Here is a 57671-nt window from a genome sequence, read left to right as displayed (position 1 = left end):
CGGCACGGCCTGCAGCGCGGCCAGCAGGATGATCATGTTGTAGCCGAAGTTCTTCCACGCCGCGAACAGGATGATCGCCGGCATCGACCAGTGCGGGTTGCCGAGCCAGTCGATCGGGTCGACGCCGAGCGACGCGAGCCCCTGGTTGATCAACCCGTAGCGCGTGTGCAGCAGATAGCGCCAGATCACCGCGACCGCGACGACCGTGGTGACCACCGGCGCGAACAGCGCGGTGCGGAAGAACGGCTGCCACTTCGCGACCCGCGCGTTCAGCAGGAGCGCCGCCGCGAGCGACAGGCCGATCGACACCGGCACGCCGACGACGACGAAGTAGAAGGTGTTGCCCAGCGCCTGCCAGAACAGCGGCGTCTGCAGCAGCCGCGCGTAGTTCTGCAGGCCGACGAAGCGCAGCGTCGAGAGATCGGCAAGGGCGTAGAGGTCGAAGTCGGTCAGGCTGAGCGCCAGGCCGGCGGCGACCGGCACCGCGAAGAACACCGCGATCACGACGAGCGCGGGTGCGGCCAGCGCCCAGCCGACGGCGCCGACCTTCCTCATTTCGCAGCCACCCCACGCGCACGCAGCCAGCGCCGCTTCTCGAGCAGTGCATCTACCCACGCATCGAGCTGCGCCGTCGCGGCCTCGGCGCTCTGCGTACGCTGGACGACGCGCTGCGCCGTCTGCTGCATCTCCTGGAAGATGCGCTCCCACTCGGGGATCTTCGGCGCCGCGCGCACCCGCTCGAGCTGCTGCGCGAAGGCCTGCGACGGCACGTCGTTGGCGAGCGCCGGCGCTCGCCACGCGCTGCGCCGCGGCGGCAGGTCGCCGGTGAGCGCGTGGAAGCGCTGCATCGTCTCGGGCCGGCTCAGGAACTCGATCAGCTGCCAGGCCGCCTGCTTGCGCGGGCTCCCCTTGAACAGCACCAGGCTGGAGCCGCCCGCGGTCGACACGCCCGGACCGTCCGGCCCCGGCAACGGCGCGGTCGCCCAGTGGCCCTGCACGGCGGCCGGCAGGCGCCGCCGGAACTCACCGATGTTCCACGGCCCGCTCACATAGAACGTGAACATGCCGCGCGCGAACTCGTCCCAGACGTTCGAGATCTGCGTGTCGGTCATCGCGGGCGCGAGGCCCCGGTGGAAGATGCCGGCGTAGAAGTCGAGCGCGCGGCGGAACGCCGGCTTCGAGAACGCGCCGTGCGTGTCGTCGTCCGCGAGCAAGGCACCTTGCTGCAGTGCCATCGCGAACAGCGGGTCCGGCTCGTTCAGCGGCATCAGCGCGCCGAAGGTGTTCGCGCCGCCGCGCGCCTTGATCGCCCCCATCGCGTCCGTCCACTCGGCCCAGCTCTGCGGCGGGCGCGCATGGCCGGCCGCACGCAGCAGATCGGTGCGGTAGAACAGCAGGCGCGTGTCGACGTACCAGGGCAGGCCGAACAGCTGGGCGCCGCGCGCAGTCGGCATCACGTTGGTGTCGAGGATGCCGGCGAAGTAGTCGGCGCGATCGATGCCGGCCGATGCGGCGAGCGCATCGAGCGGTTCCAGCGCATCGAGCGCGGTGAACTCGGGCAGCCAGGTGTTGCCGAGCTGGCAGAGGTCGGGCAGCGCATCGCCGGCGTAGGCCGTCAGCAGCTTCTCGTGCGCGGCCGTCCACGGCAGCTGCTGCACGATGACCCGGATGCCGGGATGGCGGGCGTGGAATTCCGGCAGCAGCTCGGCGACGACCTCGGCCTCGCGGCCCATCGCCCAGAAGTGCAGCGGGCCGGACGGATCGTCGCGCCGCCCGCAGCCGGCCAGGGCACCACCGAGCGCCAACGCGCCCAGGCCCTGCAGCGCAGTGCGTCGCGCGATTCGCATCTCAGGTCGGCTTGGGCTTGGACAGCCAGCCGCCGCTGAACCCGGCGCGCTCCAGGCCGCGGCGGATCGGCAGGCATTTGCGCATGTCGTCCCAGACCAGTTCGTTGCGGTAGTTGCAGATCATCGCGAGGATCGGGCCCTGGTCGATGCCCAGGTAGTCGTTCGCGATCCAGCCGAAGCCGGGGTCGACCCGGCCATCGGTCAGCCGCGCCTCGGTCGCCGTGAAGCTGCGGTTGAACGAATCGAGGAAGCCGTACTTCTGGAAGATGTAGAAGCCGTAGCGGGCGTGCATCTCCTCGACCGCCGGGATCACGATCTCGGGCGCGAAGGGCAGCGACGAAACTGCTGCGGTCGGCGCGATCGTGCCGTCGTCCACCGTGTGGGCGCGCCCCGCGCCGCGTGCGGAGTAGTCGAGAAAGCCGCGCATGCGGCCGTTGCGGTCGAACTGGCGCATCGTGCCCGGGCCGTCGCAGGCGGTGAAGCCCCAGACGTTGGCGCCGTACTCGAACCAGCCGTTCGGGTTGGCGATCGCGTAGGCACGCTGCGCGTAGACCGCGCGGCGCGTGTTCTCGAAGTAGTCGATGCCCCGCTGGCGCATCGTCGCGTCCTGCAGGCCGCGGAAGTCGATCCACACGTGCGAGTACTGGTGGCCGAACAGCGGCGCGAAGCTCAGGTGCTCGTAGCCCATGAAGCGGCCCCAGGTGCCGCGGTAGCTCTCGGACCAGGCGCTCCACGCGCCCTCCTCGACCGGGTGGGTCGGCGAACCGAGCGCCAGCAGCACGACCAGCATCGCCTCGTTGTAGCCGTTCCAGTCGTGCGGGATGAAGCCCTTCTCGGGGTTCCAGCCCATGCTGATCAACTGGCCGCGGACCTGCGCCCATTTCCAGTCGATCCGCCAGTAGATCTGGTCGACGCCGTCGCGGATCGCCACCTCGTCCGGGTGCTCTCCATCGAAGAACGCCTGGGCATGCAGCATGCCGCCCATCAGCAGCGCGGTGTCGACGGTCGACAGCTCGCTCTTCGGCGCGCGCTGCCCCGTCTTCATGTCGAGGAAGTGATAGAAGAAACCCTTGTAGCCGGTGGTGCCGCGCGCTTGCGGGCCCTGCGGCGCGTTGCGGAAGAAGCGCACCGTCGTCAGCACCCGCTCGCGGGCCTGCTCGCGCGTGACGAAACCGCGGTCCGCGCCGATCACGTAGGCCGTCAGCGCGAAGCCGATCGCGGCGATGCTGGCCGGCGACGGGCTGGGGTAGCGGTCCGGCACCATGCCGTTGGCGGCGTTGGCGGTGGACCAGAAGAAGTCGAAGGTGCGGCGCTCGATCGTCTCGAACAGCGGCGGCAGCGCAGTGCGTGCTGCGATGGCCGGGGGCTCGACCGGCTGCGCGGCCCCCGACGCCGCGTCCACCGCCGTCGTGTCGTAGACCGGGCTGCGCAGGATCGGCAGCCGCGAGATGGATTCACAGCCGGCGAGCCCGCCGAGAAGGGCGGAGCCCCCCCAGGCGAGCAGTCGGCGTCGGGACAGGTCGGGCATTGAGAGAATCAGGCAGGAGTCGGGCGGACACCGGGAGATGCCCGCCCCGATCATCGCGGCCCCATGGCCGCGGGCTCCGCGTCAGAACGCGTAACGCATTGAAAGTTTCACGGTGCGCATCGGGCTCTGGATGTCGTTCGGCACGCCGAGGTGGGCATTGTCGCCGCCAAGGTAGTTTTGCGGATTGCCCGGGCCACCGCCCCACTCGTCGAAGCCCTTGTAGTTCGTCGTGTTGAACAAGTTGATCACGTCGAGCCGGAAGGTCAGCTGGCCGCCGGCCAGCGGCACGTCCTTCGCGATCGTCAGGTCGAACTGACGGAAGGTGGGCGAGTCACCGGCCACCGACACGCAACCTGCCTGACCGTTGGCCGTGTCGAATCCCTTCGAGCAGTCGGTGATCCGGTAAGGCAGGCCCGAGCCGAGCGTCATCTTGCCCGAGATCAGCATGCCCCAGGGAAGGATGCGATCGGTGACCGCGGTCGCGACGATGCGGTGCCGCTCGACGTCTTTCGATGGGTTGTATCCCGAGGTCGAACGGCCATAGGTCCAGTTGAAGATGTCGTCGGTCCATTCCTTGTTGGTGGTCTTCGCGTCGGTGTAGGTGTAGGTCGCCGCGACGCCCCAACCCGAAGAACGGGTGTAGGGCTTGTCCAGCTTGAAGTAGATCGACGAGCTCTTGGTCTGGGTGATGAAGTCGCCCAGGATCACCGTGCCGTAGCCTTGCGGCCCACCCCACAGCGGATCGATGGGCGACTGGTTGCCCCAGCCGCCCTGCGGGTCACGATTGCCCCCGAACCAGTTGAACTGGTTGTAGCCGCGCACGTAACTCACGCCGACCTCGCCGTTCCAGCCCATCAGCCCCTTGCGCAGGCCCAGGCTGAACTGGTCGGTGTACGGCATCTTGTGGTCGTTCTTGATCAGCCAGATCTCGCCGTTCGGCACGCCGTTCTTCTGCAGCTCGTCGAGCATGTGGTTGGCGATGGTGCGGTCGTAGGCGCGCCCGAAGCCGCCGAACAGCACCGCGTCCTGGTCGCCCTTGATGTCGTACGAGAAGCCGATGCGCGGCTGGAACGCGCCCTTGAAGGCCTTGCGGCTCGACCCGTTGGCGATGTAGTCGCGGATGTTGATGCCGCCGAGCGCGAGCGACTGGTCGTAGGTCTGCCCCGGTGCCACCGGGATGCCGGCCGGCGACGCGCCGCGCCCGGTCGAGACGCCGCCGGCTTGCGGTTCGAGCGAGAACAGCGCGGCCACGCGATCGGCCGGCGTCACGTACTTGTCGTTCAGCATGTTGGTTTCGTAGTCCCAACGAACGCCGGCGTTCAGTTCCAGCTTGTTGGTGACGGCCCAGTCGTCCTGGATGTAGATGCCGAACTGCTTGTTCTTGTAGTTCAACGTCGAGCCCGGCACGGCGAACGATTGGTGGCACGAGGCCGTGTCGCTGACGCTGGCGATCGGTGCGCCCGAGGCGGCACCCGCCACGGTGGTGCAGTTGCGGGTGGCGGCGTCGTAGTACGGCAGGCCGGTGAGGTTGTTCAGGACGGCCTCGACGGTGTCGACGCTGTTGGGTGTGCCGGAGAGGTTGAAGGTCACGTCCTTGAACTTGAAGCCGCCCTTGATCGTGTGGCGCAGGATCCCGGTGTAGGTCAGGTCCTCCTGGAAGTTCCAGGCCTTCTGCTGGCGGTTCTGCGCATCCGGCGAGCCCCCGGTCCACAGGAAGTCGGACGAGCCGGCGAGCGTGTTGCTTTGCGATATCTTGTATTTCAGGAATGGCGTCGTGGCGCTGGAGTGCGGGTTCCAGCGGTAGTCCTCGTAGCCGATCCGCGCTTCGTTGAAGAAGTCGCCGCGCGACCACTCGTGCTTCAGATCGATGCGGGTTTCGTCGTTGCTGCGGGCCTTGTCGTTGCCGGGCACGCTGACCGTCGCGCTTTCGGGCACCTTGTCGGTCTCGCGGCGGATCTTGGTCGTCAGGATCAGCTTTTGTTCGTCGGACACGATGAAGTCGAGCTTGCCGAGCAGCAGGTCTTCCTTGAACTTGTCGACCGTCGAGCCCTGTTGCCCGAACAGCGACGGGAACAGGCCGGCCGAGCGGTCCTGGACCAGGTCGCTGCGCTGCGGAATCACCGAACGCGAGTCGTCGATGTTCTTGCCCTCGTAGGCGAGGAAGAAGTGCGCCACGTCCTTCTTGATCGGCCCGCCGAGGCTGAAGCCGTACTGGTACGCCGAGCTTGACTGACGGTCGACGCCCTGATCCTTGGCGATCTTCTCGAACGGCGAGTAGGCGCGCCAGTTGGTGCCGGTGCGGTCGACGAACACGTCGCCGTGGTACTCGTTGGTGCCCGACTTGGTGATCGCGGTGATCGCGGTGCTGCTCACCTGGTCGAACTCGGCCTTGTAGTTCGACGACAGCACCTTGTATTCGCCGATCGCCGACTGCGGGAACGGGTTGCCGCGGGTCGAGTCGAGCCCGGACACGCCGCCGCGCAGGATGTAGTTCTTCTGGCCGACGCCGTCGATGAACACGTTGGTGTTGTCGCGGTTCTGCGCGCCGCCGCGCAGCGTGACCTGGCCCGTCTTCGGGTCGGTGTCGAGCCGCACGCCGGGCGCGAGGTCGGCGAATGCGAGGAAGTTGCGGCTGTTCTGCGGCAATGCCTCGATCTGCTTCGAAGTGACGCTGGTGCCGACCTCGGACGTCTTGCGATCGATCGATTGCGAGCCGACGACGGTGACGGTATTGAGCTGCGTGGCGCCGGCGCGCGCGAGCGGCAGGTCGAGGTCGACGGTCTGGCCGACCAGCACGGTCAGGTCGATGGTCTGTGGCGCAAAGCTCGGGGCGTTGATGGTGATCTTGTAGCTGCCCGGCGCCAGCCCGACCAGCGTGTAGCTGCCGTCGGCGCGGCTCGTGGTGCGCGTGGTCTGCCCGGTCGCGACGTTGGTCGCGACGATCGCCGCGCCGCCCTGGGCCTTGGCGTCGGCGGTCACGTCGCCGCGTATGGTGGCGCTGCTGAGCTGCGCCGCGGCGGGAAGTGACATGGCGAGCATCGCTGCGACGGCGAGTGCGCGGAACTGGAATCGGGGGTCTTGTCTCATGGTCGGCCTTTGTGGTTAGAAAGCTCTGTCAGTGGAAGAAACCGTTCGGCCGTGGATCTCCGGTTCTGATGGCGGAACGGGGCGAAAGCGCTCAGGTGTCGGGTCGGGCGGTGGACTGGCGCACGACCAGGTCGGCGCGCAAGGTCTGGTGCAGCGGCACGCCGGGCGCGGCCTCCTCGATCTCGGAGGCGAGGCGTTCGAGCGCGAGCCCGCCGAGTTCGGTGATGCGGGCCCGCACGGTCGTCAGCGGCGGGTTGATGTAGCGGCTGACGGGCACGTCGTCGAAGCCTGCCAGCGCGATGTCGTCGGGCACGTTCACGCCGGCCTCGTTGAGCGCCGACAGGCAGCCGATCGCCATCATGTCGTTGCTCGCGAAGACCGCGCTCGGACGCTGCGTCAGGGCGACGACCTGGCTGCCGGCCCGACATCCGGACTCCTGCGTGAAGTCGCCCTGCAGCACGCGCTCGGCCATGCCGGGCAAGAGATCGACGAGCGCGCTGCGGTAGCCGCGCAGGCGCTCCTGCGCCTCGAAATTGCTTTCGGGGCCGGCAACGAACGCGATGTCGCGGTGGCCGCGCTCGACCAGGTGGCGCACCATCGCGTAGGCGCCGCCGTGGTTGTCGACCGCGAACGACGAGTGCGCGCCGCCGGCGACGTGCGTGTTCATCAGCACCGCGGGCAGGTCGTCGGCGACGTTGCCCCACAGGAAATCGGCGCTGACGTGGGGCGACATGACCAGCAGCCCGTCGACCCGGCCGTTCATCGCGCGCAGCGCAGCCGCCGCCTCGGCCGCGTCGCCGTGCGAACTCGACACCAGCAGGTGCAGGCCGCGCGCGCGCGCGGCGAGGTCGATGCCGCGGATCAGCTCGGAGAAATACTCGCCGTGCAGATCGGGCAGCAGCGCACCGACGGTGTGGGTGCGGCGCGTGATCATGCTTTGCGCCGCGCTGGACGGCACGAAGCGCAGCTGCGCGACGACGCCCATCACGTGCGCACGGGTCGGCTCGGTCACGTTCGCGTGGCCGTTCAGGGCGCGCGAGACGGTGGCGACGGACACTCCGGCCACGCGTGCGACGTCCTTGATGGTGGTGGCCATGCGAGGGCTGCCGGTCAGTCGGTGTTGAGTACCGCGCCGTTCGAGGCGATCACGCTGGCGTAGAAGTGCGCGCTGTCCTTTAGCGTGCGCTCCTGGGTGTCGAAGTTGACGTGGACGATGCCGAAGCGCTTCGAATAGCCGAGCGACCATTCGAGGTTGTCCAGCAGCGACCAGGCGCAGTAGCCGCGCAGGTCCACGCCTTGCTCGATCGCCTCGTGGATCGCGCGCAGGTGGGCGCGGTAGTAGCCCAGGCGCAGCGGGTCGGCGACCTTCCCGTCCGCGGCCTTCGGCGGGTCGTAGAACGCGGCGCCGTTCTCGGTCACGTACTGCGGAATGTTGCCGTAGCGGTTCTTGAGCCAGACCAGGATCTCGGTCAGCCCCTGCGGATGCACTTCCCAGCCCGTGTCGGTGTAAGTCGATTGCGACTGCGGCACGACCGCGGTCTTGACCGGCCACGCGGTCTCCTCGTGGCGGATCATGTCGCGCATGTAGTAGTTGATGCCGACGAAATCGATCTTCTGCCGGATCAGCTCGTAGTCGGCGGCGGGCCACTCGGGCCAGGCCTCGCCGAAGATCTCCTTCATCTCGGGCGGGTAGCTGCCGAGGAAGACCGGGTCCAGGTACTGGCGGTTCATGTAGGCATCGGCGCGTTGCGTGGCGGCGATGTCTTCGGGCTTGTCGCTTGCCGGGTGCTTGGGCGCCAGGTTCACGACGATGCCCACTTCATGCTTGCCGACCGCGCGATACGCCTGCACCGCCTTGCCGTGCGCGCGCATCAGCTGGTGCGAGGCGATCGGCGCCTCGAAGCGGTTCTTGTGGCCGGGCGCGAGCGCGCCGTGAAGGTAGCCGCCGTCGGTGACGACCCAGGGTTCGTTCAGCGTGGCCCATTTCTTCACCCGGCCGTCGAGACGCTGGTACATCACGCTCGCGTAGTCGGCGAACCAGTCGGCCACGTCGGGGTTGAGCCAACCGCCGCGGTCATCGAGCGCGGCGGGCAGGTCCCAGTGGTAGAGGGTGGCGAGCGGCTCGATGCCGTTCTCGAGCAGCGTGTCGACCAGGCGCTCGTAGAAACCCAAGCCGCCTTCGTTGACGCGGCCGCGGCCCTCCGGCAGCACGCGCGCCCAGGCGATGCTGAAGCGGTAGGCGGTGAGGCCGAGGCGCTTCATCAGCGCCACGTCGTCCTTCATTCGGTTGTAGTGGTCGCAGGCGACGTCGCCGGTGTCGCCGTTCTTCACCAACCCCGGCGTGCGGACGAAACGGTGCCAGATGCTCGGCCCGGCGCCGTCGGCCAGGGGCGAGCCTTCGATCTGGTACGCCGAGGTGGCTGCGCCCCAAAGAAAGGATTGGGGAAATGCGTAGGTCTTCAACGGTGGCTCCGAGGCACGACTTTGGGGATGTAAACGTTATCACCGTCCGAAAAGGTACCAATGCGGGTAATTGCTGTGCGCAAACTTTTGTTGACGATCCCAGCCCAGACGGCCGAAGGCACAAAAAAGCCGCCTCGCGGCGGCTCGGTGCCGATGGCGAACCGGTGTCAGGCGGCGGCGGGCGCCATCGCCATCAGGCGCGCGACGCGCTCCTCGGTCGACGGGTGCGTCGAGAACAGCCCGCGCAACCCGCCGGCGGACAGCGGGTTCATGATCATCATCTGCGCGGTCTCCGGGTGCCGCTCGGCGGCTTCGAGCGGGATGCCCTGGGCATAGCGGTGGATCTTCTGCAGCGCCGCAGCGAGCGCGTGCGGGTCGCCGGAGATCTCCGCGCCGCCGCGATCGGCCTCGAACTCGCGGGCGCGGCTGATCGCCATCTGGATCAGGCTCGCCGCGATCGGCGCGAGGAACATCACCAGCAACCCGACGATCGGGTTGTGCGCGCGACCTTCGCTGTCGCGTCCGCCGAACAGCATCGCAAAGTTCGCGAGCATCGAGATTGCGCCGGCCATCGTCGCGCTGACGGTGCTGATCAGGATGTCGCGGTGGCGCACGTGGGCCAGCTCGTGCGCCATCACGCCGCGCAGTTCGCGCTCGGACAGCACGCGCAGGATGCCGGTCGTCGCGGCGACCGCGGCATGCTCGGGGTTGCGCCCGGTCGCGAACGCGTTGGGTGCGTCCTCGTTGATCAGGTAGACCTTGGGCATCGGCAGCTGCGCGCGCTGCGCCAGATCGCGCACCATGCGGTAGAACTGCGGCGCGGAGGTCTCGTCGACCTCCTGCGCGTTGTACATCTTCAGCACCAGCTTGTCGGAAAACCAGTAGCTGAAGAAGTTCATGCCGAGCGCCACGATCAGCGCCAGCATCATTCCCTGCTGCCCGCCGATCAACGAGCCGATGGCCATGAACAGGGCGGTGATCGCCGCCATCAGGACGGCGGTCTTCATCAGATTGAACATTGCGTGGTGACCTCGTCGAAAACGCTGGAGCCGCGTAGATGCGGGCAGCGTACGCGAGTTCAATGCGACGGGGACGCGAAGACCATGCCGGCGACAAGCGGCCGGCCCTGCACGAACACCGCGGCGACGAGCCGCTTGCCGCCGGGGCGCTGCAATTCGGTGAGGCGCAGTGCGCCGGTACCGCAGGCGACGACGATGCCGGCGTCGCTCACGCCGATCACCTGGCCCGGCGCGCCCTCGCCCGGCACCACGTCGCCGCGCCAGCACTTGACGGTCTCGCCATCGAGCTGCGTGCTGGCGCCGGGGAACGGGTCGAAGGCACGCAGGCGCCGCTCGATCGCGGCGGCATCGGCGCGCCAGTCGATCGCGGCCTCGGCCTTGTCGATCTTGTGGGCGTAGGTGATGCCTTCGGTCGGCTGCGGCTGCGGTACCAGGCCGCCGCAGGCGGCGAGTTCGAGCGCCTCGACGATCAGGCGCCCGCCGAGCGGGGCGAGCTTGTCGTGCAGCGTGGCAGTGGTGTCGTCGGTCGCGATCGCGATCGACTCGGCGAGCAGCATCGGGCCGGTGTCGAGGCCGGCGTCCATCTGCATGATCGTGATGCCGGTGCGCACGTCGCCCGCCTCGATCGCGCGGTGGATCGGCGCGGCGCCGCGCCAGCGCGGCAGCAGCGAACCGTGGATGTTCAACCCGCCCAGGCGCGGCAGGTCGAGCACCCACTGCGGCAGGATCAGGCCGTAGGCGGCGACGACGAGGACGTCCGGGCGCGCGGCCAGCAACGCCGCGCGGCCATGCTCGGCTTCATCGGCAAACTTGCCGTCGAGCCGCAGGCTGCGCGGTTGCGCCACCGGGATGCCCTGCGCCGTCGCGAAGGTTTTCACCGGAGACGGGAGCAGCTTCAGCCCGCGCCCCGCGGGCCGGTCGGGCTGGGTCAGCACCAGCACGATCTCGAAGCCGGCCGCATGCAGCTGCGCCAGCGCGACCGCCGCAAACTCGGGCGTGCCGGCGAACGCGACCCTCATTCCTCGCGCGCCTTCTTGAGCATCTTGGTCTTGATGCGATCCCGCTTGAGCTGGCTCAGGTACTCGACGAAGACCTTGCCCATCAGGTGATCCATCTCGTGCTGCACGCAGATCGCGAGCAGCCCGTCGGCCTCGAACTCCTGGGGCTTGCCGTCGCGGTCGAGCGCACGGACCGTCACGCGGGCGTGGCGCTTGACCTTGTCGTAGACCAGCGGCACCGACAGGCAGCCTTCGTCCGCGAAGGTCATCTCGTCGCTCCGGGCGATCAGCTCGGGGTTGATCAGCACGCGCGGGTCGTCGCGCGCGTCGGAGGTGTCCATCACGATCACGCGCTCGTGCACGTCGACCTGCGTGGCGGCCAGGCCCACGCCGTCGGCGGCGTACATGCTTTCCAGCAGGTCGTCGACCAGTCGCCGGATGCGGTCGTCGACCTGGGCGACCGGCTTGGCCACCGTGTGCAAGCGTGGATCGGGGTAGCGGAGGATGTTCAGGCTGGCCATCTGGAATTGGTTTCAGTGCCGTAGTCGGCCAAGGTGTGGAACGGGCGCAACACTCGTGATCCGTGACAGGTCTCACACGACGGGCCAGACGAGGTCACTTTCGTTGCGATATCAAGGGTTTAGGGGCAGAATCTGTGAAACTGATTGAGGATTTTCGCCGAACTGTGGTTTGCCCGGCGAAGCCTGCGGACACAACCCCATCGCGCGGGCGACGATGCCGTGCATCTCCTGAGAGACCCACATGACCCGTCGTGATCGATCTGTTTCTCGTGCTCGCCGCGCCACCGGTGCCGTGTCCATCGGCGCGATGCTGGGTCTGGTCTTCGGCGCCGCGACGGTCCAGGCGGCCGATTATCCGATCACTTCGCAGCAGCGCGGCACCGCGCAGAAGGTCGCGCAGGACGGCGTGCCGCTGTCCGAACTGGCGCCCAACGCGCCCGACTCCCACACCGTGAAGCGCGGCGACACGCTCTGGGACATCTCCAAGATCTTCCTCAGGAGCCCGTGGCGCTGGCCCGAGCTGTGGGGCATGAACCTCGACCAGATCCGCAATCCGCACCTGATCTACCCCGGCCAGGTGCTGTACCTGGACAAGACCGGCGGCCGTGCGCGCCTGCGCATGGGCCAGGCGGTGGGCGGCGGCACCGACAAGCTGTCGCCGCGCGTGCGCTCGTCCGACATCGGTGCCGACGCGCTCGCGTCGATCCCGTTCGGCCTGATCGAGCCGTTCCTGAACGAGGCGGTGATCTTCCAGGGCAACGAGCTCGAGCAGGCGCCGCGCATCGTCGCGACGCAGGAAAACCGCGTCATCCTGGGCCGCGGGGACACCGCCTATGTGCGCGGCGACCTGAGCAACGGCACCGATTACCGGATCTTCCGCAGCCCGAAGCCACTGCTCGATCCGACCACCAAGGAACTGCTCGGCTACGAGGCCGTCTATGTCGGCGGAGCCGAGTACACGCGCCAGGGCGAAACCCGGGTCGACGCCGCCGGCAAGTCCGAGATCGTGCCGGCCACCTTCACCGTGACCAGCGTGCGCTACGAAGCCGGCGTGGGCGACCGCCTGGCGGTCGTGCCGCCGCGCGAGTACACCAACTACGTACCGCACGCGCCCCAGGGCCCGATGGAAGGCCGGATCGTCTCGCTTTACGGCGAGGCGCTGACCGCCGGCCAGAACCAGATCGTCTCGCTGAACAAGGGCGCGAAGGACGGCATGGAGCGCGGCCACGTGCTGGCGCTGGTGCGCAATGGCTCCCGCGTCGTCGACACCACCGACCCGACCAAGCCGACGATCAAGCTGCCGGACGAGCGCCACGGGCTGCTGTTCGTGTTTCGCGTGTTCGACCGCATGTCGTATGCGCTGATCCTGTCGGTCAAGGAGCCGGTGTCGCCCGGCGACCGCTTCACGCAACCCTGACCCGGCCCATTTCCCCGCCGGCACCCGCCGGCCTCTCGCGTGATCGACCCCGAAGAACTTGGCGCCTGGCTGCGCCTGCTGGAGACGCCCGGCGTCGGGCGCGAGTCGGTACGCCGCCTGCTCGCGGCGTTCGGCTCGCCGCAGGCGGTGATCGCTGCGGACGCCGGCGCACGACGCGAGGTGGTCGGTGCGGCGCAGGCGAACGCGCTCGTTGACGAACCGGAAGGGCTCGCGGCACTTCACGCGGCGACCCTGGCCTGGTTGCAGCAGGTCGACGCGGCGGCGCCGCGCAGCGTGATCCCGCTGGGCGACGCGCGTTATCCCGCGGCACTGCTGAACTCGCCCGATCCGCCGTTGATGCTTTACGCCCAAGGCCGCGTCGAACTGCTCCAGTCCGACTCGATCGCCATCGTCGGCAGCCGCCACCCGACCGCGCAGGGCGCCGCCAATGCCGGCGCCTTCGCGCGCGAGCTCAGCCGCGCGGGCTTGACCATCGTCTCGGGCATGGCGCTCGGTGTCGATGCAGCCGCACATGCTGGCGCGCTCGATGGCGCCGCGAGCACCATCGCGGTCGTGGGCACCGGACTCGACCGGGTCTACCCCCGCCGCCATCTCGCACTGGCGCACCGGATCGCGCAGCATGGCCTGATCGTCAGCGAATACGCACTCGGCACGCCGCCGCTGGCGACGCATTTTCCGCAGCGCAACCGGATCATCGCCGGCCTGAGCCGCGGCACGCTGGTGGTCGAGGCGGCCGTCCAGTCGGGCTCGCTGATCACCGCGCGGCTTGCCAACGAGGCCGGGCGCGAGGTCTTCGCCATTCCCGGCTCGATCCATTCGCCGCAGGCGCGCGGCTGCCACGTGCTGCTGCGCCAGGGCGCGAAGCTGGTCGAGACGGCGCAGGACGTGCTCGAGGAGCTGCGCCCGACGGTGGCGCGCGACACGCCGGCGGCGGCCGTGGGGCCGCCATCGGACACCGATCCGTTGCTCGACGCGCTCGGCTTCGACCCGGTCACGCTGGACGCCCTCGCCGCCCGCACGGGCCTCGGCGCCGCGGCGCTCAGCGCGCGGCTGCTCGGGCTCGAGCTGGACGGTCTCGTGGCCCGCCTGCCCGGTCAGCTGTTCCAACGTGTGGCGGGCCGCTGACGGCGCTTGGCAGAACCGCGCAGACAGACCCACTGGGGTATAGTGAATCCATGTTCGATGTGCTCGTGTACCTGTACGAAAACTACTGGCGTCCCGATGCGTGCCCGGACCACGATCAGCTGACCCGCAAGCTGTCGTCGGTCGGTTTCGAATCGGACGAGATCCAGGAGGCGCTGTCGTGGCTCGACGGCGTGGCCACGGCCGCCGAGGCGTACGTCGGCGAACAGGGCGAGCACAGCATCCGCGTTTACTCGCCGGCCGAACAGGATCACCTCGGGGAGCCGTCGATCGGCTTCATCAGCTTCCTCGAATCCGCGGGCGTGCTGCCGCCGCCGATGCGCGAAATGGTGATCGACCGCGCCAGCGCCATCCCCGGCGGTCCGATCGACCTGGAAGACCTGAAGATCATCGTGCTGATGGTGTTCTGGAGCCTGGGCGAGGAGCCCGACGCGCTGATCCTCGACGAACTGTTCGTCGACGAAGAAGACCGGTTGATTCACTAGCAGAAGCGGCTGAAGCCGCGACGGGCGGCACGGCCAAGCCGGCCGCCGCCCTTCCCGCAGGATTCAGTTCAACAGGCGCGACGGATCCCCGTCGATCTTGGCCAGCGCGCTGCGCGTGGCCTTCACGGTCAGCGATTCGTCCTGCGCCGGCACCAGCAGCCCGGCCTGCAGGAACGCCGCGAGGCGATTCTGCTGGAACAGCACGCCCCGGCCCTGCGGCGAGACGAAGAGCGTCAGCTGGCGCCGCATGCCCTGCCACGCCAACTGCATCGGCTCGTTGCGGTTGCGGTAGTCGAGCATGTACCAGCTGCCGACCTGCAGCTCGCGCGCCCACGCGACCATGGCCGGCGTCGGCATCGAGCCGCCCTCGGCGACCACTTCCAGCTCGGACGATTCGTGACCCGAGAGATCGTGGACCATCGCCTCGTCGATCTCCAGGTCGTCGGCCTCGGGGAGCAGTTCCTCGAGCGTGTCGAGGCGGGCCATCAGCTCCTCGAGCCGCTCGTGCGGGATCGCCGCGGTCTTGGCGGTGAACGCGGCGGCCAGCGAGTTGTTGAGTTGCTGGATGTGCTCGTCCTGCTTGCCGACCGGCACGCCGGCGTTGTCCATGCCGTCACGCAGCGTCTTCAGCAGCGGTGGCAGGCGCCGGATGACCTCGGCGCGCTCTTCGCGCGAGACCTTGGCGCTGGCCGACCAGATCAGGTCGGCGGCGGCGCGCTTCATGTCCCGGGTCGCGTCGCTCTGGTTGCCATGCTTGACGGCGGCCATCGCGAGCACGTCGGCCCAGACGTGGAACAGGAACTCGCGCACGCCTTCCTGCACCGGCATCTCGTTGAGCATCTTGCGCAACTCGATCGTGTACTGGATCGCGAGCGTCTCGCGCTGCTCGACCTGCTGCGCCAGCGATACGCCCTTGCGCGAGGCCTCGTTCTCGTTCTTGAAGTAGTGCTCGAGGAATTTCTCGAACTCGACCAGCACGGTCTGGAACACGCGCCGGCCGGTGTCGGGGTAGGCCTCGACGACCTGCACGACGCGCTTGATTTCCTTCTCGATCACGTCGCCCACCGCGCGGCTGTTCGCGTCGAAGCCCATCACGCACGAGCCCATGCGGTCGATCAGCCGGCGCGCCGGGTGATCGATCGTCGCGAAGAAATCCGGCTCGCTGACGGCCACCCGCAACACCGGCATCTGCAGTCGCGCGAACCACACCCGCACGGCCGGCGGGATGCGCTCTTCGGTCAGGATGCTCTGGAACAGCAGCGCGACGATCTCGATGGTCGCCCGCTCGACCGGCGTGGTCGCGGCCTGCTTCAGCGCCTGCTTGCGCTGGTTCAGTTCCTCGAGCAGCGCCGGCGTGCTGACATGCCCGGCAATGGTGGCCGCGTGCTCCGCGGTGGCCATGCGCCGCGCGACCGCCTGCTGCGCGTCGTTGATCGCGGTCTTCAGCCGCGGCGCGGTCATCACCGGCCTGTCCTGCTGCGTGACACCGAAGCCCGGCAGTTGCCGCGCCACCAGGCGGTTCAGGCGCCCGAGCACCTGTTCGGCATGGCCGGCGGCGTGGGACAGCCCACCTGCCCGCGTCATCATGCGCGTCTCTTCGTTCACTTCGCCGCCGCCTGACGCCACGAACCCGCCACTGCCGCCGCCGGTGGCCGCCGGCGCCGCGGCGCCGAAACCCGTCATCGCCGAGTTGCGCGAGCGGCGGATGAACGGGCGCAGGTCGATGTCGGGCAGCACGTGGCGCTCGAGCAGGAAACGGTTGGTCTCGTGGTACGCCTCTTCGGCGAACAAGGTGAATTCTTCGTGGATCAGGCGCTGCAGCAGGCGCCACAGGTCCAGACCGAGGCCGGCCGAGCGCCACGACGCCGTCGCGATGCGCGCGATCACGTGGGGCCGGATCACGTCGTTCGTGTCCATTTCCTCACGGCGTTCGAGCACGTTCATGCGCGAGCGCAGGTCACTGAACTCCCAGGACGCGCGGTCCATCATCGCCAGCGCGAGCTTGGAGGTGATGATCTCGTGCTCGATCGTGTCGTCATCGACCAGGCTGAGTTTCGCCTGGCGGCTGGCCGACAGCGGCAGCTCGCCGGGGTGGGTTGCCGAGACGAGGCCGGAGCGCCGGGCACCGCCGAGCATCACGCTCATGCCTTGCAGCCAAAGCGGTGCGGACTTCGGGAAATCGGGAATCAGCTCGCGCCGCCGCATCACGACGGAGGGTTCGGCCACTTGGCTCAGCAGCACGCGTGAGCCCTGGTCGACCGCCTGGACCAGCCCGGGCAGGCCGGCGATCAGCGACTCGAGATACGCGCGCCTCGCCTGCTGGGCCAATGCCGTCGGGTTGGCGGGGGTCGGCATGGGTGCGGCGGATCCTGACTGAAAGTGACGGTGGGACTCTACACCACCGCCCCGGCGTTGGGATCGTCGGGATCGAGCTCTTTGGCCGGTCCGGCCTTGACCAGATCCTCGCGCTTGACGCCCAGCCACATCGCGATCGCCGCCGCGACGAACACCGAGGAGTAGATGCCGAAAAGGATGCCAATCGTCAACGCGATCGCGAACCCATGAAGCGTCGGGCCCCCGAAGATCAACATCGACAGCACCATCATCTGCGTGCTGCCGTGCGTGATGATCGTGCGGCTCATCGTGCTGGTGATCGCGTGGTCGATCACCTCGTGCGTGTTCATCTTGCGGAAGCGCCGGAAGGCCTCGCGGATCCGGTCGAAGATCACCACCGATTCATTGACCGAGTAGCCCAGCACCGCGAGCACCGCGGCCAGCACCGTCAGGTTGAATTCCCACTGGAAGAACGCGAAGAAGCCGAGGATGATGACCACGTCGTGCAGGTTGGCGATGATCGCCGCGACCGCGAACTTCCACTCGAAGCGGATCGCGAGGTAGATCATGATCCCGACGACCACCGCGAGCAGCGCGTAGGCGCCGTTGACCGCGAGCTCGCGTCCGACCTGCGGGCCGACGAACTCGACGCTGCGTTGCTGCACCGGCTCGGCGGCACCGGCCGAACACACCGGGCGGCTGACGCTCTCGCCCTTGTCGGTCGTGGTCTGGCGCACGCTGACGGTGCCACCTTCGGCCTTGCACAACGTGTCGAACACGGTCGTCGCGACCTCGGTCTGCTTCATGCCCGGCGTGATCGGCAGCCGGATGATCACGTCGCGCGAGCTGCCGAAGTTCTGCACCTGCGACTCGCCCAGGTTCAGCTTGTCCACGTTGGCGCGGATCTTCTCGACATCGGCCACCTGCGCGTAGCTCGCCTGCGTGACGATGCCGCCGGTGAACTCGATCGAGAAGTGCAGCCCGCGCGTGACCAGGAAGAACACCGCCAGCGCGAACGTGACCGCCGAGATGATGTTGAAGACCAGCGCATGCCGCATGAACGGGATGTCGCGGCGGATTCGGAAGAACTCCATGGGGATTCCTTGTGCTGAGGTGTCGGGCCGGCGCGGGTCAGGTCTTGACCGCGGGCACGTCCGGCTGAGGCTTCCAGACCTGGCCGATCGACACGCTCTTGAGCTTCTTCTGGCGGCCGTACCAGAGGTTCACCAGGCCGCGCGAGAACACGACCGACGAGAACATCGAGGTCACGATGCCCAGGCAGTGCACGACCGCGAAGCCGCGCACCGGGCCGGAGCCGAACGCGAGCAGCGCCAGACCGGCGATCAGCGTCGTGACGTTCGAGTCCAGGATCGTCGCCCAGGCGCGCTCGTAGCCGGTGTGGATCGCCACCTGCGGCGACGCGCCGGCGCGCAGTTCCTCGCGCACCCGCTCGTTGATCAGCACGTTCGAGTCGATCGCCATGCCCAGCGTCAGCGCGATCGCGGCGATGCCGGGCAGCGACAGCGTCGCCTGCAGCATCGACAGCAGCGCCAACAGCAGCAGCAGGTTGAAGCCCAGCGCCAGCGTCGAGACGATGCCGAAGAACTGGTAGTACACGCACATGAACAGCGCGATCGCCGCGAAGCCGTACAGCACGCTCTGGAAGCCCTTGGCGATGTTGTCCGCCCCCAGGCTCGGGCCGATGGTCTTCTCCTCGATGATGTCCATCGGCGCGGCCAGCGAGCCGGCACGCAGCAGCAGCGCGGTGTCGTTGGCCTCGCCGGCGGTCATGCGGCCCGAGATCTGGAAGTTCGAGCCGAGCTCGCCGCGGATGACCGGCGCGGTCACGACCTCGCCCTTGCCTTTCTCGAACAGCAGGATCGCCATGCGCTTGCCGATGTTGTCGCGCGAGGTGTCCTTCATGATGCGCGCGCCCTTCGCGTCGACCGTCAGGTTGACGACCGGCTCGTGCGTCTGGCCGTCGAAGCCGGGTTGCGCGTCGGTGAGATTCTCGCCGGTCAGCACCACCTGGCGCTTGACGATCAGCGGGCTGCCGTCGCGGTCGGTGAAGCGCTCGGTCCCGAACGGCACTGGGCCGGCGCCGCGCGCCGCCACCTGCGCCTCGGCGCTGTCGTCGACCATGCGCAGCTCGAGCGTCGCGGTGCGGCCGATGATGTCCTTGGCCTTGGCCGTGTCCTGCACGCCCGGCAGCTGCACGACCACGCGGTCGGCGCCCTGCTGCTGGATCACCGGCTCGGCCACGCCCAGTTCGTTGACCCGGTTGTGCAGCGTCGTGATGTTCTGGGTGATCGCGGTGTCCTGAACCCGCTTCGCCGCCTCGGGCTTCAGGCTGCCGGCGAGTCGGATGTCGGTGCCGTCCGGCGTCTCGGTCCACTGCAGGTCGGGCAGCTGGTCCTGCAGCAGGTTGCGCGCGGCGGTCATCGTCTCGCGGTCGCGGAAGCGCACGTCGACGTTGTTGCCGTCGCGGGTGATGCCGGCGTGGCGCAGGTTCTTGTCGCGCAGCAGCGTGCGGATGTCGCCGCTCAGCGCCTCGGCCTTCTTGGTCAGCGCCGACTTCATGTCGACCTGCATCAGGAAATAGACGCCGCCGCGCAGGTCGAGGCCGAGGAACATCGGCAGCGCGTGCAGCGAGGTCAGCCAGCCCGGCGAGCGCGACAGCAGGTTCAGCGCGACGATGTAGCTCGGGTTCGCCGGGTCGGGATTGAGCGCGGCGTTGAGCGCGTCCTTGGCCTTGCGCTGCGCATCGAGGTCACCGAAGCGGGCCTTGACCGAGTTGCCTTCGAACTGCACGAAGTCGGGCTTCAACGCGGCCTTGGCCAGGATCTCCGATACGCGCGGCGCCATCGCGCCGTCGAGCTTCAGCGTGGCCTTGCCACTGCTGACCTGCACGGCCGGCGCTTCGCCGAAGAAGTTCGGCAGCGTGTAGATCAGGCCGACGAGCAGCGCGACGACGAGCAGCGCGTATTTCCAGGCGGGGTAGCGATTCATCGAAGTTCCTTCAGCGGCGTGGGTCGCGCCACGATGGCGACGGCCGCGCCGCGCCGGGGTGGGCTGCCTGCGAGCGAGCCGCGCGAGAGCGAGCGGGCGTTGGCCGCGCGGACGCGGCGGGTCTTACTTGGCGGCGACGGTGCCCTTGGGCAGCACCTGCACGACGGCGCCGCGCTGCACCTGGATCTCGACGCCATTGGCGATCTCGACGGTCAGATAGCTCTCGCCGATCTTGGCGATCTTGCCGAGCATGCCGCCGGAGGTGACGACCTCGTCGCCCTTGGCGAGCGCATCGATCATCGCCTTGGCTTCCTTCTGGCGCTTCATCTGCGGCCGGATCATCACGAAGTACAGCACCACGAACATCAGCACCAGCGGCAGCATGCTGCCCAGGCTGCCGAACGGCGAGTCGGCAGCGGCGGCGGGCGCGGCTTGGGCAAAGGCTTCGGAAATGAACACTTGGAAATCCTCTTGTGGAGCCCGGCACGACGCCGGAAGCGAAACCCGTCGATTGTAAGACGCGCCCTCCGGGCGCTGCGCAATGCCCTGACAGGGCGCCGCGGGCGCCTCAGCCCGGCGCCGGCACCAGCCGCAGCCGGGTGATCTCGGACGGCGCGCCGAAGCGCTTCGGCGGCCCCCAGTAGCCGGTGCCGCGGCTGGTGTAGACCCACAGCCGCCGCCACCGGTGCAGCCCGGCGGTGAACGGCTGCTGGAAGCGCACGAACAGGTTCCACGGCAGGAACTGGCCGCCGTGGGTGTGGCCGGAGAGCTGCAGCTGGAAGCCGGCGCGCTCGGCCGCCTCGGCGCTGCGCGGCTGGTGGGCGAGCAGCAGCCGGGCCCCGGCGCCGACCGGCGCGCCGGCCAGCGCGGCCTGCGGATCGCTGCGCTCGGCTTCGTCGAAGTGGTGCGCACCGAAGTCGGTGACGCCGGCGACGACCAGCGCCGCGCCCGCGTGCTGCAGCACCACGTGCTCGTTCATCAGCACGCGCAAGCCCAGCCGTCGCAATTCCGCCACCCAGGCCGGTGCGCCCGAGTAGTACTCGTGGTTGCCGGTGACGAAGAAGGTGCCGTGGGTGGACGTGAGCGAGGCCAGCGGCGCGACATGACCCGCGAGTTCGCGCACCGAGCCGTCCACCAGGTCGCCGGTCACCGCGACCATGTCGGCCCCGATCGCGTTGACGGCCGCGACGATGCGGCCCAGGTAGGCGCGCTTGATCGTCGGCCCGACGTGGATGTCGCTGATCTGCGCGATCGTGAAGCCGTGCAGCGCGGCTGGCAGCCCGGCGATCGGCACGTCGACCGAGACGACCGCTGCGGTGCGCCGCGCGTTGACGAAGCCCCAGGCGCTGGCGGCCAGGCCGAGCAGCGGCACGGCCACGGCACTACAGAGCGCGAGCGCGGACGGGTCGAACGCGGCCGGCGCGGCCAGGCCGACGAGCGCGGCGACCAGCAGCAGCACGTCGCGGGCCAGCGTCAGCACGAACAGCGACGAGAACAGCCCCATCGCCAGCGCGCCGGCCCAGGCCAGCCGGTCGGACCAGGGCTGGCGCACGCGTCGGGCCAGCAGCGCCATCGGCATCAGCGTCGCCGACGCGACGAGCAGCGTGACGAAGACCGGCGTCCCCGGTCCGGCCGGCAGGTCGGGAACAACGCGCCAGCCCACATAGGCGTGGAGCAGCGCGGAAATCAGGAACAGCGACATCGGCAGCGGCCGGCGCGTGGCCGGCGAAGAGGTGTCGCCCCCATCTGGATGCGAAACGCGCCGGCGCAAGGGCCGGCGCGCCGTCACGGCTGGCGCGTGATGCGCGGCGTCGGGACGGGTGACCGCTCCGGCGCGCCCTTCAGGTAGGCGATCAGCGCGTCCAGATCCTGCCCCCCGCCGGTGCGGGCGGTGCCGCGCGTCAACACGGTGAACGCGTCACCGCCTTCGGCCAGGAAGCTGTTGACGGTGATCCGGTAGTCGCTGTCGGGCACGACGGTCTCGCCGTTCAAGCGCATGTCGCGCACGCGCCCGCCGGCCGGAGCATCCGACTGCCAGGTGTAGGTGAAGCCGGCGGAGGGCTGCAACCAGGTCGCCTCCTGCGCGCCGGGGCGCTGTTGCGACTCGAGCAGCGCCTTCAGCTGCGCGCCGGTCAGCGTCATCACGACCAGGCTGTTGCCGAAGGGCTGCATCGTGAAGATCTGGCCGAAGGTCGCGGTGCAGGGCGGCGCGCCCTTGCAGTCGAGGTCGCTGCGGATGCCGCCCGGGTTCATCAGCGCGATCTGCGCGCCGCCGTCCGCCGGTGCCTGCGTAGCGGCGAGCTGCGAGTCGGCGATCAGGCGCCCGGCCGGGCTGTCAGCGCGCCCGCCGCGCGGAAAGCTGCCGCCGATCAGGCCGACCGGCTGGGCCGCCTTGGGCGCGACGACCGCGGCGTATTTCGCGACCATCTCGGCGATCGCCGGGTCGGGCCGCGCGCTGCGCAGCACGTCGCCGTAAGGCTCGGGCAGCGCCGCGGCCAGGCGCTCGCGCAACGCGGGATCGGTCTGGTCGTTCAGCACCGGCAGGTTGATGCTGCGGGTCTGCGACGGGATCACCTTCTTGCTCTTCGGGTCGAGCACCACGTCGACCACCGAGAGACCGCGGCCGTACGACGTGCCCTGGATGATCACGCGGCCGTCGATGACGCAGCGGTAGCCCTGGTGGGTGTGGGCCGAGAAGATCACGTCGACGTCCCTGGTCACGCGCTTGGCGATCGCGAAGATCGGGCCGTGCGCATCGGGGCAGCTGGCGTCGTTCCAGTCTCCGCGCTGGCTCACCGGACCGAGTTCGCCGCCCTCGTGGATCGTCATCACGATCGCCTTCACGCCTTGCGCCTTCAGATGGCGCGCGGCGCGGTTGATCGCATCGGCCTCGTCGATGAAGCGCAGGCCGGCCACGCCGGACGGCGTCACCAGGGTCGGCGCGCTGCGTGTGACCGCGCCGATGATGCCGACCCGGATGCCGTCGATCTCGCGGATCACCGAAGGCGCGAACAGCGTGTGCCCATGGCCGTCGAACACGTTGGCCGACAGGTACGGGAAGCGTGCGCCGGTGTACGGCGCGAGCGTGCACGAGGTCGCGACCGCGTCCGGCTGCGGCGGCGGGCAGCCGCCGTTCGCGATGCGCTTGAGTTCGGCCGCGCCGGCGTCGAACTCGTGGTTGCCGACCGTCGATACATCGAGCCCGATCGCGTTCATCACCTCGATCGTCGACTCGTGCCGGAACAGCGTCGACACCAGCGGCGCCGCGCCGATCAGGTCGCCGCCGGAGATCATCAGGCTGTGCGGCGCGCCGGCCCGCAGCGCCTTGACCAGCCCACCCACCGCCGCGGCGCCGCCGACCGGCACGCGCAGCGGCTTGCCGCCATGCGGGTCGACCAGCGTGAGGGTGAGGTTCGCAGGCTCGAGGTTGCCGTGGAAATCGTTGATGCCGATCAGCCGCAGCGCGACCGGTTCGGCGGCCTGCGCCAGACCGCATGCGGCGACCAACGCGACCAGCAGCACGCGCCGGCCGGCCGCGCGCAGGGAGGATGGTGAAACGGGCAGCGTCATGATGGTTCGGGAGATGCGATGAGAAACGGCGCAAACGCCGGTGACGGACGTTCGCGCCGGTGGGTGGGCCGCAAGTCAGTAGTCGACCTGGAAGGTCACGCTGGTGAAGCGCGGCGCGCCCGCATAGTAAAACGGCGCCCCGGTCGCCCCCCCGTTGACGATGGTCACGTTGGAGCCGCTGCCGGCGTTGGCCATGTAGTACTGCTTGTTGAACAGGTTGCTGACGTTCAACCGGATGATCGGGTTCTTGAAGCCGTTCCCGCTCGGGTTCGGCAGCTTCCACGCGGCGTTCAGGTCGAACAGCGTGTAGGCGGGAATCGCGGTGTCGTTGGTCAAGGTCAGGAACCGGCCGCTCGTGTACTTGGCGCCGATGTTCAGCAAGTACGGCCCGTTCGCGTACTGCACCGACAGGCCGGCCATGCCCTTCGGCGTGTCCGGGAAGATCTTGCCGGCGGTCGGGTACGGCACCGCGGTGCAGGTGGCCGACCGCGTCGAGCAGGTCGCGCCGGCGGGCGTCAGCAGCCGCGACACCACGCTCTCGTCGATCGTGCTCTTCGTGTACGTCAGCGAGGCGTAGCCGCTGAACCCGTTCCAGGGCGTCGTGCCGGCTTCGATCTCCAGGCCCTTGGTCGTCGACGCGCCGACGTTGGTGTCGCGGCTGATGCCTTCGATCGGGTCGAAGCTCGACGCGATGCGGTCCTTGAACTTGTTGTAGAAGGCGGTGACCGAGCCGCGGAAGCCGTCGCCGCGGTAGCGCGCGCCGATGTCGAAGTTCACCGACTGCTCGGGCTTGATCGTCAGGGCCTGCAGGCCGGTGACCGACCCCACGCCATTGACGATGGTGACGCCCTTGCCGACGTTGCCGTACTCGAAGTTGCTCGGCGTGCGGAAGTTCTTCGCCACGCTGCTGAACACCTGCAGCCGCTCGGTCGCCTGGAAGCTCGCCGCGAGGCTCGGCAGCCCCTTGCCGTAGGTCTGGTCGATGTCGTAGCTCGCCGCGGCGTTCGTGCCGGAGTTGCCGTAGTTCGAGAACTGGCGGTTCAGGCGCCGGTAGCTGAACGCCGGCGTGACCTGCAGCTTGCCGCCGAGCAGGTCGATCGTGTCCTGCACGAACACGCTCTCGCCGGTGGAGATCGTGCTCCAGTCGCGGCCCTGGTAGCTGGCGCCGTCGGTGTAGGTGAGCAGGTTGCCGCCGAGCCAGATGTCGGCCACGCCGCCGTTGTTGTCGACATTCACGGCCGGCTGCGTCTGCCGATGGCGTGCGCGCTCGTACCAGACGCCGCCGCTGATGCGGTGGTTGTCGGCGACGTAGGTCAGCGTCGTCGTCACGCCGGGGCGGTAGGTGTTGGTCAGGCTGCCGCGGTAGACCAGCACGGTATCCAAGGCGTCACCGTCGCCGTTCAGGTCGCCGATGCCGCCGTGCAGCTGGGTCGACGAAGTCGACTCGTTCAGCGTGGTCTGCTGCACTCCGCCGGTGCCGTAGCCGCGCCAGAGGTAGGGCACCACCTCGAGGCGCAGGCGGTCGGTCAGCGCGAAATTGGCTTTCGCCGTCACGAGGTAGTTCTCGAACGGGTTCAGTGCGTAGCCGTAGTACTGCGGCGACGGGCTCGCGTCCACCTGACGAACACCGGCGACCGGCGTCTGGTGCTGCGGCACGACCGAGGTGTAGTCCGCGTAGTAGCCGTTGGCCGCCCACTGGGTCTGGTTGAAGGTCGCGAAGTTGTTGTTGACGGCGCGGTTGTAGAGCACGCTGGCGCTGACCTTGTTGCCGGCGCCCAGGTCGTACTCGGCCCCGACGTCGATGTGCTTGCGATCGGCCCGGCCCGGTCCCTTCCACTTGTCGGCCTTCGAGATCGAGCCCGACACGAAGGCCTTGAACGCGCCCAGCTTGCCGGTGTCGACCCGGGCGAAGGTGCGGAAGTAGCCGAGCTGGCCGCCCGACAGCGCGATCCGGGTGCGCTGCGCGTCCTCCGGCGCGCACGACCAGATGCCGACGTTGCCGCCGACCGCGCCGACGTGCGGCGCGTCGGTGTCGGGAGCGCCCTGGGTCACGTACAGCGAGCACAGGTTCTCCTGGTCGACGTACTCTTGCGGAAACACGGCGAAGTTGCCCGAGTCGTTGACGGGCGCACCGTTGACCGTGAAGCCCATCTGATCGCTGTTGAAGCCGCGCACCCGAAGGCCGCCGCCAAACAGGCCGGTCGCGTCGTTGCTGGTGCTGTTCACGCCCGGCAGCAACGACAGCGCCTGGAACGGGTTGCCGCTGGAGCGCGTCTTCTCGAGCTGCGCCTTGGTGACCGAGCTGCGCGCCTTCGGTGCGTCCTCTTCCATCAGCAGGCCGGTGCCGAGCTTGTCGCCCTCGCCGGTGACGGTCACGCGGTTGAGCTCGGTGGCGGTCTGGGCCCTGGCAGCGCCGAGCATGGCAAGCATGGCCAAGGCAATGACGTTGAGCGTGAAGGTGCGCATCGGAAAAGGTCCTTTCGGGAACATGACGAGTGAGAGTGAAGCGGGCCGCGCAAACGTTTGCGTCTTGGTCGAAACGGCGTGGAAGGTCGGGGTCAGCGGGGGAATGAGAGAGAGGTCGAGGCGGGCCGTCGCGTCTGTCGCGTTGCTCGCGGCAGTCTGATTCGGCCCCTCGACGTGAGCAAGGAGCTTGCCAGCCGTCCGTGACGAAGCGGTGACGTTGTGGTGCGGGCGCCTCGGTCGCGCGCCTCGCGCCGGTGCAACTCAGCGCACGAAGCAGGTCTTCCCGTGCGCGAGGGGCTCGACGTGCAGGTGCGCGGCCAGCGTCTGGCCGAGGTCGGCGAAGGTGGACCGCACGCCGAGATCGCGGCCGCGCGGCGCGGCGGGGCCGGCGAACAGCAGCGGCACGTGCTCGCGGGTGTGGTCGCTGCCGGGCCAAGTCGGATCGCAGCCATGGTCGGCGCTGAGCGCGAGCAGGTCGCCCGGGCCGAGTTCGGCGAGCAGGCGCGGCAGGAAGGCGTCGAAGGCTTCGAGCGCGTCGGCGTAGCCGGCCACGTCGCGGCGGTGGCCGAACAGCATGTCGAAGTCGACCAGGTTCGCGAACACCAGGCCGCCATCGGCGCATCCCCGCCAGGCCTCCAGTGTCTGCGCGCAGAGCTCGGCATTGCCGTCGCCCGTACGGCTGTGGGTGATGCCGCGCGCCGCGAAGATGTCGCTGATCTTGCCGATGCCGTGGACCTCGCGGCCGGCGTGTTTCAACACGTCGAGCAGTGTCGGCGCGGGCGGCGGCGTGGTGTAGTCATGGCGGTGCGCCGTGCGGCGGTAGCGGCCGTTCTCGCCGACGAAGGGCCGCGCGATCACGCGCGCGATATTGGCCTCGTCGAAGATCGTCTTGGCCTGCGTGCAGATGGCATAGAGCCGGTCGAGGCCGAAGTGCGTCTCGTGCGCAGCGACCTGGAACACGCTGTCGCTGCTGGTGTAGCAGACCGGCCAACCGGTGCGCAGGTGCTCGTCGCCGAGCCGCTCGATGATCTCGGTGCCGCTCGCATGGCAGTTGCCGAGCGCGCCGCCCAGCCCGCAGGCCGTGAGCCAGCGCTGCATCAGCGCCGGTGGAAAGACCGACGCGGCCGGATCGTCGGTCTTCGGGAAGTAGCCCCAGTCGAATGCCACCGGGCAACCCATCAGCTCCCAGTGACCGCTCGGCGTGTCCTTGCCGAGACTGACCTCGGCGGCGGCGCCGAACGCGCCGTCCGGCTTGGCCCGGCGCTCGACACCGGCCGGCCACTGCCCGCTCGCGGCCCGCGCCGCTTGCGGCAGGCCGAGCCGCGCGAGGTTCGGCAGCCGCAGCGGCCGACCGTTCGCGACGCACCACTGCGCGATGTGGCCGAAGGTGTCGGCGCCGACATCGCCGAAGCGCGGCGCATCCGGCGCCGCGCCGAGGCCGAACGAATCGAGCACGATGACGAGGGCCCGGGTCATGCGGCGGTCTCCGAGGTGATGCGTTCGAGGACCGCCGGCTGGAGCGCCGGCGCCGTCTCGACGATGTCGATCAGCGCCGACAGGCGCGCGGCCGCGGCCCGCGCCGACGCGGTGTCGACGGCATGAACGATGGCCAGCGGCTCGCCCGCCTCGACGCGGCTGCCGAGCGGCAACACGCCGCTCACGCCGACCCGGTGGTCGACGCGGTCGCCGACGAGCCGTCGCCCGCCCCCCAGCTCGACCACCAGCACACCGATGTCCCGGGTCGCCATCGCGCCGAGCCAGCCGGCTCGTGGCGCCAGCACCTCCTGCTGCGCCGGCGCGGTCGGCAAGTACGCCGCGGGCCGCTCGACGAGATCGGCCGGTCCGCCGAGCGCCGCGACCATGCGCGCGAAACGGTCGAGCGCACGGCCGTCGGCGAGCGCGGCGTCCACCAACGCGAGTGCCGCGTCTTCGTCAGCGGCGAGGCGGCCGATCAGCAGCAGTTCGGCACTGAGGGCGCGTGTCACGGCGAGCAGGCGCGGCTCGCGCCGCCGGCCGTGCAGGAAGTCGATCGCCTCGTGCACTTCCAACGCGTTGCCGCCGCTGGTGCCGAGCACTTCGTTCATGTCGGTGATCAGCGCATGCGTGCGCAAGCCTGACGCGCCCGCCACGCGCACCAGCGACTGCGCAAGCGCGCGCGCCGTCGGCAGGTCGGCCGCGAACGCGCCGTTGCCGACCTTCACGTCCATCACCAGCCCTTGCAATCCCGCCGCGAGCTTCTTCGACAGCACGCTCGCGGTGATCAGCGGGATCGACTCGACCGTCGCGGTCACGTCGCGGATCGCGTACAGGCGCCGATCGGCGGGCGCGAGCGCGGCCGTCGCGCCGACGATCGCGCAGCCGGCGGCGCGCAACGCGGCGCGCAGCTCGGCGGTCGACGGCGTGCTGCGGTAGCCTGGAATCGCCTCGAGCTTGTCGAGCGTGCCGCCGGTGTGACCGAGGCCGCGGCCCGAGATCATCGGCACCACGCCACCGCACGCGGCGACGATCGGCGCGAGCAGCAGGCTGACCTTGTCGCCGACGCCGCCGGTCGAGTGCTTGTCGAGCACCGGGCCGCCGAGCTGGGCACCGGCCCAGTCGAGCACGTCGCCGGACCGCGCCATCGCGCCGGTCAGCGTGGCCGTCTCGGCCGGGTCGAAGCCGCGCAGCAGGATCGCCATCGCCAGCGCGGCCGCCTGCGCGTCGCTCCACGAGCCGTCGACCAGGCCGCGCACGAAGGCGTCGATCTGGGGCGCGCCGAGCGCGTGGCCGTCGCGCTTCAGGCGGATGATTTCCTGCGCGAGCATGGCCGAAGGCTCAGTAGCTGCCCGGTGCCGCCGGCGGCCCCGCGGCCGCCTGGCCCGCGAGCACCGCCTCGATATCGTTCAGCAGGCTGCTCGCGCCGATGCGCAGGCGCGCCGGCGTCAGCGCCGCGATGCCCAGCGCCTGCTCGACGAGGCCGAAGTACAGCGCCGCCTCGGCGACCGTGCGGATGCCGCCCGAGGCCTTGAAACCCACCCGATGGGCAGTGCTCGGGTCGGCGGCGATCGTGGCCAGCATCGCGCGCGCCGCGGCGGGCGTGGCGCTGACCGGGGTCTTGCCGGTGCTGGTCTTCAGGAAATCGGCGCCCGCGTCGAGGCTGAGTTGCGCCGCGCGACGAATCAGCGCCTCGTCGACCAGCACGCCGGTCTCGAGGATCACCTTCAATGCCAGGCCTGGACAGGCGTCTCGCACCGCGTCGAGCAGCGCGCTCACCGCGCGCTCGTCGCCTTGCTGCAGCCGCGCGAAGGGCAGCACCACATCGACCTCCTGCGCACCGGCATCGACGATCGCGCGGGTGTCGGCCACCGCGCGCGCCCGGTCGGCACTGCCGTCGGGGAAGTTCGCGACCGCGGCAACCGCGATGTTCGCGGGCAACTCGCTTCGCGCCAGCGCCGCGAAGCGCGGCCATACGCAGACGGCCGCCACGTGGCCGTGCGGGCCGTGGGCGCGCGTGCACAACTTGACGACATCGGCCTCGGTGTCGCCGTCGTTCAGCGTCGTGAGGTCCAGGCACGCCAGCGCGAGGCGCGCGCTGGCGATCGGGTCGAACGGGACAGGGGTCATGGGCAAGGTCGGTTCAGATCAAAGTTCGATGGCCGCGATGATGTCGGCCAGCAGGTCGCCGACCACGTCGCTCGCGGCCAGCGCCTGCGACAGGGTGTGGGCGTGGCTCAAGGACTCGTCCGACAGGCCGGCGCCCATGTTCGTCAGCAGCGAGAGTGCCAGCACCCGCATGCCCGCGTGGCGCGCGAGGATGGTCTCGGGCACGGTGCTCATGCCGACAGCGTCGGCGCCGATCTGGCGGAAGAAGCGGATCTCGGCAGGCGTCTCGAACTGCGGGCCGAGCGTCCACGCGTACACGCCCTCGTGCAACGTCAGGTTCTGGCGGTCGGCCACCGCATGCGCGGTCTTGCGCAGCGCCGGATCGTACGCATCGAGCATGCTGACGAAACGCTCCGAGCCGCCCGCGCCGACCAGCGGCGAGCGCTGCGGCAGGTTGATGTGGTCGGCGAGCACCATCAGGCTGCCGGGGATCATCTCGGCGCGCAGGCTGCCGGCGGCGTTGGTCTGCACCAGCACCTCGCAGCCGAGTTCACGCAGCGTGTGCAGCGGGCTGCGCATGCCGGTGACCTCGCCGCTCTCGTACGCGTGCTTGCGCCCGCTCATCACCGCGACCTCGTGCGGGCCGATGCTGCCGAGCCAGAGTTCGCCGGAGTGGCCCTGCACGGTGGCCTGCGGAAAACCGTCGAGCTGGTCGTAGCGGATGCGGCGCGCGTCGCGCACCTGTGTGGTCAGCCCACCCCACCCCGAGCCGAGCACGACGGCGATGCGCGGGCGGGCGCCGGGCGCGAGCGCGCGCACCTGGCGAGCGGCGTCGGACGACCTCGTCATGACGAAAGATTCTCCGGCCCGAAGCTGTCGGGCAGCAGTTGCGCCAGCGTGAACTGCGCGCGCAGGGCGTGCCGGTCACCGACCAGCACCGGCGTGTCGGGCGCGGCGAATTCGCGCAGCTTCTGGCGACAGCCCCCGCACGGCGTGACCAGCCCCGCGCCATCGCCGACCACGGCGAGCGCGCGCACCCGCGTGCTGCCGGCCAGCACCATCGCGCTCAACGCACCGGCCTCGGCACACACGCCCTGCGGGTACGCCGCGTTCTCGACGTTGCAGCCGGCGTGCACCCGGCCCTGGTCGTCGAGCACCGCCGCGCCGACCGCGAAATGCGAGTACGGCGCATAGGCACGGGCCTGTGCGGCGCGCGCGGCGTCGAGCAGGCGTTGTCGGTCGGGGTCGTTCAGCATGGTGTCGTCTTCATCGGTCAGCGTTCCTTCACGTAGGGCACGCCGAGGGCTTTGGGCGCGGTCGTGCGGCCGATGAAGCCGGCCAGCAGGATCACGGTCAGCAGGTAGGGCAGCGCCTGCACCGCCTGCACCGGCACCTCGCCGATACCCGGCAGGCTCACGCCCTGCAGGCGGATCGCCGCGGCATCGAGAAAGCCGAACAGCAGGCAGGCCAGCAATGCCGGCACCGGCCGCCAGTGGCCGAAGATCAGCGCGGCCAGCGCCATGAAGCCGCGGCCCGCCGTCATGTTCGGCGCGAACGACGCGTTCTGCGCCAGCACCAGGTAGCTGCCGGCCAGCCCGCACAGCATGCCGTTGAGCGTCAGCGCCGCGTAGCGCAGCCGGATCACCGACACGCCGGCCGCATCGACCATGTGCGGGTTCTCGCCGACCGCACGCAGCCGCAGGCCGAAGCGGGTGCGGTAGACCAGCCACCAGACGCCGCCAACCAACGCGAGCGTCAGGTAGACGAGCAGGTTGTGACTCAGCAGGCCTTCGCCGAGCGCCGGTCCGAGCGCGGCCGATGCGCCCGGCCACAACGCGTGCAGCCGCACCGTGTCGGCCACCGGCGGCGTCTGTCCGCCCTGGTGGAACCAGGCGATGCCGAGCACCACGGTCAGGCCGGCCGCGATGATGTCGATCGCCATCCCGGAAACGACCTGGTCGCCGCGGTGGCTGACGCACGCGAAGCCGTGCAGCCACGACAGCGCGACCGCCACGCCCATCGCGAGCAGTAACGCGATCACGGTCGAGCCGAACGCCGCGCCCCCCGCCGCCGCGGCGAACGCGGCGAACAGCATCTTGCCTTCGAGGCCGATGTCGACGACGCCCGAGCGCTCGGCGAGCAGACCGGCGAGCGCGCACAGGATCAGCGGCGTCGCGACCCGCAGCGTCGACGCGATCAGCGCACCGATCAGCGCCTCATCCATTCGCGGCCTCCGTCGAGGCCGCGGCGGCCGGCGCGCGCTGCGCGCCCAGGTGCAACACGCGGGCGACCGCCGGCGCGACCACGTACGCCATCGCGCCCGAGAACAGCACGATGAAGCCCTGCAGCGTGACGACCATGTCGCGGCTGAACCCGGGCACCTCGAACGCGACCTCGGCCCCGCCCTGGAACAGCGCGCCGAACAGCAGGCTCGCAAGCACGATGCCGAACGGATGGTTGCGCCCCATCACGGCCACGGCGATCCCGGTGAAGCCGGCGCCGCCGACGAAGTCGAGCAACAGCTTGCCGTTGACACCGGCGATCTCGTTCATGCCGACCATGCCGGCCAACGCGCCCGACAGCGCCATCGCGAGGATGACCTGGCGCGTCGGGCGGATCCCGGCATACGCCGCTGCGCTCGCGCTGGCGCCGACCGCGCGCAGCCGGTAGCCCGCGCGGCTCTTCCACAAAAACGCCCAGACGCCGACCGCGGCCAGCAGAGCGAGCAGCAGGCTCAGGTTCAGCGGCGACGACGGCCAGGCGATGCCGAACCACGCGAGCGCCTCGTGCATGCCCGGCAGGTGCGCGGCCGGCCCGAACGGCACGCTCTCGACCGACATGCCGCCGGGAGCCTTCAACCGGTTGACCAGCAGGTAGACGAGCAGCGTGCTGGCGAGGAAATTGAACATGATCGTGGTGATCACGACATGGCTGCCGCGGTAGGCCTGCAGGTAACCGGGCACGGCTGCCCACACCATGCCGAACAGCGCACCGCCGGCCAGCATCAGCGGCAGCAGCACCGGTGCGGGCAGCTTGTCCGCGAGCCACAGCGCGACCAGCCCGGTGCCCAGGCCGCCGAGCGTGGCCTGCCCTTCGGCGCCGATGTTGAACAGGCCGCCATGCGACGCGAGCGCGACCGCGAGGCCGGTGAAGATGAAGCTGGTCGTGTAGTACAGCGTGTACGACAGGCCGCGCTCGCTGCCGAACGCGCCCTTCACCAGCATCGTCATCACCTGCGCCGGGCTCTGGCCGATCAGCGCGACGACCAGCGCCGCAACGAGGAGCGCGATCGCCAGGTTGACGATCGGCAGCAGCACGACATCGGCCCAACGCGGCAGGGCCTGCGCGCTCATGCCGCGACGCCTTCGGTCTCGACCATCAGCAGGCCGACCTTCGCCTCGGTGCACTCCGCGATCGGCAGCTCGCCCGTGATGCGGCCCTCGTTCATCACCAGCACCCGGTCGGCGAGCGCGAGGATCTCGTCGAGCTCGCTCGACACTACCAGCAGCGCGCAGCCCGCGTCGCGCAACGCGCGCAGCTGGGCGTGGATGAACTCGATCGCGCCGATGTCGACGCCGCGGGTCGGCTGTCCGACCAGCAGCACTTTGGGGGCCTGGCCGATCTCACGCGCGAGCACGAGCTTCTGCTGGTTGCCGCCGCTGAACTTGGAACTCGCCAGCGCCGGGTTGCGCGGGCGCACGTCGAAGCGCTGCATCAGCGCCGCGGTCGCGTCGCGCATGCGGCGGTGGAGCATCCAGCCGCGCGGGCTGCTGTAGGCCGGCAGTTCCTCGTAGCCGAGCACGGCCGATTCCCAGGCGCCGAAGCTCATCACCATCGCGCGCGCATGCCGGTCTTCGGGTACGTGGGCGATGCCGAGCGCGCGCGCCGCGCGCGGGTCGAGCCAGCGTGCCGGGCCGAACGATTCGCCCGCCACCGTCAGACGGCCCCCCTGCGGCGTGCGCAGGCCGGAGAGCACTTCCAGCAGCTCGCTCTGGCCGTTGCCCGCGACACCGGCGACGCCGACGATCTCGCCGGCGCGCAAGCGGATGCTGACGCCGCGCAAGCGTTCGACCTGCAGCGCGTCGCGCACCGTCAGGCCGACCGCTTCGAGCGCGACGGCCCCGGGCGCGCCCTTCGCATCGCCTTGCCGGCCCATGTGGACCTGGCGGCCGACCATCGCCTCCGCGAGACCTTGGATCGACGCGTCGGCGATGTCGGTCTCGTGCACGACGCGGCCGCCGCGCATCACGGTGACGCGGTCGCACAGGCGCATCACTTCCTTGAGCTTGTGGGTGATCAGGATGATCGTCGTGCCCTGGTCGCGCAGCCGCGCCAGCACCTTGAACAGCGCCTCGGTCTCCTGCGGCGTCAGCACGGCGGTGGGCTCGTCGAGGATCAGGATCTTCGCGCCGCGGTAGAGCGCCTTCAGGATCTCCAGCCGCTGCCGGTCGCCGACCGAGAGATCGCCGACCACCGCATCGAGCTCGACGCGCAGCCCGGTCGACGTCATCAGCGCCTCGAGCCCCGCGCGCACCACCGCGTCGGAGCGCTTGAGCAGCAGGTGCGGCTCGGCGCCGAGCATCACGTTGTCGATCGCGCTCAGCGTCTCGACGAGCATGAAGTGCTGGTGCACCATGCCCAGGCCGAGCGCGATCGCCTCGAACGCATTGCGGATGCGCACCGGCGCGCCGTCGACCTCGATGTGGCCGCTGTCGGCGCCGTAGAAGCCGTACAGCACCGACATCAGCGTGCTCTTGCCGGCGCCGTTCTCGCCGACCAGCCCGTGAACGGTGCCGGCACGCACGTTTAGCGTCACGTCGGCATTCGCCAGCACATTGCCGAAGCGCTTGTTGATGCCGACCATGCGGACCGCGAGCGGTGCCGGGGCGTGCCGGGCGTCGCTCATGAGGGTACGGCGCCGGTCGATTCGCGCATCAGCAGCTGCGCGGGCAGCACCACTTCGCGTCCGGGCGACGGGCCGGCGCCGATGCGCTCGATCAAGGCCTGCGCTGCGGCTTCGCCGAGCGCGCGGATCGGGTGGCCGACAGTCGTCAGCGCCGGGTAGGCATAGGCGCCCAGGTCGATGCCGTCGAAACCGATCACCGACAGGGCACCCGGCACCGAAACGCCGCGCTCCGCCGCGGCGCGCAGCGCACCGATCGCGAGCAGGTCGTTGCTGGCGAAGATCGCGGTGACCGCATCGCGTGCGAGCAACTCGGAGGCGAGCGCGTGGCCGGCGGCGGCGCTGAACTCGCCTTCGAGCAACCAGCCGGGTCCGGGTGCGATCCGCGCCGCCGCCAGCGCAGCGCGCCACCCCGCCGTGCGCGCGCGACTGACCGCAAATTCCGACGGGCCCGACAGGCACGCGATGCGCCGGTGGCCGAGCCCCAGCAGGTGCTCGACCGCGAGCCGCGCGCCGCCTTCATGGTCGACCCGCACCAGATCGGCGCCCAGGCCCGGCACGTCGCGGTCGACGACGACCGTGGGCACGCGCATCGGCGCGAGGCGCCGCACCAGCGCCGCCGCGTCGCCGGCCGCGGCGGCCATCAGCAGGCCGTCGACCCGCCGTTCGAGCAGGGTCTGCAGGTAGCGCGACTGGCGCTGCGGATCGTCGTCCGAGTTGCACAGGAACACCGAGTAGTCGGTGCGGCGGCAGCAGTCCTCGATGCCGCGCGTCAGCTCGGCGAAGAACGGGTTCGTGATGTTGGGCACCAGCACGCCGAGGATGCAGGTCTCGCTCATCTTCAGCGCACGTGCCACGGCGCTGGGTGCATAGCCCATCTCGGCGACCGCGCGCTCGACCCGCTCGCGTGCCGAGTCGCTGACGCGGCGCGTGCCGTTCAGCACATGCGAGACGGTCGTGAACGACACGCCCGCGCGCGCCGCGACATGCTTGATCGTGCTCAAGCCCGAGCCCTTCGCGTCGGTTCAGCCGTTGCTCAGAACTTGCAGGCGTTGTCGGCCATGTAGTCGGCGACCTTCACCTTGCCGCCGATGATGTCGGCCTTGGCGGCTTCGACCTTCTTCTTCATGTCGGCGCCGACGAGCTTGGCGTTGTTCTCGTCCATCGCGTAGTCGACGCCGCCTTCCTTCAGGCCGAGCACCGTGACGCCGGGCTTGAAGGCCTTGGCGGCCTCGTAGACGGCGACGTCGACGCGCTTGAGCATCGAGGTCAGCATCGTGCCGGGCTGGATGTGGTTCTGGTTGCTGTCGACGCCGATCGCGAGCTTCCCGGCGTCCTTGGCGGCCTGGTAGACGCCGATGCCGGTGCCGCCCGCCGCGGCGAAGACCACGTCCGCCCCCTTGCCGAACTGCGCCTTCGCGAGTTCGCCGCCGCGCGCCGGATCGGCCCAGGCGGCACCGGTGGTGCCGGTCATGTTCGAGAACACCTCGGCCTTCGGGTTCGCGAACTTGGCGCCCTGCTCGTAGCCGCACTGGAACTTGCGGATCAGCGGGATGTCCATGCCGCCGACGAAACCGACCTTGCCGGTCTTGCTCGCGGTGGCGGCCATCACCCCGACCAGGAAGCTGCCTTCCTGCTCCTTGAACACCACCGACTGCACGTTCGGCAGCTGCACCACCATGTCGATCAGCGCGAACTGCAGCTTCGGGAATTCCTTCGCGATCTTCTCGATCGCCGCGGCCTGGCCGAAGCCGATGCCGATGATCGGGCTGGCGCCGCGCTCGGCCATGCGGCGCAGCGCCTGCTCGCGCTGGGTCTCGTTGGCGATCTCGAATTCGAGGTAGGGCTTGCCCGTTTCCTTTTTCCACTTCTCGATGCCGCGGTAGGCGGCCTCGTTGAAGGACTTGTCGAACTTGCCGCCCATGTCGTAGACGACGGCGGGCTCGGCGCGCGCGGTGGTGGCACACGCGGCCAGGGCGAGGGCCAGGAATCCGAGGCGGTGGGTGGGGGTCATGGTCTGTGCTCGCTGACGTGGGCTGCGGGTCGAGGGCTCGAACAGGAATTTTGCACCTTCAAGAGGCGCAAACGTTTGCAGGACCCACTCTAAGCAGAAAGTGGGCCTGTCCGGAGAGAACTTTCCCGCGCGAGCGTTGCGGCATCATCATGGCTCGAATCCTGCGAAAGCCCGGCGATCGCCCCGAAGCACCTGCCCCGATGCCGCCCTCCTCCTTCCAGACCCTGCCCAAGGCGCTGCTGCACGAACACCTCGACGGTGGCCTGCGCCCGGCCACCCTCCTCGACCTGGCGCACGCGCGCGGCCTGCCGGTGCCCACGGACGCGCCCGACGCGCTGGCGGAGTGGATGCACGCGAATGCCAACTCCGGCAGCCTCGAACGCTACCTGCGCGGGTTCGCGCTGACGGTCGCGGCGATGGCCTCGGCCGACGCCTGCGAGCGCGTCGCGTTCGAGGCCGCGGAGGATGCGCGGCTGGACGGCTGCGTGCTCGCCGAGTTCCGCATGGCCCCGCTGCTGCTCGAACCACTGGGTCTCGCGGGCGAGGCGGTGGTCGAGGCGCTGGTGGCCGGGCTGCGGCGCAGCGCGTTGCCGTGCGGGCTGATCGTCTGCGCGATGCGCACCGATTCGCCGGCCGAGACGCTGCGCGCGGCCGCGCTGGCCGCGCGGTACTCGCAACAGCGCGCGGGGCGCGGCGTGATCGGCTTCGACCTCGCGGGCGCCGAGCGCGGCTTCCCGCCGTCCGACCACGCCGCCGCGTTCACGCACGCGCGCGACGCCGGCCTGGGGCTGACCTGCCACGCCGGCGAGGCCGACGTCGGCTCGCGCGTGCTCGAAGCCGCGACGCTGGGCGCGACCCGCATCGGCCACGGCGTGCACATCATGCGAGGCGCGACAGCCGCCGAGACCGCGGCCTGGGTGGACGCGGCACGCACCCTCGGCCTGCATTTCGAGGTCTGCCCGAGCAGCAACGTGCACACCGGCGCTTACCCGTCGCTCGCGGCGCACCCGATCAAGGCGATGGTCGAGGCCGGGCTGTCGGTCTCGTGCTCGACCGACAACCGGTTGATGTCGGGCGTGACGCTGAGCGGCGAGCTGGCGGCGATCCACGACCAGCCGGGGCTGAGCACCGCGCAGCTGGCCGGGATGATGCGCAGCGCGGTGGTCGCGTCGTTCCTGCCCGCCGACGTGCGCGCGACCGCGATGCGCGAGATGCGCCGCTGGGACGAATGGCCTAGCGCGTGACGCCGCGGCGCGCGCTCACCGCGCGCGCCAAGCCCCGCAGCACCGGCACCGTCTGCTCGAAGCCGAGGCAGGCGTCGGTGATCGAGACGCCGCGCTGCAGCGGCACGCCGGGCGTCAGGTCCTGCCGGCCTTCGGCGAGGTGGCTCTCGATCATCACGCCGACGATGCGGCGCTCGCCACCGGCGATCTGCGCAGCGACATCGGCCGCGACCTCGATCTGCCGTCGATATTGCTTGCTGCTGTTGCCATGCGAGGTGTCGATCATCACCTGCTCGCGCAGGCCCGCGGCGCGCAGCACCGCGCAGCTCGCGGCGACGCTGGCGGCGTCGAAATTCGGCGCCTGGCCGCCGCGCAGGATCAGGTGGCAGTCGTCATTGCCGCGAGTCTCGAAGATCGCGGCCATGCCCATCTTGGTCATGCCCATGAAGGCGTGCGAGGCGCGTGCCGCGAGGATCGCGTCGGCAGCGATCCGGATGCTGCCGTCGGTACCGTTCTTGAAGCCGACCGGGCAGCTCAGCCCCGACGCGAGCTGGCGGTGGCTCTGGCTCTCGGTGGTGCGCGCACCGATCGCGCCCCACGCGATCAGCTCGGCGATGTACTGCGGGCTGAGCAGGTCGAGGAACTCGGTCGCGGTGGGCAGGCCGAGCGTCGTCAGTTCGAGCAAGAGGCGGCGCGCCCGCTCGAGGCCCTCGTTGATCGTGAAGCTGCCGTCCAGGTGCGGGTCGTTGATGTAGCCCTTCCAGCCCACCGTCGTGCGCGGCTTCTCGAAATAGGTGCGCATCACGATCAACAGGTCGCGCTGCAGGTCGTCGGCGACAGCCTTCAGGCGCTGGCCGTACTCGATCGCCTGGTCGTGGTCGTGGATCGAGCATGGGCCGACGACCACGACCAGCCGATCGTCGCGCGCATGCAGCACGTCGGCGATCGCGCGCCGGCTGCGCTCGACCAGCGTCAGCGTGTCGTCGCGCACCGGCACCCGCTCCTGCAGCAGCGCCGGCGTGATCAGCGGGCGCACCGCGCCGATGCGCACGTCGTCGATGCGGGTGGTGTCGAGCGTGCTGTCGCGCGCGCCGACTTCGCGGTCGTGAAGGGGGTCGTCCAACTTTGCGGAGGTCATCATGAGGCGCGCAGCTTAGCGCGACACGACCGCGATGCCGCGGAACTGGCCGGCGGTCGGCGCGGCCGACGGCGGCTTCGGGTAGCGGTCGGGCATGAAGCGGTGCAGCAGTTCCGCCTCGCGCGCCCGCGCCAGCGCGACGTTGGCGATCTTGATGTGGCCATAGCCGCGCATGCTGAGCGGCAGCGCGGCGATCTGGATCGCGTTGGGCAGCCGCTCGGCGCTGAGGTTCGCGGCCAGTTCGTCGACACGGCGCTCGAACTGCGTGACCAGGTCGCGCTCCATGCGGCGTTCTTCGGTGTGGCCGAAGATGTCGAACACGCTGCCGCGCAGCGCCTTGCCTTTGGCGAGCCATTTCATCGCCGGCAACATCCACGCGCCGAGCGCGATCTTCTTCGGCGGCTGGCCGTTCTTCGGCCGCGCGAGCAGCGGCGGCGCCATGTGGAATTCGAGCTTGAGGTCGCCTTCGAACTGGTCGGCCAGCTGGCGCTGGAAGCTGCCGTCGGTGTACAAGCGCGCGACCTCGTACTCGTCCTTGTAGCTCATCAATTTCGTGAGGCTGCGCGCAACGGCGCGGGCGAACGGCAGCGTTGCGTCGTGGCCGGCGCAGGCCTGCTCAGCCTGCTGCGCGCGCCGCACCGCGGCCTCGAAGCGCCGCGCCCACGCGGCGTTCTGGTAGCCGGTGAGGTGCTGGGTACCTCGGGCGATCAGGCCGTCCAGCGATTCGTCATCGGCCTGGGCCGGTGCGGTGTCGCGCAACGCCGCCGGGTTGCCGGCCGCCAGCCGCCCGAGCGCGAACGACAGCAGGTTGCTCTCGACCGCGACGCCGTTCAGCTCGATCGCACGCTGCATCGCCGCCAGGCTGATCGGCACCAGGCCGCGCTGCCAGGCGTAGCCCATCGCGAGGATGTTGGCGGTCACGGTGTCGCCGAGGAACTCCTCGGCCAGTGACTGGGCATCGAAGGTCTCGACGAACTCGTCGCCGGCCGCGAAGCGCATCTTCGCGAGCAACAGCTCGGTCTTCAGGTCGGCGTCCGGGTTCTTCAGCGACTCGGCGACCGGGATCTCGTGGACGTTGGTGACGATGCGGGTGCGGCCGTGGCGCACGGTCTGCAGCGCCTCGGGCGACGCGCCGACGACCATGTCGCAGGCCAGCACCGCGTCGGCCTGCTGGGTGTCGATGCGCACCTGGTTCAACCGCTCGGGCACGTCGGCCAGCCGCACGAAGCTCAGCACCGAGCCGCCCTTCTGCGCGAAGCCCATGAAGTCGAGCACGCTCGCCGCCTTGCCTTCGAGGTGCGCGGCCATCGCGATCACCGCGCCGACCGTGACGACGCCGGTGCCGCCGACGCCGGTGACGAGCAGATCCCACGGACCGTCCCACTCGTGCACATCGGGCAGCGGCAGCGCGCCGACCTTGGCGAGGAACGCGTCCTTGCCGGCCGACAGCGCCCCGCTCTTCTTGCGCAATTTGCCGCCGGTGACGCCGACGAAGCTGGGGCAGAAGCCCTTCTCGCAGGAGTAGTCCTTGTTGCACGCGGTCTGTTCGATCTTGCGCTTGCGGCCCATCGCCGTCTCGTGCGGCAGCACCGCGACGCAGTTGCTCTGCACCGTGCAGTCGCCGCAGCCTTCGCAGACCGCCTCGTTGATCAGCAGGCGCTTCGGCGGATCCGCCAGCTCGCCCTTCTTGCGGCGGCGCCGCTTCTCGGCCGCGCAGGTCTGCTCGTAGATCAGCACAGTCACGCCGGCGATCTCGCGCAGGCGGCGCTGCACCGCGTCGAGCTCGGTGCGATCGTGGAACTCGGTGCCAGCCGGGAACTTCGAGCGGATCGCGTCGTACTTGTCGATGTCGTCGCTGACGACCACGACCTGCTTCACGCCCTCGCTCTCGACCTGGCGCGCGATCGCGTCGACGCTGATGACGCCGTCGACCGGCTGGCCGCCGGTCATCGCGACCGCGTCGTTGAACAGGATCTTGTAGGTGATGGTCGCCTTCGCCGCCACGGCCTGGCGGATCGCGAGGTAGCCCGAGTGGTAGTAGGTGCCGTCGCCGAGGTTCTGGAACACATGCGGCGTCTTCGTGAACATCGCGTGCGAGATCCAGTCCACGCCTTCGCCGCCCATCTGGATCAGCCCGGCGGTGTCGCGGTCCATCCAGTTCGCCATGAAGTGGCAGCCGATGCCGGCGCGCGCGGTCGAGCCCTCGGGCACCTTGGTGCTGGTGTTGTGCGGGCAGCCGGCGCAGAAATACGGCACGCGCTTGACGCTGTCGGACGGGTTCGCGAGCAGCTCGGGCGGCGTGAAGTCGCGCACGTGCTGCAGGTGGTAGTCGAGCACGCTGTCGTCGGGGAAGTGGGCGGCCAGCCAGTGCGCAACGAGCTCGATCAGCCGCGACGGGCGCACCTCGCCGAGCGCCGAGACCAGCGGTGCGCCCTGCGCGTCGCGCTTGCCGACGATCACCGGCCGCGAGTGCGCCGGCGCGTTGTAGAACAGCTCGCGCATCTGGGTCTCGACGATCGCGCCCTTCTCCTCGATCACCAGGATCTCGCTCAGGCCTTGTGCGAAGGCGCTCATCCGCGTCTGCTCGAGCGGGAAGCTCAGCCCCACCTTGTAGAGCCGCACGCCGGCCGCGGCGAGCATCGCCGGGCTGATCTGGAGCCGCCGCAGCACCTCCATCAGGTCGAGGTGCGCCTTGCCGCAGGTGACGATGCCGACCGTCGCCTGCGGGCTCGAGATCACCTCGCGGTCGATCGAGTTGACGCGCGCGAATGCGGCCACGGCAGCGAGCTTGTCGGCCAGGCGCGATTCGATCCGCAGCGACGGCAGGTCCGGCCAGCGGTAGTGCAGCCCGTCGGCCGGCGCGACGTGGCCGGTGCGCGCGCGCACGGTGTCGGCGTCGACCCAGGCGTCGGCCTGCGCGAGCACCGCGTCGAGATCGACCGTGCCGGCGCTCTCGACCACCTCCGACAGCGCCGTGAACCCGACCCACGCACCCGCGTAGCGCGACAGTGCCCAGCCGTACAGGCCGAAGCTCAGCATCTCGGCGACGTTGGCGGGCGCGACGATCGGCATCTGCCAGGCCTGGAACGCGTGGTCGCTCTGGTGCGGCATCGACGACGAGACGCAGCCGTGATCGTCGCCCGCGACGACCAGCACGCCGCCGTGCGGTGACGAGCCATAGGCGTTGCCGTGCTTGATCGCGTCGCCCGCGCGGTCCACGCCCGGGCCCTTGCCGTACCACATCGCGAACACGCCATCGACTGTGCGCTCGGGGTCGGACTCGACCCGCTGCGTGCCCAGCACCTGGGTCGCCGCGAGTTCCTCGTTGATCGCCGGCACGAAGCGGATGCCGGATTCGGTGAACTTCTGGCCCGCCTTCCAGACCGCCTGATCGACCATCCCGAGGGGCGAGCCGCGGTAGCCGCTGATGAAGCCCTGCGTGTTCCAGCCGGCCGCAGCATCGCGCTGGCGCTGCATCACGAGCAAGCGCACGAGCGCCTGCGTGCCGGTCAGGTAGATGGCGCCGCGCTCGGCCCAGAGGTTGTCCGACAGGCGGTAGTCGGGGCGTTGCACGGCGGCGTCGGGCAGGGGGGCAGCGTTCATGGCGAATTGTTGCGCCGCGACGCGAGAAGAGGTTTCTCGAATGCGCTAAGGTCAACCCCTGTTTTCAGCACAAACAAGAAGCGAAATGGCCAAGAACGATGGTTCTGTTCTTCTGGACGGCTACAGCCTGAAGATCCTCTCCGAATTGCAGCGCGATTCCCGCCAGACGGTGCAGCAGCTGTCCGCCGCCGTCGGCCTGTCGCCCACGCCGTGCTGGAAACGCGTGAAGGACATGGAGGCGGCCGGCGTGATCCGCGGCTACACCGCGCTGGTCGACCCGGAGAAGGTGGGCCTGCACCTGACCGTGATGGTCGAGGTCAACCTGACCCACCACAACGAGGAGCTGGTGCAGCGTTTCGAGCAGGCGATCGCGGCCAGCCCGTACATTGCGCGCTGCCAGGCCACGACCGGACAGTCCGACTACCTGATGACCGTGCTCGCGCCCGACATCAAGCACTACGAGCGCTTCCTGCACGAGACGATCTTCAAGCTGCCCGGCGTGACCCACGTGCGCTCGAGCATCGTGCTGCGCGAAATCAAGTCGGAGATCGCGCTGCCGATCGGGCTGCCGGCCTGATCGTCGGGCGGTTTCGCCGGTCAATCCCCAGGTCTACAGCAGATTCGTCGCGGCAACGGCCATGCCAATTTGTTGACCGGCTCCCCACTTCTTGCCACCGGGGCTGCCCATGGGTGACGAAGCGCAGGACGATGCCGTCACGACTGCGGACAGATGCCCATGGATCTCTCGAACGAAGCGGCCGCCGATCTTGCATTGATCGAGCACTCACTGCGCTGGACCGAGGGCTTCTCCGATTGGACGCCGCAGGCGCTGAAGCAACTGGCCGCCGGCTCGCGACTGGCCCGGCATCCGCGCCGGGAACTGGTCGCGAGCGACGCGCTGCCCCCTCGCCAGACCCTGGCCGTCGTCACGGGGCAATTGATGGTCCGCACGATCGCGAGCGAGGGCACCCGCTACGCCGTGGGCCTGGTGGGTGCGGGCACGGTGCTGGCGACCGGCCGCCTGCAGCTGGGTGGCAGCCCGGCGCTGGAGTTCCACGCCCACAGCGATGCCACCACGATCCACATCCCCACGGCGCTGCTGACCGGGCTGCTCGATTCCGAGCCGCAGCGCTGGCGGCCGATGCTGCTGATGCTGCTGCGTCAGCAACGCGATCTGAGCGCCAGCCTGATGGACCGTGCGCTCGGCGGCACCCGGCAGCGGATCGCCGCCACCGTCGACCGGCTGGCTTCGACCTACGGCCTGTCCGAAGGCGCCGACGGCAGCCTGCGCCTGCGCCTGTCCCAGGAGGACCTGGCTGACCTGCTCCAGGTATCGCGCCAGACCGTCAACCGCGAACTCCGCGCGCTGGCAGGCAACGGCGTCCTCGCCGCCGACTACAACTCGCTGAAGATCCTGGACCGGCCCGCCCTGCAGTTCGTGGCGCGGCACGGACGCAGCCCGGACGAGCGTCGGCGGGCAGATTTGTAGGGAAAAGTGCCTATTAATCGTTTTGATCTTTTTGAATCATTTGTTCAGAATTCGACACGGCCGCTGCTCTTGCGGTCGACAGCCGAAGCGCAGCCTGCTCCAGATGCGCGGTACGAGGTGCCTGATGAACAGAACACATGGTCAAAAAGACGAACGCACGCTGATCGAACGCTCCTTGCGCTGGACCGAGGGCTTTTCGCGCTGGCCCGAGCGGTGCCTCAGCGATCTCTCCGCCGCAGCGCAGCTCAAGCGCTACGAACGCGGCGACCTGATCGCCAGCCCCGACGCCGAGATTCCGGTCGTTCTGGCGGTGATCTCCGGCTACATGCTCGCGCGCCGCATCGATGCGGTCGGCTCCCGCTCGTCGTTCGACGTGATCGGCCCGGGGCAGGTCGTCGAGATGACCCAGGCGCTCGGCGTCCAGGACAGCTCCTATTTCGACTACGTGGCGCACAGCGACGCGGTCATCGTCCACATCCCGGCCTCCGCGCTGATGCGCGTGCTCGAGACCGATCCCTCCCTCTGGAAGGACGCCCTGCGCATGGCACTGCGCGAGCAGCGCGAGGCCTTCGACGGTCTGATCGACCGCTTCGTCGGCGGCTTGAGGCAGCGTCTGACCGCCACGATCGACCGTCTCGCTACCCAACACGGCGTGTCGGACGGCGCCAAGCAGAGCCTGCGCCTGCGCCTGACCCAGGAAGACCTCGCGGCGATGCTCCAGGTGTCCAGGCAGAGCATCAACCGCGAGTTGCAGTCCCTGCACCGCTCCGGCGTCGTCTCGCCGGACTACAACTCGCTGACGATCCTGGACCGCGGGGCGCTGCGCATGGCCGCAGGCCGCTCGGCGCACGTCAATTGATCCGACTGGCACACGCACTTGCCGCCGTGGCGATGGCGGTGGGCGGCCCGGCGTTCGCGTGGGCGCAGTCGGAATCGCCTGCGCTGACGCTCCAGCGCGCGCCCGACGTGGCCTACATCGTGCGCGGCATCGTTCAGTACACGCGCTGGTCGCAGGCGATGGTGCCGGTACGTCTGTGCCTCAGCGATACGCTCGATGCCGCGACCGAAGCCGCCTTCACCCGCGCGGTCACCGAGCCGAGAGAAGGTGCCGTCGCGATCGCGGTGTCGAACCGGCGCCTCATGGCCGGCACGCCGATCGACGCCACCGAGTGCCACGTCGTGCTGGTGACCAGCACCTCCCCGATGCAGTGGCGCGGCATGCTGCTGGGCGTGCTGGACCGGCCGGTGCTGACGATCGGTTTCGACGAGGAGTTCTGTTCGCTCGGCGGCATGTTCTGCCTCGACAGCTCGAGCGGAAAGCTGCAGATCCGCGCCAACCTCGATTCGATCTCGCGCAGCGGCATGCGGATCAACCCGCAGCTGCTGCGGCTGACCCAGCAGCGCAACGCCGCGAAATGACCATGCGTGCGCCGACCCACGTCGCCAACCTGGTCCGTCGCGGCCAGTGGCGGATCGCCACCTTCACGATCGCCTGCGTCGGCCTGTTGCTCGCCACCGCCGGCCTCTATGCGTCGCGCGCCTACGAAGACCGGGCGATGATGCTGGTGGCCCAGTCGCTCGCCGTGGCCGGCGAGCCGGCACTGCGCTTCGACGACCGGACGGCCATGCGCGCCCTGCTCGAGCAGATGGCCGACCGCGCGCAACTGGCCGAAGTGACCATCACCGACCGGCGCGGACGGCAATGGATGCACTTCGAGCGGCCGGTCCGCAGTGTCGGCGGGCAAGTCGCGCGACAAGTGGCGCGGTGGCTCGTGCCCGCCGCCGCAACCACCGCCTTCGGCGACGGCGAGGACACGTTGGGCATCCTCGCGGTGCGCTCCAACGGCCGCACGTTGCTGCAATACGCGGGTTGGTCGCTGATGTCGCTGGTCGCCTGCCTGGCGGTGCTCGCCGTGGTCGTGCGCCGCTACTCCCGCAGCGTGAGCCGCGCCCTGGTCCAGCCGATCGACGCGCTGGCCACGCTGACGCGGGAGATCCGCGAGAACCGCGCATTCGATCGCCGCGCCAGCGGCAGTTCGCTGCGCGAGATCAACGCACTCGCCGAGGACTTCAACGCGTTCCTGGCCGAGCTCCAGGCGCACCAGGAAATGATTCGCCTGAGCCACGCCGGCCTCGAGCGGGCCAACGAATCGCTGCGCGCCGCGAGCCTGCACGACCCGCTGACGCGCCTGCCGAACCGCGCCTACCTGTTCGAGCACCTCGCGAACGTCGTCGCCGAATGCGCGCTGACGAAGCGCCGCGCCGGCCTGGCCTTCATCGACACCGACCGGTTCAAGGAGATCAACGACACCTACGGCCACGCCACCGGCGACCGGGTGCTGATCGAGCTGGCCGAGCGCCTGCGTGGGTCGATCCGCCAGTCCGATTTCATCGCCCGTGTCGGCGGCGACGAGTTCGTCGTCGTGCTGAACCCGCCCGACGCCGACGTCGACGCCGCGCACCTCACCGATCGGATCAACCGGGCGCTCGAGATCCCGATCCGATTGCCGAACGGTGACCTTCACCTGATCGGCGTCAGCATCGGCGTGGCCGTCTACCCGGACCACGCCGACTCCGTGATGACGCTGATCCAGGCCGCGGACGACGCCATGTACCGCGCGAAGAACGCCGCGCGGGTCGCCCGATCCCTGCCGCGCAGCCCCGAATCGGCAGGCCATTGACCCCTGGAGCTCACGCCATGCTTCTGCGCCGTCCCGTCCATTCCCTGAACCGCCGCCACTGGCTGGCCCTGGCCGCCAGCATCGCGACGATCGCATCGGGTTGCGCGTCGCTCCCCACCGGAAAGCTCACGTCCGAACAGAAGGCCGCCCTCAACACGCTCGGCTTCACCGAAGGCGCCGATGCCTGGGAATTCGATCTGGCGGCCCGCGTGCCGTTCGCGGTCGACGCCGCGACGCTGTCGCCCGAGGTGGACGCGACGCTGACCCGGATCGCGCGGATGCTGATGAGCGTGGGCATCGACGGCCTCACGGTCGACGGCCACTCCGACAACCAGGGCACCGACGACTACAACCAGCGCCTCTCGGAGCGCCGCGCCGAGGTCGTCGCCGAGGCGTTGATCGCCCGCGGCATGTCGCGCGAGAAGACGATCAAGCGGGCCTTCGGCGCCAGCCGGCCGGTGGCTCCGAACACGACCGAGGCCGGCCGCCGCCAGAACCGCCGCGCCGTGCTGCTGGTGCCCTTCGCCTGAGGGCCGTGCGGCTCAGGTCGACGCGTCGGGCAGCCCGGCGACCAGACCCGAGCGTCCCATCGCGCCGAGCAGCGCGGCCTCCGACACCGGCTTGCGCAGCAGCAGCACGTCCTTGGGCACGCCACCGAGCTCGGCGATGCGCGCCGGCGCCAGATTCGACACCGCGACGATCACGCGCGGGCGCCCGGTCTCGAGCGCACAGACATGGCGCAGCATCTCCAGGCCGTCCATGTGCGGCATCATGATGTCGGTGATGAGCACGTCCGGCACCTGCCGGCCGATCGCGACCAGCGCCGCGAAGCCGTCGTCCGCCTCGTCGACGGTGGCGCCGAACAGGACGCGCACGGCCAGCGCACGCAGCAGCGTGCGGTCCTCCGGGCTGTCGTCCACGATCAGCACGGTCAGCGCGCGCGGCGCGGCGCTCCGTGGCATCGGCGCGACCTCCCCGGCCGATTTCTCGGCGATGAACGCCAGCACGCTGGCCAGTTCGATGCGGCGGTGGTGCCCGACGGTCTTCCACGCCTTCAGGTGACCGCGGTCGACCCAGCGCTGCACGGTCGGCTTGGAAACGCCGAGCAGCGCCGCCGCCTCGGTGGTCGAGACGGAGGTGCGCGCGTCGGGGGCGTTGGCGTCGTTCACAGCGGCGCAGTGTAGGGGAGGCCGGTGATCGGCGCCCGGTCAGCGGGCGGCCGGGAGCGCCTGGCCGAAGCGCTCTGCAAGAAAACCCTCGCCGTGTTCGAGCGTGAAATAGCGGAACGCCTCGGCCGCCGGGGACAGCGTCTTGCCCAGGTTGTGCACGACGTGCCAGCGCCGCACCACCGGCAGGCCCTCGACATCGGGCGTTGCGATCAGGCCGCACTGCAGTTCCAGCGCGATCGTGTGGGCCGACATGAAGCCGATCCCCATGCCCGCCATCACCGCCTGCTTGATGGCCTCGTTGCTCGTCATCTCCATCGTCGCGCGCATCTCGACACGATGCTGCTGCATGTAGGTCTCGAGCAGCGCCCGTGTGGCCGAGCCCTGCTCGCGGATGATGAACGCCTCGCCGGCGAGGGCCAGCGCCTGCACCCGCCCCTGGCGCACGAACGGGTGGTCCACCGCGGTGACGACGACGTGCGGGTGCAGCGCGAACGGCTCCGCGCGGGTCGCCCACTCCTTCGGCGGCCGGCCCATGATCGCGAGGTCCACTTCGTTGCCCTGCATCAGCGCGACCACCTGCTCGCGCGTGCCCACGCGCAGGCACAGCGCGACGCCGGGGTGCTCGTCACGGAAGCGCGCGAGGAACTGCGGCAGGAAGTACTCGGCCGTGCTGACCATGCCGATCGACAACTGCCCGCCAGTCAGGCCGCGAAAGCGCGCGATCGTGTCCTCCGCATCCTTCATGACGGCCAGCACGCGGCGGGCGTACGAAAGCATGTACTCGCCGGTGGTCGTGAGGCTCACGCGTCGACCGGTGCGGTCGAACAGCGGCAGGCCGACACTGACCTCGAGCTCCTTGACCTGCATCGAGACCGCGGGCGGCGTCAGGTGCAGCGACTCCGCCGCCCGCGCAAAGCTCAGGTGCTGAGCCACGGCCGAGAAGATGCGCAGCTGCCGCATCGTCACGTTCTTCATCTTCAGCGTTCCTTACCCGAGCGGTCAAAACACGTGACTTCCCCGATGGCGAGCCTCTTTCTACAGTGCATCTCAACGCACAACCAATGGAGGACGCGGCGATGAACAAACCAATCGAAGACGGCATGATGACAGACGTCAAGAAGCGATACACCGCTGGCGTCCTCAAATACAAGCAAATGGGCTACTGGCAGCCCGACTACGTCCCGAAGGAGACCGACCTCATTGCCCTGTTCCGCATCACGCCACAAGAAGGCGTCGATGCCGAAGAGTGCGCTGCGGCCGTGGCCGGCGAATCGTCCACCGCCACCTGGACGGTGGTGTGGACCGACCGCCTGACAGCCTGCGACCTCTACCGCGCCAAGGCCTTCCGTGTCGACGCGGTGCCCAACACCGGCGTGGGCACAAAGACCGAGGCGCAGTACTTCGCCTACATCGCGTATGACATCGACCTGTTTGAAGGCGGCTCGATCGCGAACCTGACGGCGTCGATCATCGGCAACGTGTTCGGCTTCAAGGCGGTGAAGGCGCTGCGTCTGGAAGACATGCGCATTCCGGTGGCCTACCTGAAGACGTTTCAGGGCCCGGCAACAGGCGTCATTGTCGAGCGCGAGCGCCTCGACAAATTCGGCCGCCCGCTGCTCGGCGCGACGACCAAGCCCAAGCTCGGCCTGTCGGGCCGGAACTACGGCCGTGTCGTCTACGAAGGCCTGAAGGGCGGCCTCGATTTCATGAAGGACGACGAGAACATCAACTCGCAGCCCTTCATGCACTGGCGTGATCGCTTCCTCTACTGCATGGAAGCCGTCAACAAGGCGAGCGCGGCCAGCGGCGAGGTCAAGGGCCACTACCTGAACGTCACCGCAGGCACGATGGAGGAGATGTACGCACGCGCCGAGTTTGCGAAGAGCCTGGGCTCGGTGATCATCATGATCGACCTGGTGATCGGCTACACCGCGATTCAGAGCATGGCGCTGTGGGCGCGCAAGAACGACATGATTCTTCACCTGCACCGCGCGGGCAACAGCACCTACTCGCGGCAGAAGAACCACGGCATGAACTTCCGCGTGATCTGCAAGTGGATGCGCATGGCAGGCGTCGACCACATCCACGCCGGCACGGTGGTCGGGAAGCTCGAGGGCGACCCGGCGATGATCCGCGGCTTCTACGACACCTTGCTCGACACGCACACCCCGGTCCAACTGGAGAAGGGTTTGTTCTTCGAGCAGCACTGGGCCTCGCTGAACAAGGTGATGCCGGTCGCTTCGGGTGGCATCCACGCCGGCCAGATGCACCAGTTGCTGACCTACCTCGGCGACGACGTGGTGTTGCAGTTCGGTGGCGGCACGATCGGCCACCCGCAGGGCATCCAGGCCGGTGCGACGGCGAATCGCGTGGCGCTCGAAACCATGGTGCTGGCGCGCAACGAAGGCCGAGACATCTGGAACGAGGGCCCGCAGATCCTGAAGGACGCCGCCAAGTGGTGCTCGCCACTGAAGGCGGCGATCGATACCTGGGGCGAAATCAGTTTCAACTACGAATCCACCGACACTGCGGACTTCGTGCCGACGCCGTCGATGTCGACCTGAAAGGAGACCACACCATGATGACCAACCACGGCAACCGCGTGACGCAGGGCCAGTTCTCGTACCTGCCCGACCTGACCGACGCGCAGATCGGCAAGCAGATCGAGTACGCGCTGAAGAACAACTACGCAGTCGGCGTCGAATACACCGACGACCCGCACCCGCGCAACACGTATTGGGAGATGTTCGGCAACCCGATGTTCGACCTGAAGGATCCCGCCGGCATCCTGATGGAGATCAACAGCTGCCGCAAGACGTTCCCGAACCACTACGTTCGCGTCACGGCCTTCGATTCGACGCAGGGGGTGGAATCGCCGCGCATGTCGTTCATCGTCAACCGACCGCCGAAAGAGCCGGGCTTCGGTCTGGCGCGCCAGGAGGGCGACGGCCGGCAGGTGCATTACCGCATCTCGTCCTACGCGACCGACAAGCCCGAAGGCGAGCGTTACTAGATCGTCTGCCGACGAAGGAGCCGCGACGTGAATGCGATGTCCCAGGAAGGCCAGGCCACGTCGACCGCAGTCACCGTGAGCGATGTTCTTGCGCAAAGCCAGGTCGAAGCGGTGATGGACGAACTCGATACGGACCTGATCGGCCTCGCGCCGGTCAAGGCCCGCGTCCGCGACATCGCGGCGCTGCTCGTGATCGACAAGTTGCGTCTGAACCTCGGGCTTGCAGCCGCGGGCGGCAATGTCGCCCCGTCGTTGCACATGAGCTTCACCGGCAACCCGGGCACCGGCAAGACGACGGTGGCGATGCGCATGGCAGAGATCCTTCATCGGCTCGGCTACGTGCGCAAGGGCCATGTCGTGAGCGTGACACGTGACGACCTGGTCGGCCAGTACATCGGCCACACCGCGCCCAAGACCAAGGAAGTGCTGAAGAGGGCGATGGGCGGTGTGCTCTTCATCGACGAGGCGTATTACCTGTATCGCCCCGAGAACGAACGCGACTACGGGCAGGAGGCGATCGAGATCCTGCTGCAAGTCATGGAGAACCAGCGCGACGATCTGGTCGTCATCGTCGCCGGCTACAAGGACCGCATGGACACCTTCTTCAAGTCCAACCCCGGCCTGTCCTCGCGCATTGCGCATCACCTGGACTTTCCCGATTACGCCGAAGACGAGTTGGTGCAGATCGCCGACCGCATGCTGACCGGCATGAACTACAGCTTCGGCGACGGCGCGCGCGAGGCCTTCGCAGCTTATCTCGAACGCCGCATCGCGCAGCCGCACTTTGCGAACGCCCGCAGCGTGCGCAACGCACTCGATCGCTCGCGCTTGCGCCAGGCGAGCCGCCTCTTCGTCGACCGCGAGCGCAGGCTGACGCGCGACGACCTGACGACGCTGCTGCCGGCCGACATTCTCGCGAGCCGTGTCTTCCAGGCCGCGTCCACGAACAAGGAATGAGGTAGAAATCACATGCATCTCGGACGCACCACGCTGTCGAAATTCCTGATCCAGCAACTGAAGAACGTCGAGGGCGCCAACGACCTCGGCGCGCTGCTGGTCGACGTCGCCGCCGCCGTCAAGGCGATCGCCGCGATGACCGCCAAGGGCGCGCTCGGCGGCTTCCTCGGCGAGCTCGACAACCGCAACGTCCAGGGCGAGACCCAGAAGAAGCTCGACGTACTCGCCAACGAGGCCGTGATCCGCAGCTGCGAGTGGGGCGGGCTGGTCGCGGGCATGGCTTCCGAGGAACTCGACGAGCCGCACGCGGTGCCGAGCGAGTACGCGCGCGGCCGCTACCTGCTGGTGTTCGACCCGCTCGACGGCTCGTCGAACACCGACGTGAACGTCTCGGTCGGCACCATCTTCTCGGTGCTGCGCCACGACGCGACCGCCGCGCCGGCGACGGCCGACTTCCTGCAGCCCGGCCGCACGCAGGTCGCCGCCGGCTACGCGATCTACGGCCCGGCGACGATGCTGGTGCTCAGCGTCGGCACCGGCACCCATGGGTTCACGCTCGACCGCGAGATCGGCAACTTCATCCTGACCCACCCGCACCTGCTGATCCCGGCACAGACCAGCGAGTTCGCGATCAACACCAGCAACGCGCGCTTCTGGGAAGCGCCGGTGAAGCGCTATGTGGCCGAGTGCCAGGACGGCCGCAGCGGCGAGCGCGGGCGCGATTTCAACATGCGCTGGATCGCCTCGATGGTCGCCGAGGTGCACCGCATCCTGATGCGCGGCGGCGTCTTCATGTACCCGCGCGACACCAAGGACGCCTCCAAGCCCGGCCGCCTGCGCCTGCTTTACGAGGCCAATCCGATCGCGATGCTGATCGAGCAGGCCGGCGGTGCCGCCTCCACCGGACGCGCGCGCCTGCTCGACGTGCAGCCCGAGGGATTGCACCAGCGCGTGCCCGTGATCCTCGGCTCGCGCGAGGAAGTCGAGCGCATCGACCGCTACCACGCCGAGTTCGACGCGGGCACCGATCGCCCGTTCGCCTCGCCCCTGTTCAACGAGCGCTCGCTGTTCGGTGCGCTGGCCTGAGAGTTCCATGAGCACACGTCACCCCATCATCGCCGTGACCGGTTCGTCCGGTGCCGGCACCACGACCGTGATGAAGAGCTTCACGCACATCTTCCGCCGCGAAAAGATCCGCGCGCAGGTGCTCGAAGGCGATTCGTTCCACCGCTACGACCGCGCCGAGATGCGCGAGCGCGTGCGCCGCGCCGATGCCGGCGAAGGGCCGCAGATCAGCCACTTCGGGCCCGAGTCCAACCTGCTCGACACGCTCGCCGAAGTCTTCCAGAGCTACGGCGAGAGCGGCACCGGCCAGGTCCGGCGCTACATCCACGACGCCGGCGAGGCCAAGGAACTCGGCGGCGAGCCCGGCACGTTCACGCCGTGGCAACCGATGATCGACGGCAGCGACCTGCTGTTCTACGAGGGCCTGCACGGCGGCTTCGAGCACGGCACGACCGACGTGGCGCGGCATGTCGATCTGCTCGTGGGTGTGGTGCCGGTCATCAACCTCGAGTGGATCCAGAAGCTGCACCGCGACCAGAACCTGCGCGGCTACAGTCCCGAGGCGGTGACCGACACGATCCTGCGCCGCATGCCCGACTACGTGAACCACATCTGCCCGCAGTTCAGCCGCACCCACGTCAACTTCCAGCGCGTGCCGACGGTCGACACCTCGAACCCGTTCATCGCCAAGGACATCCCGAGCGCGGACGAGAGTCTGGTCGTGATCCGCTTCGCCAACCCGAAGGGCATCGACTTCTCTTACCTGCTCGGCATGCTGCACGACTCCTTCATGTCCCGACCCAACAACCTCGTCGTCCCCGGCGGGAAGATGGGCCTGGCGATGCAGCTGATCTTCACGCCGATGATCCTGCGCCTGATGGACCAGAAGCGCCGCGCCGCCTGACCTCCGGAGACCCCGATGACAACGACTGATCCTCAGTTGCGCCGCCGCATGGCCGACGCACTCCGCGTGCTCGCCGCCGACGCCGTCGAGCACGCCAGGAGCGGCCACCCCGGCGCACCGATGGGCATGGCCGAGATGGCCGAAGTGGTGTGGAGCCGCCACCTGCGCCACAACCCGGCCGACCCGCACTGGGTCGACCGCGACCGCTTCGTGCTGTCGAACGGCCATGCGTCGATGCTGCTGTACGCGTTGCTGCACCTGAGCGGCTACGCGCTCGGCATCGACGACATCAAGCGCTTCCGCAAGCTGCACAGCCTGACCCCGGGTCACCCCGAGGTCGACGTAACCCCCGGCGTCGAGACCACCACCGGCCCGCTCGGCCAGGGCCTGGCGAACGCGGTCGGCATGGCGCTGGCGGAGAAGCAGCTCGCGGTCGAGTTCAACCGGCCCGGCCACGCGATCGTCGACCACCTGACCTGGGTCTTCCTCGGCGACGGCTGCCTGATGGAAGGCGTGAGCCACGAGGCCTGCTCGCTCGCCGGCACGCTGCGGCTGAGCAAGCTGATCGCGCTGTACGACGACAACGGCATCTCGATCGACGGCCGGGTCGAAGGCTGGTTCACCGACGACACACCGGCGCGCTTCCGCGCCTACGGCTGGAACGTGATCGCCGCGGTCGACGGCCACGACGCCGCGGCAGTCGACGCGGCGATCGGGCAGGCGCGCGCGCAGGCCGCGACGCCCGAAGGCCGCCCGACGCTGATCTGCTGCCGCACCACGATCGGCCGCGGTGCGCCGCACAAGGCGGGCAGCGCGGACGTGCACGGCGCCGCGCTCGGCGCCGACGAACTCGCCGCGATGCGCGCGCAGCTCGGCTGGTCGCATCCGCCGTTCGAGATCCCTGCCGAACTGGGTGCCGCGTGGGACGCCCGCGCCAGCGGCAAGGCACTGCAGGCCGGCTGGGCCGAGCGCTTCGCCGCGTATGCGCGCGCGCACCCGGAGCTCGGCGCCGAGTTCCTGCGCCGCATGCAGGGTGACTTGCCGCCCGGCTTCGATGCGCAGGTCGCGCAGGTCCTGCCGCGCCTGGCCGCCGACGCCCAGGCCGTTGCCACGCGACGCGCCTCGCAGCTCGCGCTGAACGCGTTCGCGCCGGGCTTGCCGGAGCTGTTCGGCGGCTCGGCCGACCTGACCGGATCGAACCTCACCGACTTCACCGGCCACGTCGCCGCGGGCCGCGACCGACCCGGCAACCACCTGAGCTACGGCGTGCGCGAGTTCGGCATGGCCGCGATCATGAACGGCATCGCGCTGCACGGCGGACTGATCCCGTATGCGGGCACCTTCCTGACCTTCAGCGACTACAGCCGCAACGCGATCCGCATGGCCGCGCTGATGAAGCGCCGCGTGATCCACGTCTTCACCCACGACAGCATCGGCCTGGGCGAGGACGGGCCGACCCACCAGTCGGTCGAACACGTGCCGTCGCTGCGCATCATTCCGAACCTCGATGTCTGGCGGCCCGCCGACACGCTCGAGACCGCGGTGGCGTGGGCCAGTGCGCTGAAGCGGCGCGACGGCCCGAGCGTGCTCGCGCTCTCGCGCCAGACGCTGCCGGTCGCCGCCCAGGCACAACACGCGGCCGGGATCGCACGCGGCGGCTATGTGCTCAGCGACCGACAGGGCGCGCGCGCCGTGCTGATCGCGACCGGCTCCGAACTCGCGCTCGCCGTGCAGGCGCAGGCGGAGCTCGAGGCGCGCGGCGTGCCGGTGCGCGTGGTCTCGATGCCGAGCACCACGGTGTTCGATCGGCAAAGCGCGAGCTACCGCAACGCGGTGCTGCCGATCCCGCTGCCCGCGATGGCCGTCGAGGCTGCGCACCCCGATTTCTGGCGCAAGTATGTCGGCCGCTCCGGCGCGGTGATCGGCATCGCGAGCTTCGGCGAGTCGGCCCCCGCCGCCGACCTGTATCGCCACTTCGGCCTGACCGCCGAGCGCGTGGTCGAGGCCACGCTGCAGTGCCTCGCCGCCGCGGAGCGCGCTGGTGCCGCCTGACGTTTCCGGGAGACCCACGATGCCGCGCCTGATCCTGTTCGACCTCGACGGCACGCTGATCGACACCGCGCCCGAGCTAGCGGCGGCCGTCAACGCCCTGCTGGCGCGCCTCGGCCGCCCGCCGGTGCCGCTGGCACAGGTGCGCACCTGGATCGGTCGCGGCGCGCGCGAGCTGCTGCGCCAGGCGCTGCGCCACCACGACGTCGACGGCGGCGAGTCGCCGAGCGTGGACGCGGCCTGGGCCGGCTTCGAGCGCGACTGCGCCGCCGCGTGCGGCACGCGCAGCGCACCTTATCCCGGTGTCGTGTCGACGCTCGACGCCCTGCAGGCGAAGGGCATGCGCCTCGCGCTGATCACCAACAAGGAGAGCGTGCTGACGCAGCGCGTGCTCGCCGCGCATCGCCTCACGAGCTACTTCGACCTGATCGTCGCGGGCGACACGCTGCCGGTGCGCAAGCCCGACCCGGCGGTGCTGCGGCATGCGCTGGACACCTTCGGCGTCGAGGCGGACGACGCGCTGTTCATCGGCGACTCGGCCATCGACGTGCAGGCCGCACGCAACGCCGGCGTGCCGGTCTGGGCCGTGAGCTACGGCTACGACAGCGCCGCGCTGCGCGGCGACCACGCGCCCGACCGGCTGGTCGACAGCCTCGATGCACTGCTGACGCACCCCACGCACATCACCCTTTCCTGACTCCGATCCCACTGCATTCCATGACCATCAACGTCGCCATCAATGGCTATGGCCGCATCGGCCGCAATGTGCTGCGCGCCCACTACGAGGGCGGCAAGGCCCACGACCTGCGCATCGTCGCGATCAACGACCTCGGCCAACCCGCCACCAACGCGCACCTGACGAAGTACGACACCGCGCACGGACCGTTTCCCGGCAGCATCGGCGTCGATGGCGACTGCATGGTCGTCGACGGCGACCGCATCCGCGTGTTCGCGCAGCGCAACCCCGCCGAGCTGCCCTGGCACGCGCTCGGCGTCGACGTGGTGCTCGAATGCACCGGGCTGTTCACCACGAAGGAGAAGGCCTCGGCGCACCTGCGCGGCGGCGCGAAGAAGGTCGTGATCTCGGCACCGGGTGGCGCCGATGTGGATGCGACCATCGTCTACGGCGTCAACCACGGCGTGCTGAACGGCAGCGACACGGTGATCAGCAACGCGAGCTGCACCACCAACTGCCTGGCGCCGCTGGTGCAGCCGCTGCACGCGGCGATCGGCGTGGTCTCGGGCTTGATGACGACGGTGCACGCCTACACCAACGACCAGGTGCTGACCGACGTGTACCACGAGGACCTGCGCCGCGCGCGCAGCGCCACCCACAGCATGATCCCGACCAAGACCGGCGCCGCCGCCGCGCTCGGCCTGGTGCTGCCCGAGCTGAAGGGCCGGCTCGACGGCCACGCGCTGCGGGTGCCGACGATCAACGTCTCGATCGTCGACCTCAGCTTCGTCGCGGCCCGCGACACCACCGTCGACGAGGTGAACCAGGTCCTGCGCGCTGCCGCCGAGGGGCCGCTGAAGGGCGTGCTCGCGATCAGCGATGGGCCGCTTGTCAGCGTCGACTTCAACCACCACCCGGCGTCCAGCATCTACGACAGCACCCTGACCAAGGTGAGCGGCCGGCTGGTCAAGGTCTCGGCCTGGTACGACAACGAATGGGGCTTCTCCAACCGCATGCTCGACACCAGCATCGCGCTGGCCCGCGCCGGGGGCCTGCAGTGAAGGTGCTGCGCTTCGGCGAGGTCATCGCCTCGGGCTTCGCGCAGGGCCAGCGCGTCTTCATCCGCGCCGACCTGAACGTCCCGCTGGACGACGCGGGCCGCATCACCGAAGACACCCGCATCCGCGCGTCGATCCCGTGCATCGCGCTGGCGCTGAAGGCCGGCGCCGCGGTGATGGTCACCTCGCACCTGGGCCGCCCGACCGAAGGCGCGTTCAAGCCCGAGGATTCGCTCGCC

49 protein-coding genes (1 of these 49 cut by a window edge) are annotated in these 57671 nt (G+C 69.4%); 19 read left to right on the top strand and 30 right to left on the bottom strand.

The annotated features are described in order from the left end of the window. From ASC76_RS23570 to def, 9 genes are all read right to left on the bottom strand, one after another. Nucleotides 1-555, bottom strand: the 5' portion of a protein-coding gene (locus tag ASC76_RS23570) for a carbohydrate ABC transporter permease (RefSeq protein WP_056472880.1). It extends 333 nt beyond the left edge of the window; the window shows 555 of its 888 coding nt (coding positions 1-555); it begins with the start codon at nt 553-555; its stop codon lies off the left edge, out of view. Continuing rightward, nucleotides 552-1847 carry a sugar ABC transporter substrate-binding protein gene (locus ASC76_RS23565; RefSeq protein WP_056472878.1) on the bottom strand — a complete coding sequence of 432 codons (1296 nt, stop codon included), beginning with the start codon at nt 1845-1847 and terminating at the stop codon, nt 552-554. Before ASC76_RS23565 ends, ASC76_RS23570 begins: the two co-directional genes overlap by 4 nt. A 1-nt stretch (nt 1848) precedes the next feature. Beyond that, nucleotides 1849-3375 carry a glucoamylase family protein gene (locus ASC76_RS23560; protein WP_056472876.1) on the bottom strand — a complete coding sequence of 509 codons (1527 nt, stop codon included), beginning with the start codon at nt 3373-3375 and terminating at the stop codon, nt 1849-1851. 81 nt (nt 3376-3456) lie between these two features. Further along, complete coding sequence (locus tag ASC76_RS23555) at nt 3457-6462, bottom strand: TonB-dependent receptor domain-containing protein (protein ID WP_082549428.1); 3006 nt, start codon at nt 6460-6462, stop codon at nt 3457-3459. A gap of 91 nt (nt 6463-6553) precedes the next feature. Then, entirely contained in the window at nt 6554-7558 is a 1005-nt protein-coding gene (locus ASC76_RS23550; protein WP_056472870.1) for a LacI family DNA-binding transcriptional regulator, read from the bottom strand. Nucleotides 7559-7572: 14 nt separating this feature from the next. Then, a complete protein-coding gene (locus ASC76_RS23545; RefSeq protein ID WP_056472867.1) occupies nt 7573-8925 on the bottom strand; it encodes a GH1 family beta-glucosidase in 1353 nt (450 codons plus the stop codon). A 167-nt stretch (nt 8926-9092) separates the two neighbouring features. Continuing rightward, nucleotides 9093-9944, bottom strand: a complete 852-nt coding sequence (htpX, locus tag ASC76_RS23540; protein ID WP_056472864.1) for a zinc metalloprotease HtpX — start codon at nt 9942-9944, stop codon at nt 9093-9095. Nucleotides 9945-10003: 59 nt separating this feature from the next. After that, nucleotides 10004-10963, bottom strand: a complete 960-nt coding sequence (fmt, locus tag ASC76_RS23535) for a methionyl-tRNA formyltransferase (protein WP_056472860.1) — start codon at nt 10961-10963, stop codon at nt 10004-10006. Further along, nucleotides 10960-11463 carry a peptide deformylase gene (gene def / locus ASC76_RS23530; RefSeq protein WP_056472858.1) on the bottom strand — a complete coding sequence of 168 codons (504 nt, stop codon included), beginning with the start codon at nt 11461-11463 and terminating at the stop codon, nt 10960-10962. Before def ends, fmt begins: the two co-directional genes overlap by 4 nt. Before the next feature lie 241 nt (nt 11464-11704). Here def and ASC76_RS23525 point away from each other — a divergent pair, with 241 nt between their 5' ends. Genes ASC76_RS23525 through ASC76_RS23515 form a run of 3 tightly spaced genes read left to right on the top strand, consistent with a single transcriptional unit; the run spans nt 11705 to nt 14529 of the window. Then, the gene (locus ASC76_RS23525; RefSeq protein ID WP_056472854.1) at nt 11705-12880 is read left to right on the top strand and encodes a LysM peptidoglycan-binding domain-containing protein; all 1176 of its coding nucleotides are present in this window, start codon (nt 11705-11707) and stop codon (nt 12878-12880) included. Between the two features lie 42 nt (nt 12881-12922). Then, nucleotides 12923-14026 (top strand): DNA-processing protein DprA, encoded by a 1104-nt coding sequence (gene dprA, locus ASC76_RS23520; RefSeq protein WP_056472907.1) that lies wholly within the window; start codon nt 12923-12925, stop codon nt 14024-14026. Between the two features lie 50 nt (nt 14027-14076). Beyond that, nucleotides 14077-14529, top strand: coding sequence for a DUF494 family protein (locus tag ASC76_RS23515; protein WP_056472853.1), 453 nt, complete (start codon nt 14077-14079; stop codon nt 14527-14529). A 63-nt stretch (nt 14530-14592) separates the two neighbouring features. Here ASC76_RS23515 and ASC76_RS23510 read toward each other — a convergent pair whose 3' ends face one another. From ASC76_RS23510 to ASC76_RS23430, 17 genes are all read right to left on the bottom strand, one after another. Further along, nucleotides 14593-16884 carry a DUF1631 family protein gene (locus ASC76_RS23510; RefSeq protein WP_056472850.1) on the bottom strand — a complete coding sequence of 764 codons (2292 nt, stop codon included), beginning with the start codon at nt 16882-16884 and terminating at the stop codon, nt 14593-14595. A 38-nt stretch (nt 16885-16922) separates the two neighbouring features. Next, nucleotides 16923-17957, bottom strand: a complete 1035-nt coding sequence (gene secF / locus ASC76_RS23505) for a protein translocase subunit SecF (protein ID WP_056472849.1) — start codon at nt 17955-17957, stop codon at nt 16923-16925. A 37-nt stretch (nt 17958-17994) separates the two neighbouring features. Continuing rightward, a complete protein-coding gene (gene secD, locus ASC76_RS23500) occupies nt 17995-19872 on the bottom strand; it encodes a protein translocase subunit SecD (RefSeq protein ID WP_056472846.1) in 1878 nt (625 codons plus the stop codon). A 123-nt stretch (nt 19873-19995) separates the two neighbouring features. Beyond that, nucleotides 19996-20331 (bottom strand): preprotein translocase subunit YajC, encoded by a 336-nt coding sequence (yajC, locus tag ASC76_RS23495; protein ID WP_056472844.1) that lies wholly within the window; start codon nt 20329-20331, stop codon nt 19996-19998. 109 nt (nt 20332-20440) lie between these two features. Further along, nucleotides 20441-21574, bottom strand: coding sequence for a metallophosphoesterase (locus ASC76_RS23490; protein ID WP_056472841.1), 1134 nt, complete (start codon nt 21572-21574; stop codon nt 20441-20443). Between the two features lie 83 nt (nt 21575-21657). Next, a complete protein-coding gene (locus tag ASC76_RS23485; RefSeq protein ID WP_082549427.1) occupies nt 21658-23442 on the bottom strand; it encodes a bifunctional UDP-sugar hydrolase/5'-nucleotidase in 1785 nt (594 codons plus the stop codon). A 75-nt stretch (nt 23443-23517) separates the two neighbouring features. Then, nucleotides 23518-25908, bottom strand: a complete 2391-nt coding sequence (locus ASC76_RS23480; RefSeq protein ID WP_056472837.1) for a TonB-dependent receptor — start codon at nt 25906-25908, stop codon at nt 23518-23520. 261 nt (nt 25909-26169) lie between these two features. Beyond that, nucleotides 26170-27384, bottom strand: a complete 1215-nt coding sequence (locus ASC76_RS23475; RefSeq protein ID WP_056472834.1) for a phosphopentomutase — start codon at nt 27382-27384, stop codon at nt 26170-26172. Beyond that, nucleotides 27381-28712, bottom strand: coding sequence for a thymidine phosphorylase (gene deoA, locus ASC76_RS23470; RefSeq protein ID WP_056472832.1), 1332 nt, complete (start codon nt 28710-28712; stop codon nt 27381-27383). Before deoA ends, ASC76_RS23475 begins: the two co-directional genes overlap by 4 nt. A gap of 10 nt (nt 28713-28722) precedes the next feature. After that, the gene (gene deoC, locus ASC76_RS23465) at nt 28723-29511 is read right to left on the bottom strand and encodes a deoxyribose-phosphate aldolase (protein ID WP_056472829.1); all 789 of its coding nucleotides are present in this window, start codon (nt 29509-29511) and stop codon (nt 28723-28725) included. A gap of 18 nt (nt 29512-29529) precedes the next feature. After that, nucleotides 29530-30339: a purine-nucleoside phosphorylase gene (locus ASC76_RS23460; protein WP_056472827.1), complete on the bottom strand. Its 810-nt coding sequence runs from the start codon at nt 30337-30339 to the stop codon at nt 29530-29532. Beyond that, nucleotides 30336-30767, bottom strand: coding sequence for a cytidine deaminase (locus ASC76_RS23455; RefSeq protein WP_371262173.1), 432 nt, complete (start codon nt 30765-30767; stop codon nt 30336-30338). Before ASC76_RS23455 ends, ASC76_RS23460 begins: the two co-directional genes overlap by 4 nt. Beyond that, the gene (locus tag ASC76_RS23450; RefSeq protein WP_056472821.1) at nt 30764-31714 is read right to left on the bottom strand and encodes an ABC transporter permease; all 951 of its coding nucleotides are present in this window, start codon (nt 31712-31714) and stop codon (nt 30764-30766) included. The genes ASC76_RS23455 and ASC76_RS23450 overlap by 4 nt, the downstream gene beginning before the upstream one ends. Then, a complete protein-coding gene (locus tag ASC76_RS23445) occupies nt 31707-32843 on the bottom strand; it encodes an ABC transporter permease (RefSeq protein WP_056472819.1) in 1137 nt (378 codons plus the stop codon). Before ASC76_RS23445 ends, ASC76_RS23450 begins: the two co-directional genes overlap by 8 nt. Next, a complete protein-coding gene (locus ASC76_RS23440; protein WP_056472816.1) occupies nt 32840-34396 on the bottom strand; it encodes an ABC transporter ATP-binding protein in 1557 nt (518 codons plus the stop codon). Before ASC76_RS23440 ends, ASC76_RS23445 begins: the two co-directional genes overlap by 4 nt. Further along, entirely contained in the window at nt 34393-35397 is a 1005-nt protein-coding gene (locus ASC76_RS23435) for a LacI family DNA-binding transcriptional regulator (protein WP_056472814.1), read from the bottom strand. Before ASC76_RS23435 ends, ASC76_RS23440 begins: the two co-directional genes overlap by 4 nt. A gap of 32 nt (nt 35398-35429) precedes the next feature. Continuing rightward, nucleotides 35430-36407, bottom strand: a complete 978-nt coding sequence (locus ASC76_RS23430; RefSeq protein ID WP_056472812.1) for a BMP family protein — start codon at nt 36405-36407, stop codon at nt 35430-35432. Nucleotides 36408-36607: 200 nt separating this feature from the next. On the opposite strand from ASC76_RS23430, the gene add reads away from it, so the two are divergent. Beyond that, nucleotides 36608-37651, top strand: a complete 1044-nt coding sequence (gene add / locus ASC76_RS23425; protein ID WP_056472808.1) for an adenosine deaminase — start codon at nt 36608-36610, stop codon at nt 37649-37651. Here the strand turns inward: add and ASC76_RS23420 are convergent. Together ASC76_RS23420 and ASC76_RS23415 are read right to left on the bottom strand one after the other, a co-directional pair. After that, complete coding sequence (locus ASC76_RS23420; RefSeq protein WP_056472906.1) at nt 37641-38768, bottom strand: 3-deoxy-7-phosphoheptulonate synthase; 1128 nt, start codon at nt 38766-38768, stop codon at nt 37641-37643. The genes add and ASC76_RS23420 overlap by 11 nt on opposite strands. A 15-nt stretch (nt 38769-38783) precedes the next feature. After that, nucleotides 38784-42371, bottom strand: coding sequence for an indolepyruvate ferredoxin oxidoreductase family protein (locus ASC76_RS23415; protein ID WP_056472806.1), 3588 nt, complete (start codon nt 42369-42371; stop codon nt 38784-38786). 85 nt (nt 42372-42456) lie between these two features. Between ASC76_RS23415 and ASC76_RS23410 the strand changes: the two genes are divergently transcribed. The 6 genes from ASC76_RS23410 to ASC76_RS23385 all read left to right on the top strand — a co-directional run bounded on the left by ASC76_RS23410 (nt 42457) and on the right by ASC76_RS23385 (nt 47071). Further along, entirely contained in the window at nt 42457-42948 is a 492-nt protein-coding gene (locus ASC76_RS23410) for an Lrp/AsnC family transcriptional regulator (protein WP_056472803.1), read from the top strand. Between the two features lie 159 nt (nt 42949-43107). Further along, nucleotides 43108-43860, top strand: coding sequence for a Crp/Fnr family transcriptional regulator (locus ASC76_RS23405; RefSeq protein WP_056472799.1), 753 nt, complete (start codon nt 43108-43110; stop codon nt 43858-43860). A gap of 124 nt (nt 43861-43984) precedes the next feature. Then, a complete protein-coding gene (locus ASC76_RS23400) occupies nt 43985-44719 on the top strand; it encodes a Crp/Fnr family transcriptional regulator (RefSeq protein WP_162247158.1) in 735 nt (244 codons plus the stop codon). Further along, nucleotides 44716-45279: a YfiR family protein gene (locus ASC76_RS23395; protein WP_157616002.1), complete on the top strand. Its 564-nt coding sequence runs from the start codon at nt 44716-44718 to the stop codon at nt 45277-45279. Before ASC76_RS23400 ends, ASC76_RS23395 begins: the two co-directional genes overlap by 4 nt. A 2-nt stretch (nt 45280-45281) precedes the next feature. Next, the gene (locus ASC76_RS23390; protein WP_056472789.1) at nt 45282-46541 is read left to right on the top strand and encodes a sensor domain-containing diguanylate cyclase; all 1260 of its coding nucleotides are present in this window, start codon (nt 45282-45284) and stop codon (nt 46539-46541) included. Between the two features lie 17 nt (nt 46542-46558). Further along, entirely contained in the window at nt 46559-47071 is a 513-nt protein-coding gene (locus ASC76_RS23385) for an OmpA family protein (RefSeq protein ID WP_056472786.1), read from the top strand. A 12-nt stretch (nt 47072-47083) separates the two neighbouring features. Here ASC76_RS23385 and ASC76_RS23380 read toward each other — a convergent pair whose 3' ends face one another. Together ASC76_RS23380 and ASC76_RS23375 are read right to left on the bottom strand one after the other, a co-directional pair. After that, complete coding sequence (locus ASC76_RS23380) at nt 47084-47710, bottom strand: helix-turn-helix domain-containing protein (protein ID WP_056472783.1); 627 nt, start codon at nt 47708-47710, stop codon at nt 47084-47086. 39 nt (nt 47711-47749) lie between these two features. Continuing rightward, complete coding sequence (locus tag ASC76_RS23375) at nt 47750-48685, bottom strand: LysR family transcriptional regulator (protein WP_056472781.1); 936 nt, start codon at nt 48683-48685, stop codon at nt 47750-47752. A gap of 101 nt (nt 48686-48786) precedes the next feature. Here ASC76_RS23375 and ASC76_RS23370 point away from each other — a divergent pair, with 101 nt between their 5' ends. From ASC76_RS23370 to pgk, 9 genes are all read left to right on the top strand, one after another. Beyond that, entirely contained in the window at nt 48787-50274 is a 1488-nt protein-coding gene (locus ASC76_RS23370) for a ribulose-bisphosphate carboxylase large subunit (RefSeq protein WP_056472903.1), read from the top strand. A 14-nt stretch (nt 50275-50288) separates the two neighbouring features. Next, nucleotides 50289-50723, top strand: a complete 435-nt coding sequence (locus tag ASC76_RS23365) for a ribulose bisphosphate carboxylase small subunit (protein WP_056472777.1) — start codon at nt 50289-50291, stop codon at nt 50721-50723. A gap of 36 nt (nt 50724-50759) precedes the next feature. Next, nucleotides 50760-51680: a CbbX protein gene (gene cbbX, locus ASC76_RS23360; protein ID WP_056472775.1), complete on the top strand. Its 921-nt coding sequence runs from the start codon at nt 50760-50762 to the stop codon at nt 51678-51680. A gap of 12 nt (nt 51681-51692) precedes the next feature. Then, complete coding sequence (locus ASC76_RS23355; protein ID WP_056472772.1) at nt 51693-52766, top strand: class 1 fructose-bisphosphatase; 1074 nt, start codon at nt 51693-51695, stop codon at nt 52764-52766. Between the two features lie 7 nt (nt 52767-52773). Then, nucleotides 52774-53649, top strand: a complete 876-nt coding sequence (locus tag ASC76_RS23350) for a phosphoribulokinase (protein ID WP_056472767.1) — start codon at nt 52774-52776, stop codon at nt 53647-53649. Nucleotides 53650-53664: 15 nt separating this feature from the next. Beyond that, entirely contained in the window at nt 53665-55701 is a 2037-nt protein-coding gene (tkt, locus tag ASC76_RS23345; RefSeq protein WP_082549422.1) for a transketolase, read from the top strand. A gap of 19 nt (nt 55702-55720) precedes the next feature. Further along, on the top strand, nt 55721-56395 hold the full coding sequence (gene gph / locus ASC76_RS23340; protein ID WP_056472762.1) for a phosphoglycolate phosphatase: 675 nt from the start codon (nt 55721-55723) through the stop codon (nt 56393-56395). A 20-nt stretch (nt 56396-56415) separates the two neighbouring features. Further along, nucleotides 56416-57435 (top strand): type I glyceraldehyde-3-phosphate dehydrogenase, encoded by a 1020-nt coding sequence (gene gap / locus ASC76_RS23335; RefSeq protein WP_056472758.1) that lies wholly within the window; start codon nt 56416-56418, stop codon nt 57433-57435. Then, a partial coding sequence (pgk, locus tag ASC76_RS26315) for a phosphoglycerate kinase (protein ID WP_235580570.1) occupies nt 57432-57671 on the top strand: 240 nt, incomplete at its 3' end. The genes gap and pgk, both read left to right, overlap by 4 nt.

The sequence above is a fragment of the Rhizobacter sp. Root404 genome (genome assembly GCF_001425865.1).
Classification (GTDB): Bacteria; Pseudomonadota; Gammaproteobacteria; order Burkholderiales; family Burkholderiaceae_C; genus LMDS01.
This window is presented reverse-complemented; position numbering and strand designations above follow the sequence as displayed.

What these genes read in the sequence shown, in the direction of transcription:
- ASC76_RS23400 (WP_162247158.1), top strand. Translation starts at nt 43,985, where the DNA reads ATGAACAGAACACATGGTCAAAAAGACGAACGCACGCTGATCGAACGC.
- ASC76_RS23450 (WP_056472821.1), bottom strand. Translation starts at nt 31,714, where the DNA reads ATGGATGAGGCGCTGATCGGTGCGCTGATCGCGTCGACGCTGCGGGTC.
- ASC76_RS23525 (WP_056472854.1), top strand. Translation starts at nt 11,705, where the DNA reads ATGACCCGTCGTGATCGATCTGTTTCTCGTGCTCGCCGCGCCACCGGT.
- secF (WP_056472849.1), bottom strand. Translation starts at nt 17,957, where the DNA reads ATGGAGTTCTTCCGAATCCGCCGCGACATCCCGTTCATGCGGCATGCG.
- ASC76_RS23445 (WP_056472819.1), bottom strand. Translation starts at nt 32,843, where the DNA reads ATGAGCGCGCAGGCCCTGCCGCGTTGGGCCGATGTCGTGCTGCTGCCG.
- ASC76_RS23480 (WP_056472837.1), bottom strand. Translation starts at nt 25,908, where the DNA reads ATGCGCACCTTCACGCTCAACGTCATTGCCTTGGCCATGCTTGCCATG.
- ASC76_RS23515 (WP_056472853.1), top strand. Translation starts at nt 14,077, where the DNA reads ATGTTCGATGTGCTCGTGTACCTGTACGAAAACTACTGGCGTCCCGAT.
- ASC76_RS23485 (WP_082549427.1), bottom strand. Translation starts at nt 23,442, where the DNA reads ATGACGCTGCCCGTTTCACCATCCTCCCTGCGCGCGGCCGGCCGGCGC.
- ASC76_RS23365 (WP_056472777.1), top strand. Translation starts at nt 50,289, where the DNA reads ATGATGACCAACCACGGCAACCGCGTGACGCAGGGCCAGTTCTCGTAC.
- ASC76_RS23410 (WP_056472803.1), top strand. Translation starts at nt 42,457, where the DNA reads ATGGCCAAGAACGATGGTTCTGTTCTTCTGGACGGCTACAGCCTGAAG.
- ASC76_RS23475 (WP_056472834.1), bottom strand. Translation starts at nt 27,384, where the DNA reads ATGACCCGGGCCCTCGTCATCGTGCTCGATTCGTTCGGCCTCGGCGCG.
- gap (WP_056472758.1), top strand. Translation starts at nt 56,416, where the DNA reads ATGACCATCAACGTCGCCATCAATGGCTATGGCCGCATCGGCCGCAAT.
- tkt (WP_082549422.1), top strand. Translation starts at nt 53,665, where the DNA reads ATGACAACGACTGATCCTCAGTTGCGCCGCCGCATGGCCGACGCACTC.
- ASC76_RS23430 (WP_056472812.1), bottom strand. Translation starts at nt 36,407, where the DNA reads ATGACCCCCACCCACCGCCTCGGATTCCTGGCCCTCGCCCTGGCCGCG.
- ASC76_RS23550 (WP_056472870.1), bottom strand. Translation starts at nt 7,558, where the DNA reads ATGGCCACCACCATCAAGGACGTCGCACGCGTGGCCGGAGTGTCCGTC.
- ASC76_RS23440 (WP_056472816.1), bottom strand. Translation starts at nt 34,396, where the DNA reads ATGAGCGACGCCCGGCACGCCCCGGCACCGCTCGCGGTCCGCATGGTC.
- ASC76_RS23420 (WP_056472906.1), bottom strand. Translation starts at nt 38,768, where the DNA reads ATGACCTCCGCAAAGTTGGACGACCCCCTTCACGACCGCGAAGTCGGC.
- deoC (WP_056472829.1), bottom strand. Translation starts at nt 29,511, where the DNA reads ATGACCCCTGTCCCGTTCGACCCGATCGCCAGCGCGCGCCTCGCGCTG.
- secD (WP_056472846.1), bottom strand. Translation starts at nt 19,872, where the DNA reads ATGAATCGCTACCCCGCCTGGAAATACGCGCTGCTCGTCGTCGCGCTG.
- ASC76_RS23490 (WP_056472841.1), bottom strand. Translation starts at nt 21,574, where the DNA reads ATGTCGCTGTTCCTGATTTCCGCGCTGCTCCACGCCTATGTGGGCTGG.
- cbbX (WP_056472775.1), top strand. Translation starts at nt 50,760, where the DNA reads ATGTCCCAGGAAGGCCAGGCCACGTCGACCGCAGTCACCGTGAGCGAT.
- ASC76_RS23555 (WP_082549428.1), bottom strand. Translation starts at nt 6,462, where the DNA reads ATGAGACAAGACCCCCGATTCCAGTTCCGCGCACTCGCCGTCGCAGCG.
- ASC76_RS23510 (WP_056472850.1), bottom strand. Translation starts at nt 16,884, where the DNA reads ATGCCGACCCCCGCCAACCCGACGGCATTGGCCCAGCAGGCGAGGCGC.
- ASC76_RS23390 (WP_056472789.1), top strand. Translation starts at nt 45,282, where the DNA reads ATGCGTGCGCCGACCCACGTCGCCAACCTGGTCCGTCGCGGCCAGTGG.
- ASC76_RS23415 (WP_056472806.1), bottom strand. Translation starts at nt 42,371, where the DNA reads ATGAACGCTGCCCCCCTGCCCGACGCCGCCGTGCAACGCCCCGACTAC.
- ASC76_RS23355 (WP_056472772.1), top strand. Translation starts at nt 51,693, where the DNA reads ATGCATCTCGGACGCACCACGCTGTCGAAATTCCTGATCCAGCAACTG.
- ASC76_RS23560 (WP_056472876.1), bottom strand. Translation starts at nt 3,375, where the DNA reads ATGCCCGACCTGTCCCGACGCCGACTGCTCGCCTGGGGGGGCTCCGCC.
- ASC76_RS23405 (WP_056472799.1), top strand. Translation starts at nt 43,108, where the DNA reads ATGGATCTCTCGAACGAAGCGGCCGCCGATCTTGCATTGATCGAGCAC.
- add (WP_056472808.1), top strand. Translation starts at nt 36,608, where the DNA reads ATGCCGCCCTCCTCCTTCCAGACCCTGCCCAAGGCGCTGCTGCACGAA.
- htpX (WP_056472864.1), bottom strand. Translation starts at nt 9,944, where the DNA reads ATGTTCAATCTGATGAAGACCGCCGTCCTGATGGCGGCGATCACCGCC.
- ASC76_RS23565 (WP_056472878.1), bottom strand. Translation starts at nt 1,847, where the DNA reads ATGCGAATCGCGCGACGCACTGCGCTGCAGGGCCTGGGCGCGTTGGCG.
- ASC76_RS23385 (WP_056472786.1), top strand. Translation starts at nt 46,559, where the DNA reads ATGCTTCTGCGCCGTCCCGTCCATTCCCTGAACCGCCGCCACTGGCTG.
- gph (WP_056472762.1), top strand. Translation starts at nt 55,721, where the DNA reads ATGCCGCGCCTGATCCTGTTCGACCTCGACGGCACGCTGATCGACACC.
- deoA (WP_056472832.1), bottom strand. Translation starts at nt 28,712, where the DNA reads ATGCTCGCGCAGGAAATCATCCGCCTGAAGCGCGACGGCCACGCGCTC.
- ASC76_RS23350 (WP_056472767.1), top strand. Translation starts at nt 52,774, where the DNA reads ATGAGCACACGTCACCCCATCATCGCCGTGACCGGTTCGTCCGGTGCC.
- ASC76_RS23460 (WP_056472827.1), bottom strand. Translation starts at nt 30,339, where the DNA reads ATGACGAGGTCGTCCGACGCCGCTCGCCAGGTGCGCGCGCTCGCGCCC.
- def (WP_056472858.1), bottom strand. Translation starts at nt 11,463, where the DNA reads ATGGCCAGCCTGAACATCCTCCGCTACCCCGATCCACGCTTGCACACG.
- ASC76_RS23370 (WP_056472903.1), top strand. Translation starts at nt 48,787, where the DNA reads ATGAACAAACCAATCGAAGACGGCATGATGACAGACGTCAAGAAGCGA.
- ASC76_RS23375 (WP_056472781.1), bottom strand. Translation starts at nt 48,685, where the DNA reads ATGAAGAACGTGACGATGCGGCAGCTGCGCATCTTCTCGGCCGTGGCT.
- fmt (WP_056472860.1), bottom strand. Translation starts at nt 10,963, where the DNA reads ATGAGGGTCGCGTTCGCCGGCACGCCCGAGTTTGCGGCGGTCGCGCTG.